Origin of the sequence: Borrelia sp. MN22-0132 (assembly GCF_049201035.1) — a bacterium.
Taxonomy (GTDB): Bacteria; Spirochaetota; Spirochaetia; order Borreliales; family Borreliaceae; genus Borrelia; species Borrelia puertoricensis.
This window is the reverse complement of the sequence record NZ_CP138334.1, coordinates 1-57,671: the sequence shown is the minus strand read 5'-3', so window position 1 is coordinate 57,671 and position 57,671 is coordinate 1. Positions and strand designations below refer to the sequence as shown.

Sequence of the window (57,671 nt, the reverse complement as noted above, 5' to 3'; positions counted from 1 at the left end):
TTCAATAGTATCTTTTTTGATTTTAGTCTTATAAATTTTCTCAGGTCTAAAGTCTGCAACAGCAGCAGCGCCAATTATAACGTCGAATTCTTGGTATATGTTTATTGCTTCTTTGTACATTTCTGATGCTGTTTTTATTTTAATAACGTTTATTCCATAAGGTGTTTTTTCATTGCTGGGACCTGTAATTATTGTTACTTGGGCTCCAAGATTTCGTGCTTCAATGCCTAAACTGAAGCCCATTTGTCCTGTTGATTTATTTGAGAAGTAACGAATTGGATCTAATTTTTCTTCAGTTCTGGATGCGGTTATTAATATTTTTTTGTTTTTTAATGGTAATTTTGGCTCTAATGCGTTTAATATTATTTTTAAAATATCATTTTCATTTTTAAGTCGTCCAATAGCATTTAAGGAACATGCCAAGGATCCTTCATCAGGTTCAATAAATTTATAATTATATTTTTTTAGTTTTTTAATGTTTTCTTCTAGAATGGGGTTTTGATACATGATGTTGTTCATTGCTATTGCAAAATAAGTTGGAACAGTACTTGCAGATATAACTGTAGTTAAAATATCATCAGCAATTCCTGCTGCAATTTTAGAAATGATGTTGTATGTTGCTGGCATAATTAATATTAAATTTGCCCATCTTGCCAAATTTATGTGTTCTACTTCTTCATGGCTTGTATTCCACAAGCTTTGAACCACTCTGTTTTTAGAGACTGTCTCTAGTGTTAAGGGAGTAATAAATTTAGTCGCGTTTTTTGTCATTATAACTTTGACATTGTATCCCATCTTTACTAGACTTGAGATAATATAGGTTGATTTATAGGCTGCTATTCCCCCACATACCCCGATTAATATATTTTTATGTTTCTTCATGTTTATTTTATACATTATAATATAATTATGTTTAATATTTTCAAGGGGATTTTTAATTGATAAATAAAGTGTTTTTTGCAAGTATTATATATTTATTTCTATTTATTTGGTGGCTTTTATCAGCTTATTTATCTTACTTTCCTATTGATATATTTAATATTCCTCTTTGGTTTTTTTTATCATGTATCTTGTTTCCTATTTTCAGTTTGTTATTAGTGTGTTTTTTTATGATTATTTTTAAGAATGACTAAAGCATTTTTTTTATTTCTTATCTTTTTGATTTCATATTGTGCTTTTGGCATCTTTTCAGGAAAAAAAAGGGGAGGAGTGTCATTTTTACATAATTATTTTCTTGCAAATAAGGGTCTGAATTTTTTTGTAATGTCATTAGTTGTTGCTTCTACTTATGTTAGTGCTAGTAGTTTTATTTCAGGGCCTTCGGCTGTTTATAGATATGGATTGTCTTTTATATTTTTAGCAGTTATTCAAATTCCTACAAGTTTAATTTCATTTGTCATGATTGGTGAGAAATTGAATTTGGAAGCTAAAAAAGTTAATGCAATAAATATTGTTGATTATATTGGATATAGATATCTTAGTCGATCTTTAGTTTTTATTAGTGGTTTGATAATAATTTTTTTCTCTTTGTTTTTAATCTCAGCTCAGCTTATGGGAGGTGCTAAACTTTTAGAGGTTTTTTTTCAAATTAATTATACTGATGCTCTTATTTTTTTCTCTCTATTTGTTTTTTTATATGTTTGCTTGGGAGGGTTTAAGATGATAGCATATATGGATTTAATACAAGGTATTTTGATGATCATAGCGTCTGTACTATTATTTTTAAGGTTGGTTGATTTGGGAGGTGGAATTAGTAATCTTTTTAAGATGGCTCGGTTGAATCTTAACGATGATCTATTTTTACCGTCAAATTTGGATTTGAAAATTGAATATATAATTTCTTTTTGGATACTAATAGGAATTGGGGTATTTGGGCTACCACAATTTGTTAATAATTTTATAGCATTTAAAGATGTGAAAGCTATTAGATTTTCTCTTCCTATTGTTACTTTTGTAATAGGATTTTTAGTTGTTATTATGCATGTAATAGGTTTTTTTTCTCTTATTATTTTTCCTGAATTAGAACCAAATGATAAAGTTGTCTTAAATGTAGCATTAAAGGTTTTAAATCCTAAAATATTTATATTATTTTTTGTAGGACTCTTATCAGCGATAATGTCTACGATAGATTCAGGTTTTCTTTTGCTGTCTTCTATTTTTGTAAAGACAATATTGTTATTAAGTAAAAATATTAGTGATAAGATTGGAATTAATAAAATTATTATTATTTCTAATGTTTGTTTTATGTTAATAATAGTTTTTTTATCTTTAAAACCACCTGACTTTTTGCTTTTTTTAAATATTTTCGCAATTGGAGCTTTGGAAGTTTCATTTTTTTCCATTATTGTTTTTGGACTTTATTTTAATTTTGTAAGTAAAATATCGGCTTTTATTTCTCAGTTTTTGGGACTTTTAAGTTATTTGATCATAGTTTTTTATGGTAAAGTAGGTAGTTATTATTTTCATCCTATTGTTCCTTCGCTCTTTATCTCTGTATGTTCATTTTTGATAACTAATTTTGTTTGTCAAAAATGTAGTAAAATTTAGTTGTATGTTATCTTTAAATGCTAGGGATGTTGGTAAATATAGTGTTATTAATGTTCTAAATAATGACGATGGTAAGAGACTTGATGCAGTGTTGATAAAATTTTTAAAATTTCCTAAATCTAAAATAATCAGGCATATTAGAAATGGAGATATTCTTTTAAATAATTTAAAGGTTTCTTTTTCGCATAGAATTTTTAAGGATGATAAAATTTATTTGTATAAACCTTTACTTCAGGGTTTGAGTTTAAACAGGGTAATAGTCAAAGATGAGGCTGCTATATTAAGAGATATAAAGAAAAGAATAGTATATGAGGACACAGATTTGCTTGTAATTAATAAGAGAAAGGGAATTTTGGTTCATGGGGATAAATATTCACTTGATACTTTGATTGCTGCTTATCTTTTAGATGAAAGTCTTGGCTCTCTTAGTTTTAAACCCTCAGCTGTGCATAGATTAGATAGAAATACCTCAGGACTTATTATTTTTGCAAAAAATATAAATTCTGCAAGAATTTTAAGTCAGGCATTTAGTAGTGGTATTGTTATTAAAAAGTATCTTGCTTTACTTGATGGTGTGATTACAAAACCTTTGACTTATAAAAATTTCTTATACCGAGATAAGATTGCAAGAAAAACTTTTGTTATCAATGATATAGATAAATGTAATGCTATAACTGATATTAAACCAATTTTAGTGTCTAAGTCCTCAACACTTGCAGAGGTGTCAATTAAGACGGGATTTACACATCAAATAAGAGCACAATGTGCATTTAATAGACATGCCTTGATTAATGATAAAAAATATGATTCTCAATTTGTAAAAACCAATTACTTTTTACATTCTTTTTTGATAAAATTTAACCAGTCATTATTTTTAAGAAATGAATTTTTTGTTGAACCTAGTTCAGATTTTTTAAAACAGATAAGTAATATTTTTGGTGTATATGATTTTAAGGGATTTATTTGATAAGTGCACATTTAAAAATATTTTAGGTACAGTTAAGAACATTTCAATTGCTATTAAACATAAGTTTGTAAAAATTAAGGTTTATTCTTTAGTGGGTGTTGCTGGTACTGGAAAAAGTTTTAGATCCCATTTGATAGCAGATAAATATTCTATTCCTTTGATAATTGATGATGGTGTTTTAATAAAAAATATGAAAATTATTGCTGGGAGTTCTGCTAAGTTTGAGAATAATATGTTTGATGCAATAAGACGTTCTATTTTTGAAGATGATGTTCATAGAAACGAAATTGTTGAAGCACTTCGCAGAGAAAATTTCAATAAAATATTAATATTGGGAACAAGTATTCGAATGATAGATAAAATAACCTCTAGACTTTTCTTACCTAGTTCTTCTAAAATTATTTATATAACAGATATTTCTACTAAAAGAGAAATAGAAAAGGCAAGAATTTCAAGACAAATGGGCGAACATGTTGTTCCAGCAGCTGCCTTTGAGATAACGTCTATTAAGCCTAATTTATTATTAGATTCAATACGAGTTTTTTTTAAAAGAAAAGGATTTTTATCAAAAAAAAGAAACTATATTCGTTCTATTGTAAAGCCTCATTTTCATGAAGAGGGTGGCATTTTATCTGTTTCTAAAAATGCTGTAAGACAAATTATTGAACATTGTGTTTCTGAATATAATGAAAATTATATTGTCTATAATTTGAAGATTAAAAAAAATCAGGGCAGTTATTCTTTTAAGCTTTTTTTAGATATTCCACTTGAAAATAATTTACTTAATGATGCGGAGATGCTTAGAAATTATATTATTGAAAACGTACTAAAATATACGGTAATTAATATATCTGGTATTGATGTTATTATACATAAATTTTATGATCAAGAAGGTGATTTGGAAAAGCATGATGAATGTTGACTTGGATAATTTGAGTAATATTTTTTTTGTAGGCATTAAGGGCTCTGGACTTTGTTCACTTGCTTGTTTTTTTAATGCTAAGGGGTATTTTATAGAAGGTGTCGATGTTCCTTTAAAATTTCATACAGAAGATATATTAATTAGCAATAATATATCTTATTATGAAAATATTTATGAGTTTTCACTCAAGGTTCATAATAAATCATATGATATTTTAATATATTCACCGGCTTATGATAAGGATAATTTATCTGTTTTGTTAGAAGCGCGTGAACTTGGTATTCCTATTCTATCTTATCCTGAGGTTATTGGAAAGATTTCTAAAAAGTATTATAGTATTGGAGTTGCAGGTTCTCATGGCAAAACTACTACAGCAGCATTCTTGGGTCTATTGTTTAATGGTCTGGGATTACAGCCTAATGTAATATTAGGTGCTAGTGTTAAAGATTTTGGAGATAAATCTAGTCTTGTTGGTCAAAGCAATATATTTATTGCAGAAACTTGTGAGTATAGGAATCATTTTTTACACTTTTCACCGGATGTGATTGTTTTAACTAATATCGATTATGAGCATGTTGATTTTTTTGAAAATTATGAAGCAGTTGAGAATGTTTTCTTGCAGTATATTAATAATTTAAAGAAAAATGGAATATTAATAATAAATGCTGATGAAGTTAATTTTCTTAAAATTAAAAATAGAATTTTAAGAAAAGATATTAAAGTGTTTAGTGTTGGATTTAATTCTTTAGCTGATTTTAAGATTGAACATTTTGAAGTGATAGACGAGTTTTTGAAGTTTGATTTCTTGGGAGGTATTGATATTAGACTAAGGTCTCCTTTGATGCATAATGTTTTAAATTTTGCATTATCACTTTTGGCGTTAAAGTTATTTTTCGAGGAACGTAAAAAATTGGTTTGGAGTTTTGATGATCGGATAAAGATGATAGCTAAAGAGTACATGGGCATAAAAAGAAGGATGGAATTTATCATGGAAAAAGATGGAGTTATATATCTTGATGATTATGCTCATCATCCAAAAGAAATTGAAAGTACTCTTTTGGGATTGAAGACTTTTTATAAGGGTAGGCGTATTATTTTAGATTTTATGCCACATACATTTACAAGGACAAAAGTTCTTTTTGGTGAGTTCGTTAAAGTTTTAAGTAAAGTTGATGTTTTGATTTTGCATAATATATATCTTTCAGTTAGAGAAGATTTTGATCCTAATAAACTTTCTAAAGAACTGTTTCTTGCTCTTAAAGATTTAAATCAAAATGTTTATTTTTTTAAGGAAGTAGTCGATTCTGTTGATTTTATAAAGGGTTTGTTAAAGAGAAATGATTTATTTGTTACAATGGGAGCTGGTAATAATTTTATTTTGCATGATTTTTTGTAAAGGTATTATGAATGAAAAGTATGACTGGATTTTTTCACTTAGAAAGAGTTGTTTCAAATTATATGTTTAGTGTTAACTTAAAATCTTATAATGGTAGGTTTTTAGAATTTAAATTTAAATTACCTGAAGTTTTATATGCTTATGAGCTTGAGATAAGGAATTTAATTTCAAATTATGTTAAAAGGGGCAATGTTTTCTTAAATGTAGGGTATAAAGAAATGATTCCCAATGTTAATTTTAGTTTAAATCCTCATTATATTGAAGCTATTTCTCACCTTAGAGATAGCTTATTGCATAGTAATTTAAACATTAAGGATGAATTGAGTCTTAGTGATTTTTTATCTCTAAGAGGGGCTTTAATTGTTGATGGGGGTGATGTTAATCAAGAAATGGTTTATCATGCTTTTAAGGAAGTTTTGGAAGAGACTTTATTAAATTATGATAAAAGTAGAACTTTTGAGGGTGAGAATACTAAACAAGATATAATTTCAATTCTTATGTTAATACGGAATGATTTAGAATTGTTAAAGGGAGCTCAGAGTAGTATAAATAATAAACTTTTCTTAAGTCTTAAGGAAAATTTATTAAAATTAATGGATGATTTTAGTGATATTAATATTGCAGAAGAGGCTGCTAAAATGTCAATTCGATTAGATATTAATGAGGAAATAGTAAGATTATATTCACATATAGATAATTTTTATCAAAATCTTGAAAATGAAGTATGTGGCAAGATTTTAGAGTTTATTGTTCAGGAAATGCATAGAGAGGTTACAACAATGAGCAACAAAGCCATTGATCTTGATATTAGAAATTTAGTTTTAAATATGAAATTAAATTTAGAAAAAATAAAAGAACATCTAAGGAATATTGAATGAGAATAGCTGTTTCTAGCAAGAGTGGTTGTGGTAATACAACTATTAGTGGAATGCTTGCAAAGCATTATGGTCTAAAGCTTATTAATTATACTTTTCATGATATTGCTAGAGAGAAGAATATGTCCTTCGATACGTTTTATGAGAAAGAAATCATTGGTAGAAATGATCATTATTGGGATGAATATCTTGATAATAAATTATTGGAGCTTTCAAAAGAGGATAATACAGTTCTTGCATCTCGTCTTGCAATTTGGCTTGCAAAAAATGCCGATTTAAAGATATATCTTTATGCTAAGATAGAAATTCGGACAGAGAGAATAATAAACAGAGAAGGCGGTATGTATTCTGATATTTTGAGGAGCACTTTCAATAGAGATTCTAATGATTCAAAGAGATATTTATCTGTATATAATATAGATATTGATAATTATTTAGATATAGCTGATTTTATAGTTGATACAACTGATAAATCTGCAAATAAAGTTTTTGAATTGATAAAGGATGAGATAGAGAATAGAGGTCTTATATATTAAGTAAATAAATTAAGGAGATTTTAGAGAAATGAAAATACCTTTAAAAGAGATACAAGATTTTGATGGCAATTATTATGAACTTGTTATGGCAGTGATAGTTCGTACAGATCAGATTATTGATCAAATTTCTTTAGCAGAACATGCTATTTCTGATGAGAGAGTAGTGAGTCAGGCTTTTAATGATATTGTAACAGGTCGATTTACGTATTCAATTGAAGAAAAATAAAATAGTTTTTATTTTTGGTCCTACGGCTGTAGGTAAAAGTGATATTTTATTCAATTTCCCAAAAGGTATAGCTGAAGTAATTAATGTCGATTCTATTCAAGTTTATAAAGAGTTTGATATTGCGTCTTGTAAGCCTAGTGTTGAATTGAGGTCTCATATAAAACATCATTTAGTGGATTTTTTGGAACCGATTAAAGAATATAATCTTGGAATTTTTTATAAAGAATCAATTAAGATAATAAAGAATTTAAGAGATCAAAATAAGCTTCCTGTATTTGTAGGTGGGTCGGCTTTTTATTTTAAGCATTTGCAATATGGATTGCCCAGTACACCGCCTGTTTCTTCTGAAATAAGATTTTATGTAAATAGTCTTTTTATTACAAGGGGGAAGGATTATCTCTTAGAGGAACTTAAGAGAGTAGACTTTGAAAGATATGAATCAATCAGTGAAAATGATATTTATAGAATTAAAAGATCGCTTGAAGTTTATTATCAAACAGGTATTCCAATTAGTCAATTTTTAAAAAAAGGTCAGATGATTGAGGATATTTTAGCTATTGGCCTGAAAAGGCCTATGGACGAGATGAAGTCTAGAATAATATCTAGGGTAGGGGATATGATTGATTATGGATTACTTGAAGAGATTAAGAGTTTATTAGGGAAAGGATACGATGAGACAACACCGGCTTTTAAAGGAATAGGGTATCGTGAATTTTTGTTGTGGAAGAGTAGACCTTATTTTATGTTAAATGATATAATAGATTTAATAGTTAAAAATTCATTTTTATATGTAAAAAGGCAGATGACTTTTTTTGATAAAATTCCTAATGTTTTGTGGTTTCATCCAGATGATGATTTAAGAGACATTTTGGATTTAATTTTTGTTTAATAAGGAGATATGAAGAGTGCCTTGCGGAAGAAAAAGAAAATTACAAAGAATATCTACTCATAAGCGAAAAAAAAAGAGAAGAAAGAATAGACATAAAAAGAAGAACAAGTAATAAAAATGTTAGTTGGTTTTTTACTAGCTAACATTTTTATATTATTAGTTTACTTAATTTAGTTTATTCAATAATAATATTATCTATTATATTTATGTCTTTACTAAAGATGTATCCTTTTTTTCCTTTGTAGGTTGCTAGTATCCATTTGCCTTTAATTCCGTATTTTTCTGTATTTTGCATTATTTTTTCAATTTTTACTATTTCGTCTTTTCTAATTATTGTTAGATAATTATAGTTAGTATTGTCCGTTTTAGTTACATTGTTTAAGATAGCATAATTTTTTGTTATGATTCCTACTTTTCTTGAAAATCCTAAAATACTGCTTTTGGGTAAGTTAAATTTTTTTATTAAAGAAATTTCTGATTTTTTGCTGCATGTTAAAAATATTATAGAGATTAAAGATAGTAATTTCATTTTCATAATTTTATTATATATGTTACTTGATATACATTTATATATAATAATATAATGTTTCTTTAGAAAGAGTAAGGATTATCAATGAAAAAATATATTTTTTTATTATTTTTATTTTTTCCTTCAAGTTCTTTAATATTCGCATATCCATTATCTTTTGGAGGGGGATTTGCTTATCAATTTACTAATTATACTAGCAAAAGTGATATAAGTAAATCTATAAAAAATTATAGTAGAGTGGATAATGGAATAAATCTAAGTTTATTCTTTGATGCTAATTATGTTATTTTGGATATCTCTTATAAAGATGCTTTTTTATCTAGTCATCATAGTAGATATTTTGCTTTTGGGCTTTATGGAATTTATCCTATTGTTTTTAAGGAATATGTTAGAACATTATTCCCCATTCTTGGGATTAAATATACACTTGATTTAAGTACTAAGAGACAAAATTTGGTGTTTTTGTCTTTAGGATTTGCTACGGATTTTTTCGTTCCTGAAGTTAAAGGACTCTATATTAGACCTTTATTTATGCTTTCAATTTCACCTACTTCTCTTTCTGTAAAGAATTTTTCTTCTCTCACAACTGAAGTTACTCTTGGAATTAATATTGGTTGGAAATTGCTCAGTTAGGCAGTTTTATTCCTAAGTGAAAAGGGACTATTCTCTCTTGTCCAAAAAGGTTAGATGTAGCATTAAGTTTATAAGCAGAGTTGTTGGATTTTGTTACAAGTGTGCTTGAACCACCTCCATCTAGATTAATAGAGTTGTTAATACCATAACTTAATGATAGATCTATTGCTTCATTTAACGAGATTCCTTTGCTATTATTAGCGCCTCTTCCTTCTACCGTTATTAGATATAGGTGTTTGTTTCCTTTATCACTACCTATTATTGTTCTTGGATGTTTATTTTCTTTAAAAATTTTTTTGTATTTTCCATTTTTGATTAAAGGAAAGAAGCCGCTAAAACCATAGTCAGAATTTTTGATTTCATCTTGCTTGGGATTTAATATTATTTGATTGTTTTTGATTATAATTATTCCTTGATCTTTTTTTGCATTGAAGATTATTTTTTTATCATATATGTATAAACCGTTAGGGTAAAATATATTGTCTTTAATCTCATATGGGCTAGTGTTAATAGCAATATCTACCTTGTTAGAAAGTAAAAATTGACTTGTTGTTTGTCCATTAAAGTAGTAATTATTATTTTTTGTATCATAAATAGGTTTTGATATTATGAACTTTAAATTTTTGTTTTTAATCTTGATAATGATGTAATTACTTTCTTTAAAAGAACCTTTAATGATTTCATATCTCATTTCCACATCTTCTGGATTGAATGATTTTTGTGCTGATAAGACGCTTACTGCCAAAATTAATATTATTACGCTTAAAAATTTTTTATTCATTTCTCTTTATTTTATAAGAATAAATGCTTTTAGGATAGTTGTTTAAAATTATGTTTTTTATCTTTAAAGAAGTTTTGTTATTTTTTATTCTTGCAATGTTATATAATTGATAAATTATTTTTATGTCTAACTCTTTATGTTTATGTAAGATGTCATTGATTTCGTCTTCGCTTATTTTTTCTTCATTGATTCTAAGTTTTAGTAACAAAATTTCGTTTTTTATGTTTTTATCTTTAGGCTCTTGTATTTTTTTTAAAAAATTATTAGCTTCTTCATATTTCTTTATTTTAAGTAAATATTTGGCCATGAGTAGATAATGGTACTCTGAATTTAGATTTTTGATTGCATTTATTGTTTCGAGTTCTTTTGGTAAATTGTTATTTAAGTCATATAGCATGTATAATTTATTTAATTTTTCCAAATTTTCTTTATCTGTACCATACGTTAGAACAAAAGGAATTATTAATAACAGGATCAGCAGTATTTTAGATTGTATTAGGTTCATGTAATTTTATTTAAGGTATTATACACTTTTTTAGTGAAAATAAGAAGAAAAATTTTATTTATTTCTTCTTATTCTTTGTGATTTAAGTTTTAGATTTTATATAATTTGAAATTTGTTCGGATTTTGCGCCGAATATTACTTGCACTTGATTTCCTAATGTAATGATTGTTCCAGTAGCTCCAAGCTGGTTCATTAAATCTTTATTTACTAATAAGTGAGACTTAACGTCTACTCTTAATCGTGTAAAACATGAATCAATATCTGTTATATTTTCGATTCCCCCAAGAGCTTGAATAATTTTCTCAAAATTTTCGTTTTGAGATAGCTTAGAATCATTATTAGAAATTGTTTGCTGTTTAGTATTGTCTTCACGACCAGGTGTTTTGATTTTAAATGTTTTGATTAGTGTTATGAAGATAGTGAAGTATACAGTTCCAATTACAAGTCCTATTGGTAGTATTAGTAAAGCATTTGTTGATTTTGGAAACATTAAGAAGTAATCTATTATTCCTGCTGAGAGTGAAAATGCTATGCGTATTTCAAGTATATTAGTAATTACTAATGATATTCCAGTTAAGATCGCATGTATTAGATAAAGTAAAGGTGCTATTAACATGAATGTGTATTCTATTGGTTCTGTAATTCCTGTTAAAAATGAGGTGAGTGATGCAGAGAGTAAAATACCGCCTACTTCTTTTCTTCTTTCTTTTTTTGATGTTAGATACATTGCAAGAGCTGCACCTGGTAGTCCAAACAGCATCACTGGATACATCCCTGATGTAAATGCGCCAGCGTTTGGATCCCCATTTAAATATCTTGTGATTTCTCCTTGGATTATGTTGCCGTCATTTGTGGTATATTCTCCGAATACAAAATATACTAAAGTGTTTAAAAGCTGATGTAGGCCTGTTATTATGAGAAGTCTATTTAAGAAGCCGAATACAAATATTCCTAAATTACCAGCTTCTATCATCCAGTTCCCAATTTGATTAATAGTTATTTGTAGAGGTGCCCATATGAAAGCAAATATTATAGCAAGTATTGCAGACAATATTCCATTAGCTATTGGCACTAGTCTTTGCCCTGAAAAAAAACCTAAAAATTGTGGTATTTTATAGTTTATTATTCTATCGCTAAGAATGGCTGAACTTGTGCCTGTAATAATACCTCCCAAAACGGACATGTTAACAGGTTCTGATTTTCCGTTAATCATTATTGTAAATGTAGATAATCCTGCATTTAGAATTAGGTATCCTACGGCCCCTCCAAGTGCTGCGGCTGCTTTATTATTTTTAGATAGTCCCATTCCAGTTCCGATTGCAAATAGTATGGGTAAATTCCCAAAAATGGCACTGCCTGATTGTTCCATTAATTTGCCAATTTGTCTAAGCATGTTAGAAGGTTCTGTAGTTTCTATTATGAGGTATCCAAAGCCAAGTAAAAGACCAGCAATTGGTAAAACGGCTGCAGGAGTTTGTACGGCTTTTCCTAGATTTTGTATATTTTTAATTAAATTATTCATATTTACCCTCCATTAATTTATATATTTTTTATTAGTTACAGTGTATATTAACTTTAAATATGATTCTAGCTTAAATAAATTTAATTTATTTTTTTATTTGTTAATGTTTATTTTTACAATCTTAAATGTGATTTATGAATTTTTAAAAAAAGAAGTTTAGTTTTTTATAAATTTTATTTACTGTTTTTTTAATAGGATCAAGTTTCTTAATATTGTCTTGGTTGTCGATCAGGTTTTTTATGCTATCCATTGATTCCTCGATTGCTACGATAAAGCTTTTTTGGGGTTTGAGCCAAAAATTGTCCGAGTAGTCACTTCTAAGTGATAAGAAGAGAACCGATTTTTTATTGGGATGTTTAATGAAATGCATAGTGCATTCTAAAATATTTTGCATCTTATCAATTTCATTAATGTTGATATTTGCGCTTTCATATGTTTTAATGAGCGACCAGTCTAATTCCATACCATTTACTATACGCATTATTTCTATTAATTGCTTATTTTTGAATATTATTAAATTTTCATGTGTTAATTTTGCAAGGACATTTCTTATTGCTTTCTCTTCTGAGTTTTTTAATCTTTTTGAGATTAATTCTTGAACTTCCTTTAAGCTAATTGTTAATTGATTTTTATTTTCATTGTGAGTATTAAATTTCTTTCCCCCAATAATTATTTCATTTTCTAATAAATGTTTTTTACCTTTTTTTGCTATGTTTTTGTGGGTGTGATTTATTTTTTTATTTTCTTGTTGAGTATTTGTTTGTTCATTTTCTTCAAATTGAATATCATTGATCCATTCTTTTTTAAGTACCCCAATTGATCTGGCATATCTTTTACTTGTCTCTATTATTTCTCCTGCTACGAAATATTTTACAGAATCTGTGTTAATAAGTGAGCCTGGATGGGTTACTATATTTTGGGCTTTTATTGTTTTATATTTATTTTTTGAAGTTTTAAAGCAAATATAATCTTTCATGCCTCTCATGATGGATTTTAAGTATCCTTCGTGATCAATTTCATGTTTGTGTGCTATTGGTATGTTGAAGCTACTTACAATATTTTCAAGTTGTCTTTGTACGTTAGTAATTTCTTCAAGACCTTGTAAGTCTAAATAGTTTTCTTTAGCAAAGGTTTCTTTATTAATGGCTTTTTTATAATCTTCAAATATGTTAATAAATCCTATTAAGTCACCTAGTGGATTTTTGTATTTTAGATGGGCTTGTCTGGCTTCTATTTCTTCGTTTTGAGGTAGTAAGAAAATTCCACTTGTGGATAAAAATGATAGTCCAATTGTGGTTGGGTATATTGCTTGTTGATAGTTTAGCATTGCTTCAACTAAAGCTCTTGAATGTATTGGTATTAGAGGAAATATGATCATATATTTCCCAATTTCCGTAAGTTCATTTTTTTCATTTATTGCATCTAAGGATTTTAATATGTCACTTGCTGTTTGAATGGATTTAATTGATGGTTTTGAAATGAAGTCAAATTTTGTAAAATTTCTAATTCCAATATCCGCCATTCTTAAGATTACTTCAGAGAGATCTGTTCTGTATATTTCTTCCTTTTGATATTCATCTCTTAATTGATATTCATCTCTTTTATATAATCTGTAACATGTTCCCTTTGCAAGTCTTCCTGCTCTTCCTGCTCTTTGTGTTGCAGATGATTTTGAAATTGGTACTTCTTGCAGTGAGTAAGTGTGTGTTTTCATCTGAAATTTATTTGTTTTGACTTTTCCGCTATCAATTACTATCTTAATATTTTCAATTGTAATTGAAGTTTCTGCAATGTTTGTTGATACTATAATTTTTCTTTTATTCTTTGGTGTAGGCATAAATATTTGTTCTTGTGCTTCTTTTGCCATCCGACCATATAAAGGTAATATTATTAAGTCTTGTTTGGAATTCAGTTCATAAATTTCTTTTATCGTTTCTTTTATTTCTTTCTCTCCAGATAGGAATATAAGGATATCACCTTCTTTTTTTTCTTTGATTATACCACTAATTATTTCTTTTATTTTTAATATCATTGATTTTGATGTATTGAGTGGTGGTGGATTATAGATTATTTGTACAGGATAAGTAATTGTTTCTATGCTAAGTATTGGAGCGTTGTTAAAGTATTTTGAAAATACTTGTGTATTTATTGTGGCAGATGAGATTATGACTTTAAAATCATCTCTTTTGTTTAATATATCTTTAATAAGTCCTAGTATGAAGTCTATGTTTAAACTTCTCTCATGAGCCTCATCTATTATTATTACGTCATATTCATAAAGTAGGGTGTCTTTTTTGAGTTCTTGTAATAAAACCCCATCTGTCATTAATTTTATCTTTGTTTTAGAGCTTGTGACTTCTTGAAATCTTATTTTATATCCCACCTCTTCTCCAAGTTTAACTCCAATGTGTTTTGCAATATATTCTGCTATTGATATTGTGGCTATTCTTCTTGGTTGTGTTACACCAATTTTACCAAGTTTAATTAGTCCTGATTCATATATTATCCTTGGTATTTGTGTTGTTTTTCCACTTCCTGTTGGACTCTCTATTATTAAAACGTTGTTTGTTTTTAGATTTTTAATTAATTTATCTTTATACTTGTAAATTGGAAGTTCAAAGTCATTCATATCCTACATTAGTCCAAAAATATAAGTTGCATCTATTTGATTAAGGTCAATATCAGTAGGCAAATCGACCTTTTTCCTCTTAATTTTAGCATAAAATCTATCATTTTGTTTGTAAACATAAATTTTATTTCCAACTTTATTTTTTGCTAGTGGTATTATTTTTACAATAATTCCGTTTTTTTCTAGTTTTGCATCTAGCAGTTTAATTGATTCTTCTAGTGTTATTTCGTATGCTTTTGTGTCTTTTTTTAATGGGCATATTATGCTGTTGTTTTCAGTTTTAATATAATCTCCAAAAACCCCTTTTGTAGCAATTATTTTTTCATGAGTTTTTGGATATTCGCCAATTATTTTTGGAAGTGAGAGTAATTTGAGAGCAAGTTCTAGGGTTATATTTTCATGTTCTATGTTTTTTGTTGACACTTTTTTAGCTTTTATTATTTTAGGTTTTTTGGGTTTACCTGTTTTTGTGAATTCTTGTGGAGCATAAATATCCTCTCCAAGTTGGACAATTCCTCCATATTTTGAGTTTTTATATATTACATTAAGTCCTGTTTCAGGATCAATTCCTAATATATTAGGTTGTATTTCTTTTTCTGATATTATTTTTTTTATTTCATCTTCTTTGTATAAGTTTTCCAATGGTGTTGTTACATTGATCGCATAATTATTTCCATTAAAAATTAAATAAGGACCAAACTTGCCAAGATTGACTTTATAACTAAATTTTTTGTTATTAGTGTATTCATAGACTATTCTAAATTCTTCAGGGCTAATAATAGGTTCTATTTTATTTATTGTATTCTTAAGACCTTCTTCTCCATTATAAAATTTATTTAGGTATTTTATTTTGTCTAGTGTGCCTATTGCGATTTTATCTAGGTTTTCTTCCATGTGGGATGTAAATTTTAGTTCAATTAGTACTGGGAAATATTTTTTTAAGAGATTGATGACAGCAGCTCCTTTTATTGTTGGAATTAGTGTGTTATTCTGTTTAAATATATATTCTCTTTCAAAGAGTGTTGAGATAATAGTAGAATAAGTTGAAGGACGTCCTATACCTTCCTTTTCAAGTTTTTGCACAAGTGATGCTTCTGTATATCTAAGTGGAGGTTTTGTTTCATGCTCTTCTGATTTTACGTCTAAGATGACAAATTTATCACCTTCTTTTATAAGAGAAAAATCTATGATACTGTTTTCATAAGGCTCTTTACTGTTTTTTAGAAATCCATCAAAGATGATTGTTGTGAAACTTGTTTTAAAGGTTAAATTTTCATACTTCAATGTTATTTTAATAATTTTTTTTCTTGCATCTTTCATTACGGATTCAATAGTTCTATCCCATATTATTTTATATATTTCTCTAGCAGTTTCGCTTTCTATTTGTATTTTTTCAGGAGAAGTAAAGAGTTCAGAAGGTCTTATAGCTTCATGTGCATCTTGAGCCATTTTAGCTTTGGCATATAATCTATCATTTGTTTCTATATATTCTTCACCATATTTTTGTTTTATAATAGTTTTTATTTTTTCTCTTGCGGTCTTGGCAATGTTATAAGAATCTGTTCTTATGTAAGTTATATAGCCGTTCTCATACAGTTTTTGTGCGTAATTCATAATTTGTTTGGTTCCTATTTTTAATCGTCTGTTTACTTCTTGTTGAAGAGAAGATGTAATGAATGGTTTAGGAGGAGTTTGTTTTATTTCTTTTGTTTCAATTGAAATCACCTCGATCTCTTTTATGTTATTTAACTCCTTTGTGAGCATATTCATTAATGTTTTATCTATTACAATTGTTTTGTCAGGATCGTGTAAAGCCCCTGTGTCGTTTACAAAGTCTTTGCTCTCAGCTACATTTTTGTTCTTAATCTTTTCAAGTATTGTTTTAATCTGTATATCATTTTTGTTGTGTTTGCATTCAAGTGTAACAGAATAATAATTGGCTTTTTTAAAATTTATTCTTGTCATTTCTTTTTCTATGATTAATTGAAGGCCAACGGATTGTACTCTTCCGGCTGAGAGTCCGTAAGCAATTTTTTTCCAAAGTAGAGGAGAGATAGTATATCCATAAAGTCTATCTAGTATTCTTCTTGTCTCTCCGGCATTAACGAGATTCATGTTAATTTCTCTTGTGTTATTTAGTGAATCGATTATTGCACTTTTTGTAATTTCATGAAATACCATTCTTTTATAATTTTTAATTTGTAATACTTCTTTTAAATGGAATGCTATTGTTTCACCTTCTCTATCTTGGTCAGTGGCAAGATAGATTTCATCTTTCTCTTTTATGAGGTTTTTGAGTTTTTCAATTACTGTTTTTTTGTTGTTTGGGATAATGTAGATCGGTTTAAAGTCATTTTGATGATCTATAGAGAGAGTTGCCCATTCAAATTTTTTGTACTCTTCAGGTATTTCTTTAGCACTGTTTGGCAAATCTCTTATATGTCCTATGCAGGCTTCTACTAAGAATGAGTTGTCAAGATATTTCTTGATTGTTATTGCTTTTGTTGGTGATTCTACTATTATTAATTTTCTTTGTTGCATAAAACCCTTATATATATATAATATAACATAATGTATAAATTGTTGTAATTTTTCAGTAAAAATAATGCGGTATTTATGAGTACTTATAGAGTTTTACATACGTCTGATTGGCATATTGGTAAAAAAATTGGATATTTTTCTAGGATTGGTGAGCAACAGAAGTTTTTAAGTTTTTTATTAGGATTTATTAAAAATGAAAAAATTGATCTTTTACTTATTGCTGGTGATGTTTATGATTCAAAGAGGCCTGGACTTGAAGAACAAAAATTAATAAATGATTTTTTTTACGAATTATCTTTTACTTCTTGTAAATGGTGTGTAGTTATTACTGGAAATCATGATAAAAGAGATTATTTTAATATTAATAAAAAGATACTCTCAAGATTTAATTTTTTTTTAGTTACTGGAAATGAACTTTCTAGTCAAGTGGTCTTCTTAGAAGACCGTGGTGATATTAAGTTTATTATTGTTTGCATTCCTTATATCAATGAAAGACTTATTGTGGATCAAGATTGTAAAAATATAGAACTACATAACGATATCTTTCTTAAAAACCTTGAAAAGGCTTATAAAGAGCAAATATCAAATGTTATTGGGTCCCTTAATGGGCAGTATCTTCATATTCCTAGAATATTGATTGCACATTCTTTTTTTTCTAATAGTAGTGTAGTTGGTAGTATTGGAAATAATCCTATTTTACCTGTGAGTGTTTTTGGCAATAATTTTTCTTATGTTGCTCTTGGACATATTCATAATTTTAAAAAGTTAAAAGATAATGTAGTTTATTCAGGTTCACCAATTCAGTATTCATTTGATGAGGATATTAAAAAATATGTGAATGTCTTGTTTTTTAGTGAAAGTAAATTAGTTGAGCAAAGTAAGGTTTTACTTCCTGTATTTGGTAAATTGTATCTTTTACAAGGTTCTTTTGATAAGGTTATGAAGGATTTGCATAAGATTAAGAATGAAATTTCTTGTTTGTGTTACTTAAAAATCGAGCTTCATGAGAAAGTGAATGCGGAATTTGAAGAGCAGATTTATGATTTTGCAAAGACAAGTTTAATCAATATATTTGATATTTATTATCATTGTGTAGATTCAGAAGAAGAGTCCTTAAAAGAAAGACGAATGTTGCTTAGTAGAGATGAAGTACTAAGTAGGGATGAGAAGTATTTTTTCCAGGAAAAATTAAAAAAAGATATTAAGAATGGTTTTAGGAGAGGAAATAAATTTAGGGAAGAAGAACTTATTGCTCTTTTTGAAGAAGTATTACTTAAGGGAAGAGCAGGCAAATATGAGGATAAATAAGTTAGTATTTAAAAATATTGCTTCTTATAAAGGTGAATATGAGATCAATTTCGATGTTTCTGTTTTAAAAAAGTCGGGAATTTTTTTAATTTCTGGAAATACTGGAGCTGGAAAGAGTACAATTTTGGATTGTATTACCCTTGCTCTTTATGCACGAGTTTATAGACTTGATAAAAATATTTCAGATTCAATTTCGAAAGGTTTTGATAGTGCTTATGTTAAACTTACTTTCACTGTTTCTGGAAAAATTTATGAGTCATTTATTGAACTTAATACAAGACAAAAGGAAACACCAAAAAATATGGTACTTACTTGTTTTAGTGATGGGAATTTGATTGATAATAAAGATGATGTTTTATCTTATATAAAGAGTCTTTGTAGGTTAGATTTTGAACAGTTTTGTCAAACTGTTATTTTGCCTCAAGGTAATTTTCAGGAGTTTTTAACTTCAAAGCCAAAAAATAAAATAGCAATAATTGACAATATTTTTAATTTAAAAAAGTATGATGATATAGAAATTTTTTTAAAGAAAGAATTAGAACTTACAAAATTCAATAAAGAAAGATTAGTATTTTTAGATACGGAAGAAAGAAATAGACTGAGCATTAATAAAAAAAAAATAAATGAATTGACTGAATCTTTGAATTTAATTGATGTAGGAGTTGTAAGAGAAAATCTTGACAATGTTTATAAGTTGATAGTTATTTGTGAAAAAATAATAAAGTTCAATCAAAATTATTTAGATATTCAACATAGGATAGATAATTTGGGATTGGAATTATCTTCTAAAGTTGTGTTCAGAAAGAAGTTAAATCATGAGTATTTTTTGCAGAAAAAGATTAAATTAGAATTAGATGAAAAGCTTAAGTTTTATAATTCTAATGATTTTTTGGATTTAAAAATTTTTGTTCAAAGGCAAAGCGAACTATTAAATGATAAAAATCGGTTCTCGTTAGAGCTTTTAAGTATTCAAAGGAACTTAGAGGAATTTAAATATTTGAATTTAGACAATTTTAATTTTGATTATGTAAAGGAATTATATTATGAGAATGTTATTTTATGTGAGATGAATTTTGATGAAGAGGCTTATGATAGATTGCTTGTAAAAGAGAGGCAATTGGAAGCTCAAAGAAAAAAATTATCAGTAGAACAGAAGAGAAAAAACGTCGAAATTAAAAGTATTAATTCAGAAAAAATATCATTTGATTTTGATAAGTATGTTTATTATGAGGCATTAAAGTTATTGAAGGGGTTTTATGAAGAATTAATATTGAGATATAAAAATGGATTAGACTTATTGTTACAGTCAAATGATAGTGGTTTATTACAACCTATTGAGATAAATATTAAAATTGATTTATATAGAAATTTTTTAGAACATCTTAATAGCAATAGACAGTCTGTTGAGAAAGATATAGATGAGCTTAAACATCATGAAGATGCATATAAAGTATATCAAGGAAAAGAAAAATTAAAAATCAGTAGTTTAAATGAGCTCTTAAAATTGAATTCAAAGCTTCAAATTTTGCAATCTGAGTTAGATATTCTTAAAATTGCTATCTTGCATAATAGAGAAAATAAAATTAAATGGGAGGGTTGTGTCTTAAATTTTAAGAAAAATAATGCAGAAATTTTAAAAAGAATTGGTCAAAATTTATTTCGAAAGTATATAGATTATTCTAATAAGGATAAGATTTTGATTTTTGAAAGTAAACTTAAGGAAGTTACAGCTTTAAAATTAATGTTCAATGATTTAAATTCTAAAATTTCTTTAAAGGAAGTAGAAATTAAAGAAAATTTAGGTAAGATAAAAGATTTATTATCTAGTGTTAATTTAAAGATAAGTCTAATTGAGCCTGCTTTAATTGAGAGAGAGTTTGAAAAAGTTTTAAGGTTTAAAAGAGACATAGAAAATGATCATGTTAAATTGAGTTTGTGTCTTGATAATATAAGTAATGAAAAACTTAAACTTGAGAGTCAAATTGAGATTATGAAACAAACCATATTAGGTTTTAAAATGGAGCTTAAAGATGAACTTGCTGAGTTTACTTCTAGTTTTGTTGATTTTAAAAGATCAATTGAAGGTGTTTTTTGTACTAAGGATCCTATTTTTTCACTTGATTCTTTAAACCCTAGTAAGAATAGTTTAGAGCATTTTATGAGGTTGAAATCCAATTTTATATCTCAGATCGAGGTTCTCTCTAAGGATGTTAGTAAGTATGAGGCAAATTTTTCAAGCTTGCAGGTTCTTAAAGCAGAACTTAATGCACATGAGATTAATTTAGAGAATATTAAGAGTGAATTAAGTAGTGTAAATGAGCGTAATGATAAATTGGAAATTTTAAAAAAAGTTGTTACTATTTCTCCTAGTTTAAAGTATTATGTTCAGAGTTTTTTGATTGATGAGATTTTAAGTATATCAAATAAAAAGTATTTAAATATTATTCTGCCTGATTTTGAGCTTGAAATTAATACAAATAGTAAAGATTTTAATTTCCTAGTTAAAAGCAAAAAAGATGGAAATATGACTCGTAGTGTTAAAACACTATCTGGTGGTGAGAAATTTCTTGTATCTTTATCACTTTCTCTAGCTCTCTCAGACATGATAAGAGATAGTGATCTTAAAATAGAAGCATTTTTTCTTGATGAGGGATTTGGGAGTCTTGATGAGGATACTTTAAAAATGGTTATTCCAAAGATTTCTGATTTGCAGCGTGTTGATGGGCGTCAAATTGGTATAATATCTCATGTTTCTTATTTGAAGGAAGAGATTAAGACCCAGATAGTTATAAGTAAAATTTCAACAGGTTCTAAGATTACTATAGAGAGTTTATAATTTTTTATTGTATAATTACTTGAGTATTTTGAAATATGGAGATTTGTATGGAATGTTATGTTTCAATTGATGTTGGAGGTACTAATACTAAATATTCTCTTGTAGATAGTGGTGGTAATTTTCTTGATAAACATGAAGTTAAATCAGGTACTACTCCTGATGAGCAAGTTGGTATTTTAGTCGATGTAATTAATTCTTATAAAAAAGAAGAAAATATTAAAGGTGTTGCAATTTGTATGCCTGGGTTTGTTGATCCTAAGGGCATTGTAATTAGAGTGAATGCTATTAAAGGATTTACTAATTATCCTTTAAAAGAAAGTCTTGAAGCCTTAACAGGGGTAAATGTTGAGATTGAAAATGATGCTAATTGTGTGGCTTTAGCAGAAAAATTTAAAGGTAATGCTATGCATTCTGATGATTTTGTTGCGTTGACTCTTGGAACAGGCATTGGTGCTGGAATATTTATGAATGGAAAACTTTTGAGGGGATATTCTTTTATGTCTGGTGAGATTGGATTTATGATAACCAGAGGGCTTGTAAATAATATTCCTTTTAATTGTAGATGGGAATCTATAGCTTCTGTTGCGGCCTTAAGGAAGAGGGTTGCTGAGCGCTTGGAAATGAAATTTGAAAAAGTTTCTGGAGAATTTGTTTTTGAGCTTGCCGATAGTGGAAATATACATGCTAGGAATGAAATCGAGCATTTTTTTGAAACTTTATCATTTGGAATTTTTAATTTAACTTTTATTTTAAATCCTGAAAAAATCTTAGTTGGAGGCGGAATAAGTTCACGATCGGATTTAATAAGTAGAATATATGATAAATTAGAAAATTTATGGTCTTTAGAATTGGCTCATATTTATAATAATGATATTAAGAAACTTGTTAGAGTTGAAACAACAAAATTTAATAATGATTCTGGTAAAATTGGAGCATTATATCATTATTTTGTTGAAAATAAATTGTTACGTAATTTAAGTGTTTAGATGATAAGAGAAGCATGTGTTTTTAATATATTAGAGGCTTTAAATGCTGTTAAGCTTGGTGCTGATAGGATTGAGCTTTGTGAAAATACGACTTGTAGAGGAACTACGCCTTCTTATGGCACCATAAAAGTTTTAAAGGAAAGGTTAGACATTCCTATTGTTGTAATGATTAGACCAAGATGTGGGAGCTTTGTGTATTCTAATTTAGAATTTCAAGCTATGAAGGAAGATATTGAGCTTTGCAAGAGTCTTGGAGTGGAAGGTGTAGCTTTTGGAATTTTAAAGGATAATCATGAAATTGACATAGCTAGAACTAAAGATTTGCTAAGTTTATCTTACCCTTTAAAAGTTACTTTTCATAAAGCAGTTGATGAGACTTGTGATATTAGATCTTCTGTGGCTAATCTTTTAGATATTGGTGTTCATAGAATATTGACTTCAGGAGGGGGATTTAAAGCGGAAGATTCACTTATGATACTTCAGGATTTAATATTGATGACTGGAGAAAAATTAGAGATTGTTGTTGCGGGTAAGGTTAGTAAGGATAATGTTGATGCTATTGATACTATTCTAGGTGCGAAAGCTTATCATGGGAGATTGATTGTTGGTAATTTAAATTCATCTTAAGCTTATCGTTTTGTATTGGTTTAAGGTCAAATTAAGTGAATATTTTAAATTTTGCCTATAAGTATGAGATTATATGTAATTGATAGACAGTAGCTTTTGTAGGTTATGTGAATTGAGTTTATATAAAAGATGGTCTTATAAATTTATTTTATTAATAGTATGGTCTATTTGATTTAGATACTTGGGATTCTTTTTCTTTATTTAGTATTAAACTTGTTATAAATTCTTTGATGCTTATCTTGTTAACATTAAATTTAAGTTCTACGGTATTTTGATCTTTTATTCTAGTTTTTATAGGACTTGAGATTATTATTTTTGTCGTGCTTGCTAATAGGATTGGTATTAGTTTCTTTGATAAAATAGATAGTATTGCTGGATTATCAGTATGTAAGTAAGCTTGTAAATTATAATCCTGTTCATTTTTACTGTTTGCAATGAATATTCCCTTATGGAAGGGAATACAATTTATTTTCTTTATGTTATTTGGCATTAGTTTGGCTATATCTTTTATCCAAAAGAATATTTCATTTTGATCAAGTATGTCAATATATTTTGTTGTTAGTATGTTTTCACTTTTATGAGTTATTTCTTTTTGATTTATTAGAATTCCTTTTTTATTTTTGGTAGGAGTGATGTATATATTTGAATTTTTTATCTTCCATTTTGGTTTTATAAATATGTTTCCATAGGATTCAAAATTTGAGTTATTTTGTATTCCCCAAAAGATATTTTTGGGGAAATTTCCTGTTATTAGTGCTGAGAAAGTTCTTGGATCTTTTGTATAACTTAAGTATAAGTTACCAACAGTGTTAAGTCCAATTTTATATTTGAATTTGAGTTCGTTGTAGATGAATCTGTTTTTAGATAGATTTATGTAAGCGTATATGTCTGATGATGGGTCTAACAACATAATTGAAGATATGTTGTTCTTAGGTGGACAGTAATTTAAAGTTTCACATCCTATAAAAAGAATAGCCATGAAAATTTTGATAATTAGTTTGACCATATTTTGATACCTATCTTTATGAATATTTCATCGTCAAGTTCTACTTTTGTTAATGCCTTTTCTTTATTAATTTCTATTTTGAGTGTTAAGGTTTCCGTTTTAATATAGCTTTCAAATTGATTTGTTATTTTCTTCAATATATCACTGTTATCTATGTATAGTATTATTCTGTCACTAACATTGAAATTATTTTCTTTTCTTAAATTTTGTACTTTTCTTACAAGTTCTCTTGAGAGTCCTTCTAAATATAATTCTTCTGTTATTAGTGCATCTAATCCAATTGTGACAGAATTTTCATTTATTATTTTTAAATTTTCTCTTTCATGTCTTTCTAAGATTATATCTTTTATCGTAATATCATATGTATTTTCGTTGATTTTCATTATATGTTTGTTACCATTTATTATTTTTAATATATCTTCGTTTGTTAGTTTCATTATTTTTAATGATCCTGCTTTCATATTTACGCCAAGTTTACTTCCAAGTTCTCTAAAGTTTGCTTTTGCTTTGTAAGTTACAAGTTCTTCTTCATTGGATTTGATTTGTATTTCTTTTGCGTTAATTTCTTCAAGTATTATTTCTTTCATTTCATTTAGTATTTGTTGTTCTTTTTGATCCTTGGTCACAACATAGATTGTGCTTATAGGTTTTCGTATTTTGATGTTATGTGATGCTCTTAGTGCTCTTGCGATTGAAACAACTTTTCTTATAAAGTTCATTTTTTCTTCAAGATTTATGTTAATAAGTTTTTCAATTGCTTGTGGGTATTTGTTTAGATGGATTGATTCTTTTTCATCTTTGGTCTTTAGATTTTGATAAATTTCTTCTGTTAGGAACGGGATAAATGGTGCAAGCATTAACATTAAGTTTTTTATTACATAATAAAGCGTTTCATAGGCATCGATTTTATCATTATCATTCTCGGATTTCCAGAACCTTCTTCTTGATCTTCTGATATACCAATTATTTAATTTGTCGATAAATGCGAGAAGTTCTTCTATTGATTTTGTTAAATTATATTTATCTATTTCTTCATTTAATATTTTTTTTAGACTTTCGATTTCGCTAATTATCCATTTATCAAGGATATTAGTTTTGTGTAGATTTATGTTATTATTAGGTTCAAATTTGTCAATTATTGCATAAGTTATGAAAAATGAGTAAGCATTCCAGATAGGTATTATGATATTTTTTAAAACATCCTTAACTCCGTCATCGCTGTACTTTAAATCATCAGCTCTTATCACGGGACTCATTACTAGGTAAAGTCTTAAAGCATCAGCTCCAAATGTGTTTATTACTTCCATTGGATCTGTGTAATTTCTAAGTGATTTTGACATTTTTTTTCCATCACTAGATAATACTAGTCCATTAACTATTACATTTTTAAACGCTGTGTTTTCAAAGAGTGCAGTTCCTAAGATTGTTAATGTATAAAACCATCCTCTTGTTTGGTCTAGACCTTCTGCAATGAAATCAGCAGGGAAAATATTATGGAAGGTATCTTTATCTTTAAATGGATAATGTTTACTTGCGTAGGGCATAGAACCAGATTCAAACCAGCAGTCTAAAACTTCACTTGTTCGAACATATACACCACCATATTCACTGGGCCAAGTAATTTTATCAACTTTATCTTTATGTAAGTCATTTACTTTTTGTCCTGAAAGTCTTTCAAGTTCTTCTTTGGATCCTATACATATTTTATTTCCTGTCTTGGAACATATCCAAACTGGTATTGGGTTTCCCCAAAATCTGTTTCTGCTTATTGCCCAATCTCGTGCATTTTCTAGCCATTTGCCAAATCGTCCTTTTTTTAAGTGTGAAGGCATCCAGTTTATTTGCTCATTTGATTTTATTAGTTTTTCTTTTATTGCTTCAATATTTACAAACCATGAGTTTATGGGTCTGTAAATTAAAGGTGAATTTGTTCTGTAGCAAAATGGATATCTGTGTAAAAAGTTTTCTCGTTTGAATAAAAGGTTCATTGATTTTAATTTTTCTATTATTTTATTATCTGCATTTTTAACAAATAGTCCTTCAAAATCTTTTATTTCGTTTGTAAATTTGCATTCGGCATCTATAGGTGTTATCATGTCGGTTTTTGTATTATTTTTAAGTATGTTATAATCTTCTTCTCCAAAGGGTGCGATATGTACTATGCCTGTGCCATCATCAGTTGTGACATATTCTGCTGTATGAATCTTGAAAGCCCCTTTATCCCGTTGGTTTAGGAAATAATTAAATATGGGTTCATATTCTATTCCTTTAATATACTCACCTTTAAATTGTTCTATTACTGTATATGCTTTTTCATCTTTATAATAGTGATTTAACCTTTTTGTGCCGATTATGAATGTTTCATTTTTTTCCTTATCAAATATTTTAGAGTAATCTATATCTTTGCCGACAGCAATTCCAAGATTTGTAGGTAGTGTCCAAGGAGTTGTTGTCCATGCGAGTAAGTATTCATTTTTATCTTTGATTTTAAATTTTATAGTTAGTGATGGGTCATGAATTTCTTTATATTCACCTAGATTAACCTCAAAATTTGAGAGAGGAGTTGCAAGTTTTGGAGAATATGGTAGTACATAGTAGCTTTCATAAATTAAACCTTTATTATAGAGTGTTTGGAATACCCACCATACAGATTCCATGAATGTTGTATCCATTGTTTTGTAATTGTTTTCAAAATCGATCCATCTGCCTAATCTTGAAATTGTTTTTTGCCATTCTTTTGTGTATCTAAGAACTATCTTCCTACATTCTTCGTTAAATTTATCAATTCCATATTTTTCTATTTCGTATCTTCCAGAGATTTTTAAGGATTTTTCTACTTCATATTCTACGGGTAAACCATGAGTATCCCATCCAAAATATCTCTTAACCAGTTTGCCTTTCATTGTTTTATATCTTGGAATGATATCTTTAATTGTATTTGGAACGAAGTGTCCAAAATGTGGAAGTCCTGTTGCAAATGGCGGTCCATCATAAAATGTAAATTCTTCACAACCTTCTCTTTGTTGTATTGATTTTTCGAAAATTTTATTATCATTCCAAAATTTTAATATTTTCTCTTCTATCTTAGGGAAATTTACTTTGCTTTCTACTTGCTTGAACATAAGATTTCCTTTTGTTTAATTTTTATATTATTTTGGTCTAAATATATTTTTATTAGATTAGTATTGGGATTTTTGAATATTTGATTGATAATTTTTTCTTCTATATGTTCTTTTATTGCATTTAAAATGCTTCTTGCTCCAGAATTTTTATCGTAATATTTGTTGATTATATGATTTTTAAGATTGTCATCAATCTCTATTTGAATATTTTTTAGTCTAAATTTTTTAGTGAGTTCTTTGCAATAATTGTTATAAATTAGGCTGAGGTCTTCTTCTTTTAAAATATTAAGAATTATTTTTTTTTGTATTTTGTCTAGTAGTGATGATTTGAATCTTGTTTTAAGCTCATTGTTGATTTCGTTTTTGATATTTATATTATTGTCTGTTTTATTAAATCCAATACGTCCCTTTCCAAGTAGTGTTTTGGTGCCAATAGATGTACTTAAAACAATAATGGCATTTTTAAAGGATATTTTGTCTTCTTTACTACTAATTAGCTCTCCGTGCTCAAGTATTTGTTCTATGAGAGTAAGCACAGAATTATGGGCATGTTCGATATTTTCAAGTATAATGAAGGCTCTAGGATTATGTTTTAATCTGTTTGTTAAAATGCCACCGTCAACATAGCCTGTATATCCTGGATTCGTTCCTATTAATTTTGATATGGAGGTTTCTTCTCTATAGTCTGACATGTCTAGCTTTAGTGTTGAGTTTTGATCTTCAATAATGATGCTTGATATTGTTTTTGCTATCATTGTTTTTCCGCTTCCGCTTGAACCTATGAGCAATATTGATGTTAAAGGTTGTGTATTATTATTGATTTCTAGTTTTGTTTTGACCATTTCTATAATTATTTCATTTATGGCACATTCTTGTCCAATTATTTTTTCTTTTATGTGTATTGCTTTTGTTTTAAGCGTATCGATTTCTTCTTTGATGTTAGATTTTATCTTAATATTTAATAGTTCATCTGTTGCGCTTTTAATATCTTCTACATTGATTATTTTTTTATTTGTTTTTTTTTGCTTTTTTTGAGCCCCGGCAATATCAATTAGATCAATTGCTTTATCGGGAAATCTTTTGTTAATTAGATATTGTGATGATATTTTGATAACATTTTCTATGGCTTCTTTTTCATAAGTGACACCGTGATAATCTTCAAAGTTTTTTATTATGTTATTGATTATATTGAGAGTTTCTTTTTCATCAGGTTCTTTGATAGATATTGTTTGAAATCTTCTAGTAAATGCTTTATCTTTAGAAATATGTTTTCTGTATTCGTCATAAGTTGTTGCACCTATGATTTGTATTGCAGAGCGAGATAAAACGGGTTTTAAGATATTTGCTGCGTCAATAGAGCCTTCAGAGTTTCCAGCTCCTATTAGAGTGTGTATTTCATCAATAAATATTATTATGTCTTTATTGTTTTTAATGGATTTAATTATGTTATTTAATCTTTCTTCGAATTCGCCTCTATATTTTGTTCCTGAAACTAAGTCGGAAGTGTCAATTTGTAGTATTACTTTGTTTTGTAGTTGATTTTTTATTTCTTTATTTGCAATTTTGATGGCAAGGCCTTCAACAATTGCTGTTTTGCCAACACCAGGTTCTCCTATTAAAATTGTGCTATTTTTATTTCGTCTCTCAAGTATGTTTATTAGTGATTGAATTTCTTTTTCACGACCGATTAAAGGATTGAGTTTTTTTTCTTTTGCAAGTTTTGTCAAGTTTTTAACGTATTTAGCAATTTCAAAATAGTCATTTGTAAGTCTTATTTCATCTTCGAATTCTTTATATGTTTCAATTAACCTTATTTTGTCTATACTTGCTATCATATTTTCTTCATTAAAGTTGAAGCTTAATTTATTAAGTTTGTATTTCTTGAGAAGTTTTTTCGTTTTTAAGATTTGATAAAAAATCTCTTTTATGCCTATTGAAGTTTTAGACTTAAATTCTTTTTTTGTTTGTTCAATGAGAATGAAAATTTCTCTGTTTATCTTTGGAATTATAATTTCATTAGTACCAATTAAAACTTTTTCTAACTTTTCTATTTCACATAATGTATCTTGTTTGATATTTTTTAAAGTTTTGGTATCTATTTTTTTTATCTCAGATTTTTTTGGATAAACTAATATAGACATTAGTAAATGCCAAATTGAAACTTCTCTATTTTTATTTTTTCTAGCAACTTCTCTAGCGGCTACTTCGACTAGGTTGATTAGGTTCTCTGCTATATTAATACTTTTCTATCTCCATTTTTATACTGTTTATTATATCAAAAATATTGTTTTTTTGTTCGTATCTTGAATATATGGATACATAAAATTTAATTTTTGGCTCTGTTCCAGATGGTCTGATGGTTATTTCTATTTCGTTTTCTAATAAAAATTTTATTGCATTTGTAGTATACTTGTATTTTGTTATTTTATATACATTGCCATTCATATCGGTTTCTGTTAATTTTTTATAGTCTAATTTTTTGATTATGTTAATTCCTGCAAAGTTTTTTTTAATTTTGTTCCTAAATTTTGACATTAATTCTTCTCTTAAAAAGTCCCCATTACTTCCTTGGAAACTTTTATTAATTATAAAGTCTTCATAATATCCAAGCTCTTTGTACATTTCTTGAAGATATTTTCCTATTGTTGTTTGATTCTTTTTTAATGTTAACATTAAGTCACAAAATCCTTTTATGGCTGAAAATGCGTCTTTATCTCTAGTTCCGCTGCCAATTAAGTATCCATAACTTTCTTCACATCCAAAAATAAATTTTTTGTTTGGTTCTTTTGTTTTTATCTCATCTATTAAGTGCCCTATCCATTTAAATCCTGTATATGTTCTATATAATGTTGAGTTATATTTTTTTGCTATCTTATTTAGCATTGGTGTTGTAGTGAAAGAAGCTATCACAAATACATTTTTAGGATTCTTTTCTCTAGATAATAAGTAATTCATTAAAATGCATGCAATTTGATTGCCGTTTAGAGTTTTCCATTTTTTATCCTCATTAAAAGCTATACCCATCCTATCAGCATCTGGGTCGGTTGCAAATGCAATATCACAGTTTTCTCTTTTTGCAAGTTCTATTACTTTAGACATGGTAGTATGTTCTTCAGGATTAGGATAATTGACTGTCGGAAATTCTGGGTCAGGGATTATTTGACTTGGTTCAATTAAAAGTTCTACTTTACTGCCTTTAAATAATTCTTTTATTATTGTTCCTCCTGTTCCGTGCAAAGGAGTATATGCTATTTTTAAATTTGTGTTTTTGCTTTTTTTATTGAAATCAGGAAATTCTTCATTTATTTTTTCTATGTATGTTATATCAATCTCATCATTAAGTTCAATTATTGCTTGCTTATTTATACCTTCTTCTTTTGTGAGTGTATTTTTAACATTAGATACTTTTTTGATTTCTGATGTTATTAGTGTGTCATGAGGAGGTATTATTTGAGCACCCTCTTTCCAATATACTTTATATCCATTGTATTCTTTTGTATTATGACTTGCTGTTATCATTATTCCAAGATCACAATCTAATTTTCTAACTGTATATGATAACTGGGGTGTTGATCTTAAATTTTTGTATATATAAACTTTAAGGCCATTTGATGCAAAGATCTTGGCAGCGTCATATGCAAAAATTTTTGAGAAGTATCTTGAATCATAACTTATTACAACTTTAGGACTTAGTGTGATTTCAAGGATATAATTGGCAATTCCTTGACTTGCTTTTGTAATATTGTAGGTGTTGATATAGTGTGTTCCAGCTCCAATGATGCCTCTCATTCCAGCGGTGCCAAATTCTAGCTCTTTATAAAATCTATTGTACAGTTCCCCCTCATTATTTTCATTAAGTAATCTTATTGCTTCATTTTTAAAGTATTTGTTTTTTTCAAGTTGAATGTATTTTTCTACTTTTTTTTTAAGTTTATTATTTTTCATACTGTTTTCCTTTATTTTATTATTTGAGAATCTATGATTAAATTATAGAATAATAAAGTATTAAGTGTAGAATTAGTTATTATATTTTGAGTTACAATTTTTTTTCTTTGAGGTCTTTATGCAATTTTGTTTAAGGTCTGATTATTTTCCTGCTGGTGATCAATCAAAAGCAATTAGAGAAATTGAGGAATCTATTTTACTTGATAATAAATATCAGACTTTAAAGGGTGTTACAGGTAGCGGTAAAACTTTTACAATTGCTAATATTATTAGGAATTTAGAGAGACCTGCTTTGATAATTAGTCATAATAAAACTTTAGCTGCACAGCTTTATAGGGAATTTAAGGACTTTTTTCCAGATAATGCAGTTGAGTATTTTGTTTCTTATTATGATTATTATCAGCCTGAATCTTATGTTCCATCCAAAGATTTATATATAGAAAAGGAAGCGACTATTAATGAAGATATTGAAATAAAGAGGATAAGGACAGTAACATCTCTTTCTAGAAGGCGAGATGTTATTGTTGTTGCTACAGTTTCTTCGATTTATGCATTAGGTTCTCCAGAATTTTTTAAGAATGCTGCCCATGCTTTTTTTGTAGGGCAAAAGATTTCTATTAAAGAGATAGCAGATATTTTTGTTAAACTTCAGTATGAAAGAACGCTTATGAATCTTGAACATGATAAATTTTCTATTAAAGGTGATGTCATTGAAGTATGGCCTAGTAATGAGCATGGTGATTTTGCATATAAAATTTATTTAGATTTTGATGAGATTGTTAGGATAAACAGGATTAGTCCACTTACAAAAAAGATTTTGGGATCTACTGATGAATTTACTCTTTTTGCTAAGTCTTATTTTGTTATTCCTTATGAAAACATATTGGATGCTCTTCCTAAAATACAAGTTGATTTAGAAATACAATATCATTCTTTGAAAGAAAATGGTAAGTTTGTTGAGGCTGAAAGACTTAAGCAGAGAGTAGAATATGATATTGAAATGTTAAGAGAGACTGGGTCTTGTCAGGGCATAGAAAATTATTCTAAATATTTTAGTGATAGCGAGATGGATAGACCCTATTGTCTTTTTGATTTTTTTCCCAAAGATTATTTGTTATTTATTGATGAATCTCATGTTACTTTACCTCAGTTTAGAGGAATGTATAATGGAGATTATTCAAGAAAATTAAATCTTGTAAATTTTGGATTTAGACTTCCATCAGCACTTGCAAATAGACCTCTTAAATATCATGAATTTGAATCTTTGATTAATCAGGTTGTTTTTATTTCAGCAACCCCTGGCCTTGAAGAGTGTGAAAAGAGTAGTGTTATTGCTGAACAAATAATCCGTCCAACGGGTCTGATTGATCCAGAGATTATTCTTAGAGTTTCAGATGGACAGATGGAAGATCTTTATAATGAAATTCAAAAAAGAGTGGCTTTAAATGAAAAGGTTTTAATTACAACTTTAACAAAAAAAATGGCTGAGGATTTAACAGATTATTTATTGAGTCTTGATATAAAGGCTAGATATTTGCATGCAGAGTTTAATGCTATTGAGAGAGTAGATATTATTACATCTCTTAGAAAATCAGAAATTGATGTTATTGTGGGCATTAATTTATTAAGGGAAGGTTTAGATATTCCCGAAGTTTCTCTTGTTATCATACTGGATGCTGATAAAGTAGGATTTTTAAGATCTACTACTTCTCTGATCCAAATGATTGGTAGAGCTGCTAGAAACTCAAATGGTTGTGTTATAATGTACTACGATCACGTAAGTAGTGCAATGAGAGAGGCTATTGACGAAACTAATAGAAGACGAAATATTCAAATTGAATACAATAAAAAAAATAATATTATTCCAAGAACTATTATTAAAAAAGTACAAAATATTTTAGAAAAAGAATTAAAAAATGAAACCGTTGATTATGACATTGAAAAAATTATTTCTGATGACAAATTATCTAAAAAGGATCTTATCATTAAGCTTAAGTTTAAACTTGAAGAGGCAGTTTGTGATGAAAGATTTGAGGATGCTATCTTTTTGCGAGATAAAATAAGGGATCTTGTTAAGTAAGAGGTGAAAATTTTGAAATCGAGGAGTTTATATCTTGAGAGAAAAAATTACTGTCAGAGGTGCAAGAGAGCATAATTTAAAAAATGTTAATGTTGATATTCCAAGGAATAGTTTGGTAGTTATATCTGGGAAGAGTGGTTCTGGTAAGTCCTCTTTGGCTTTTGATACAATTTTTGCAGAAGGTCAGAGAAGATATATGGAGTCTGTGTCATCTTATGCAAGGCAGTTTTTGGGAGTAATGAAAAAACCCAATGTTGAATATATAGGTGGACTCTCTCCTGCTATTTCAATTGAGCAGAGGACAATAAGCAGTAATCCAAGATCAACTGTTGGTACAATTACTGAAATTTATGATTATTATAGATTGCTATTTGCTAAAATTGGTAAGCCATATTGTCCAAATGATGGAAGTTTAATAGAGGAACAATCTTTAGATAATATGATTAATACTATTTTAAGTTATGCTGAAGGGTCTAAGGTTATATTATTTGCGCCTGTTGTTATGGGTGCAAAGGGTGCTCATAAAAAAGAGCTTGAAAAGATATTAAATCAAGGGTTTAGTAGGGTAAGAGTAGATTTTCAAGATTATTTGATAGAAGATGCTGTTAATTTGAGCTTAGATAAAAATAAGAAACATAATGTTGAAATTATAGTAGACAGAATAAAATTGAGTAGTAATATAAGAATTAGACTTTCAGAATCTATTGAGACTGCTTTATCGGTTTCTAATGGGTATTTACGTGTTGAGATTGAAAATGATTTAGAAAAAATAGATAAAATCTTTACAGAACATAATAGTTGTCCTCTGTGTGGTTTTTCTCTTCCTGTCATAGAACCAAGGCTTTTTTCGTTTAATAGTCCATTTGGAGCTTGTAGTGAATGTTCGGGTCTTGGCATTACACTTGATTTTGATTTTGAGAAGATTTGTCCTAATGTGAAGCTTTCTTTTAATGATGATGCATTTATTACCTTTAAACCCAGTTCGTCTTGGGCTTTATCAATTTTTAAGGGACTTGCTAAACATTATGGTTTTAGTTTAGATACTCCTATAAAAGATATTTCTGAAGATATTCTTAAAAAGATTTTGTATGGTGCCAATGAAAAGATAGATTTTATCTATAAATCTAAAGAAATGGAGAGTAAAGAAATAAAGGGTGGTTTTTATTATTCTAAGGAATTTGAGGGCCTTATTCCTCTTTTAAAGAGGCGTTATCTTGCAACTGAGTCTGAGAGTGCTAGATCATTTTATGAGGGTTTAATGTCTCGCAAAACTTGCAATTCTTGCAAAGGTAAGCGATTAAGTCTTGGGGCTTTGTCTGTTAAGTTGTGCGGCAAAGATATTCAAGAACTTAGTAATCTTTCTGTTATAGATTCTTATTCTTTTTTTGATAAGATTGAGCTCGATGAGCTTAATCTTAAAATTTCTAGGGAGATTTTAAAAGAAATTAAAAGCAGGCTTAAATTTTTGATTGATGTTGGACTTTCTTATTTATATTTAGATAGGATGTCTGGGACTCTTTCAGGGGGTGAGGCTCAACGAATTAGACTTGCTACTCAAATAGGATCGGCTCTTGCTGGAGTTCTTTATGTACTTGATGAGCCTAGTATTGGATTACATCAAAGGGATAATGAAAAATTAATAAGTACTCTTGTTAATTTGAAAGAACTTGGTAATACGGTAATTGTTGTAGAGCATGATGAGCAGACTTTGCGTACCGCTGATTATATTATTGATGTTGGACCTGGAGCTGGGATTTATGGTGGGGAAATAGTTGCTAAGGGAACTTTATCTGATATTTTAAATAATGACCATAGTATGACTGGCAAGTATTTAAGCGGTCAACTTAAAATAGAAGTTCCAAAAATAAGACGTAAAGTAGGAAAAGCTGAGATTGTACTCTTGAATGCTAGTAAAAATAATTTAAAAAATATTAATGTGCATATTCCTTTGGGAGTTTTTACTGTAATAACGGGGGTTTCTGGTAGTGGAAAGAGTACCCTTCTTAATGAGATATTATATCCTGCTCTTGATAGTAGGTTAAAATCAAATACAAGTTATTTTGATGGTTTTGAAGATGTCATTGGGTATGAGCAAATTGATAAAGTTATTCAAGTAAATCAAAAACCAATAGGTAAAACACCAAGATCAAATCCTGCAACTTATGTTGGGTTTTTTACAGAGATTAGGGAACTTTTTGCAAAGCTTCCAGAGTCTAGAGCAAGAGGATTTAAGGCAGGTAGATTTTCTTTTAATGTTAAGGGTGGGCGTTGTGAAAAATGTCAAGGTGATGGATATTTAAATATTCAGATGCATTTTTTGCCTGATGTTTTTGTTCCCTGTGATTTGTGCAAGGGAAAAAAATTTAATGAGGAAACTTTGGAAATTAGGTATAAGGGAAAAAATATTTATGATGTTTTAGAAATGAGTGTTCTTGAGGCTAAAATTTTTTTTGAAAATATTCCAAAGGTTAATCATTATTTAGAGATTTTAAAAGAAGTGGGGCTTGAATATATTAAATTAGGTCAAGCATCAACAACACTTTCAGGAGGAGAAGCTCAGCGGATCAAATTGGCTTTTGAGCTTGGCAAAAAGAGTACAGGAAAGACTTTTTATATTATTGATGAACCAACAACAGGTTTGCATTTTGATGATATAAGGAAATTGTTAGAGGTATTGCAATTGCTTGTTCAAAATGGAAACACTGTAGTCCTTATAGAACATAATTTAGATGTGATTAAACAGGCAGATTATATAATAGACTTAGGTCCTGAGGGTGGAGTATCTGGAGGAAATATTGTTGTATCTGGAACTCCTGAAGAGGTTTCAAAATGCAAGAGTTCCTATACGGGAATGTTTTTAAAAGATCTTTTGTAATATTATTTTTGGTAAGTATTTTTAATTGTTTTATCTTGTTTGCTCAAGATGTTAATGATAAGAAAAGTTTAAAAGATAAGAAAAATCTAACTTTAATGCAAAAAGCTAATTTGAAAGAACTTGAACTTTCTAGTGATGAAGATTTGAAAAAATGGGCATTAAGAGAAGGTATTGAGGAGAAAGATGTTTCTAAGATAAAGTCATTACTTTTGGAAAAATTTGGTATATCTCCTGAACTTTTTTCAAAAGATAGTAAAGATGTAGGCAGATATAAAATAATCATTGAAAGTACAGATAATCTTGAAAATTTTACTTATGAGATTACTGGGGATGAAACTATCGTATTTAAAGGAAAAGTAAATCTTATTATTGAAGACATTAAAGATAATAAAAAGCATAACATTAAGGGTGATAAAATTATTTTTAATAAAAATTCCAAGAAGCTTTTTTCTAGTGGAAATGTTGAATATAAATTTGATTTAAGTACTGATGAGAAGTTGTATTTTTATGGTGGTGAATTATTTATTGATTTTGATTCTCAGAATTTTCTTCTCAAAAATGGAATTGTTCAAAAGAAAATGAATAAAAATTTAATTGATCATATTGTTTCATTTGGGGGCAAAGTTTTAAGGAAATTGGATAATGATTCAAACATATTAGAAGAGGCTTTTATTACAACTAGTAAGGTTCCAGAACCTTATTATTCTATTAGGGCCTCTAAGATATGGATTTTGCCATCTGGGGATCTTGGTGTTTTAAATGCTGTGTTTTATATAGGAAGAGTACCTATATTCTATATTCCATTTTTTTTTAAACCAGGTGATAGTTTGTTTTTTAATCCGTCTTTAGGATATTCTTCAAGAAAAGGTCTTACTCTTTTTAATACTGTATATTTACTGGGGAAAAAATCTGCTAATATTGATGAAGTTTCTTTTTTAGATTTTGATTTTCATTCAGTATACAATTCAGATAAAAAATCTTATATTAGAAATGGTTATTTAACTTATTTCTTTGCAGAAGATATTGTCTCTAAAGTTAATCAAGACCATGTTAAATTGATTTTTGATATTTATTCTAATTTGGGGTTTTATTCAGGTATTGATTTTAATTTAGGTGATACTTTAGATCTTTTTAAAACTTTTGAAGGTAGTTTTGGTATAGGCTTGACAAGAACTCTATATGATCATAATTTCTCAGGTGACTATCGTCCTTTTTCGGGTAATAGTATCAATTACTCCCTTTTTAGTTTTGATAATATAAATAAGGGTGACATATTTGGATTTGAGGTTCCCTTTAGGTATTTGCTTAAATCTAAGTCTGAATTTTTAGTCAGTGATGCGCTTTTTTCATTGATTTTTGAGCATTATTCAGATCCTTATGTGATGATTGACTTTAAAGATAGATTAGAGAGCGCAACATTTTTTTCCATTTTAAGTCCTCTAAAAGATTCATCAGAGACAGAAAAGATGATAAGTGGATTCGATTGGAATTTATCTTCTTTTTATAATCGAACTTTTTATGATAATACCCTTATTGATTATAGATTAAATAATCTTGGATTTACTTTTAAATTGGCAAGTTATGAGAATATTTTTGGTAAAAATCCTAAAAGTTTTAACGATCCAACTAGGAAATGGTTTTATTTAGAGAGAGTTTATCTGCCTTATATCGATTTAAATTTTCAGAAAGAGCTTTATAATAACGGTTGGACTTCTCTTTCTAATTCTAAGGGTAAAGAAATAATTATGGTACCCAAGGTCAAAAATGTTGGAGATGATGTTGAGGATGACAAAGATAAAAGTAATGCAAAGAAACTTGTGGAAAAAAAAGATTTAACCAAAGATGTTTATTTATCCCCCAAACCAATTGTTTCTGATAATCTGAGTAAGCAAGATTCTTTTTATATAAGATTGGGAATGAATCCTTATTTTAAAAATAATATATTTTTTGATGATTCTAAATTTAAATCTCCCCAGGAGTTTAAATATGATGTGAAGACCTATTTGTTTGAGATTAAAAATAAAATAGATTTGAAATTTCATGCTGATTTTTATAATCGGCTTGTTACTTTTGAAGATGTTTTGTATCTTAGTACTACTGAGTATAATCCTTTAGACAAAGATTATAATTTAGTCGATAAAGATAAGAAGGGCGAACATTCACTTATTAATAAAGTTAATTTAAATTTATTGCCTTTTATGCTGTATCCTGCTTTTTCTCGTAGTAGTATTAAGTTTGAGAACAAAATTACTCTTTATTCATTTGATAAAAAATATGATAAAGATTCTAAGATGTTGGATGGCAAGAACAATACCATTTTTTTAAAAAGTCCTGAGACTTTGCATCAAGAATTGAATTTCGGCTTGATTTATGACTATAGATTTTTTACTACTAGTCTTTCAGGTGTGCTGAAAAATACTTTTGAAAGTATATATGCTTCTTCTGAGCTCAAGTTTGCTATGGAATTTCCTTATTTGTTACAAGAAGTAGGTATTGGAATTAAATATGATAAAAAATTTAAGAAAGACGAGAAAAAGTCTGTTTTTAAAAATACTTCTGTTAATTTAAAACCTTTAAAACCCATTTCTCCTTATAAAAATTTAGAAATGCATCCTGCTTTATATTATAAGATAGAGCCAAGATATTTAGATTATTTAAAGCTTATCTTTCTTGTTGCTTATGATCCTTTGATTAATGGGTTATCTGAACTTTCGTTTAAGTTTAATGTTTATGATTTTCGATTTGAATTTGCTATGAAAAATGATTTTGAGTATAAGTATGATAAATTGATTGGCGATTTTGCAAAGGTAGGGTCTACAACTAATCTTATTCCCTATTCTTTAAGTTTTCAGTATAAAAAAGATTTATATGATTTTAAGTTTTTTGATGAAAAACTTAAAATTGGACTGGGAACAGATATTGGATGGAAAATGAATTTGCAAAAATTTGTTGATAATGAATTTTGGTTTGAGTTTACTTTTAAGTTTAGGTATACCAAGTTTTTTGAGTTGAATCTTTCAACTCGTTCTATTAATACTAAAACTTTTAGATATTTTGGAGGATATATGGAACAGGCTGAGTTTGAAACGGTTAATTTGTTTGCGGATCTGTTTCAGTCATTTAATTTCTTTAATATTCAGGATAGAAAGAAATCATTATTTAAAATCAAGAAAATTAGTACGAGCTTTAAATTTAATTTTTATGATTGGCAATTTGTCGGAGAGTATAGTTTAAGTCCAGATATTTTAAAGGATAATAGCGATAGGTATTCTTCTATTTGGAGAAATAATTTTTCAATTTATATTTCTTGGAATTTCTTTGAACCTGTTAAATCATCGTTGGAAAGTAATGCAAATACTAAGTATGAACTTTTAATTAACCGTAAATCTAAGAAATAAATAGTATTAGCTGATTATCTATTTAAAATAATGATTTTTATAGGTTTGAACTTTTTTACATTTTTGGGATTTTTGATATTACAATATCAATGATTTGGTTTGGATTAATGTTAGTTTTTGTTATACTCAATTTTAAAGTAGCTGGATATTTGATTTTGTTAAATATATGCTTTTGTATTTTTGAGTTATTGATTGAGATCTTAGTGTTTTGCTCAGGTTTCCCTAATAAATAAATTTTAAATGATTGAGAAGTTCTTAGTCCAATTAATAGTTCTTTATATTTATTTTTATAAATTTTGAGGTTATTTATTAGTTTAGTATCATTTTTCGTTGTAACAATGTTTTTGGAGTTTAAATTTGTATGTTGCCAGTTTATTTTTACGATTTCGTCACTTGTATTTGTACACTCAATATAGATGTATTCGTCTGTTGCCTCAATAGTGTCTACACTGATATATTGGGCATTGGATTTTATTATCTTAAAACTTGTTTTATATTCTTGTTTCAACCTTATTGTGCTACAGGAGATTATGATCGGTATGATTATGCATATTTTAAAAATATTTTGTGTTTGCATGTGTTTTGCTTTGTATAAATATTATTTCACCTTTTATGGAAGCCAAGATCCGCAATATTATTGTTTCCTGATATCAATAGTATTGTTCCTCCTTTTTCTTCAAAAATATGTCTTAATTTGGTCACATTTTGAATTAATTTGATGGTATTTTTGTTTAAGTTTTTATTGTAAAATCCTTTAGACCAATAATCAATTACTAGTTTGCTATCTCCAAATATGTTCTTTGTGTCTTCTTGTAATGCTATTTTGAGTGCAATATACAGTCCTAAAAGTTCGCCATAATTGTTGCTAATTCCATCAAAATCTTTAACGTAGTAATTATTATAATCATTAATTAGACTTTGATCTATTACTTTGTTTAGTATGGATACTCTTTTTTCATTAACAACTCTAATTTCTACTCCTTTGCCTCTTCCAGTTCCAGAGTCAAAGTATATTCCTGCTGGGTAGATATCGCTCTTTCCATCTCTTGAGAGCCAATTTTTTGCTTCTTCTTTTGTTTTGAAGCTCTTTATTTTATTTTTTTGTCCTACAATTTTGTTTTTGCATTCTTCCCAAGATGTAAAGATTATTTTTTCATTTTTGTCGTTTAATATGCATGCGTAGTATTTTTTCATGTTGAATTAACTCCCTAAGCACCAAGAATTAATTATATTGCAAGATCTGCCAAACCTTTTTTCTTTTGAACTTTTTATTTCTATTAAATCTTTTATTTCTCTATTATACCCAATAAATTTTTCTCTAAGAGTTGGTTTGATAACTCTTTTTGGTAACATACTAGGAAATATTCCTGATATTGTGTATGACATATAAAAATCGTAAGCAGCTGCGTTTATCTCTCCAGGAGTTACTATACCAGATACTTCATAATTTCTTGAGACATCAAGACCAGCTATTCTGTATGTTCTGTCAACTACTAATGAGCAATAAGTTTTATGGTGGAGCTCTTCAAGATTAATTGAGTCAGTCCACATATTAGAAGATAACAGGGGCACCATATATCCAAAATTATTGTCAACATATCTGTTTTTAGCAAAATTTATTGCTTTTTGGATAGTTCTTTTATCTGTTATGGGTGAGAATATTTTTAGTATCCTTGATTGTATATAAGTTGTGAGTTTTTCATAGCCTGAACCTTGAACAGATGCTGTGTCAAATTTGATTTGATTGCTTGTGATTACTGATTTTATATCGAAGCTGTCTTCTCCTTTAAATACAATTTTTTTTGTATTGTCATACTTATCAGCGTCAAATATTCCTGTGTGTTGCCAAAAGTAGAAAAAGTCAGTCCAATCTATTTTTGGTTTTATTAGCAGTATGTCTCCATTTGATAAAATGGATCTTAGTTTTTGCGGTGTTATTTCTATTCCTGTTTCTGGATCTATAATATTAGGGATTAAGTTGTAATTATTTGTTGGGTTTAATTTTTGTTGTGATTTTGTTGAATAGTATGAATTATTGTATTCATCAGCCATTATTTGTTTTTGCAGTATTTCTGTTATTTTGTTATTTTCAATTTGTAAATGAAGCATGAATCTCTTGAAGTATTGTTTGTCATTAATTTTTAATAGTTGATTTGCTATTATGTGAGGAGATATGTATTCTATTCCATTTATTATATCTTTATTGACAGCATAATTGGTTATGCTGTCTTGAGGGAAAAAAGAGTTAGTGTTTTCAATGGGTATATATCCCATATTTTTTTCGTGAAATATTTGTTCTAATGATGCTAAAATTTCCTTGTCTAAATACATTTGTGCTTCTGTTAGCTCTGTAAACTTTTTATTAAGTGAATTTAGTTTAATTTCGTCAGATTTTTCTCTAAAACTTGTATCAACTTTAATGATTAAATATCCATTTATATTGCTTTGTTCAATAAATTTTTTCCATTCTTGTGAATTATTTAGGTGTCTTTGATAGGCCAGTAGATAGTTTTGTATTTCTTCTATTTTTTGGGGACTTATTTTTAAATCTATTGCTAATGTTTTTAATAAATTGGGAGATCTTGTATGCTCTAATAATGTGTTTATTAGATGTGATGGTATGTGATATGTAGTATATGTCATATTAGTTACGAGGGCATGATTAGGTGGGTAGTTATGGGTTAACAGGATAGTATTTGAACCGTAATTTTTTTGATCACTTTTGCTAAACAAAGAACACGAACATATTAGGTAGAGATTTATTAAAGTGAATATATATGTAATATATGTAAGATTTTGCATATCAATATTTTATCATATTTAGTTAAGTATTAAGCTTGTTTGTTTTTTATAGGTTTTAATTATGTTGATTTTTTATCGTTTAAGTTTTAATATATTAACTAAGTATAATAAATTAAAAATTTTTAAACTTTTTTATAAAAATAGAGGTTTTTGTTATGCAGTATTTAAAACCAATAAATGTATTCTCAGAAATAGGTCGTTTAAAGAGAGTGTTGCTACATAGACCAGGAGAAGAATTGGAAAATCTGACTCCTTCAATAATGCAGAGGTTATTGTTTGATGATATTCCTTATCTTGAAGTGGCAAGGCAAGAGCACGATGCCTTTGCGGATATTTTAAGAAATAATGGAGTTGAAGTTGTCTATATTGAGGATTTAATTAGTGAAACTATTTCTCAGTGTGATAGTGTCAAAGAGCAATTTATATCACAATTTATTCTTGAAGCAGGGATCAGAACTGAGAATAAGACGCAAGCTTTGAAGGATTATTTTTATAATATGTCTGTTAATGACATGATTTTAAAAATGATAGCTGGGGTTACAAGGGATGATCTTAAAAATTATAAATCTGATTCTCTAAACTCTTTAGTAAACAGTGAATATCCTTTAATTATTGATCCTATGCCCAATATACTCTTTACGAGAGATCCTTTTGCGAGTATTGGTCATGGTGTAACAATAAATAGGATGCAAACTAGGGCTAGACGTAGGGAAACAATATTTGCAGAGTATATTTTTAAATATCATCCTATTTATAGAGACAATGTTCCTATATGGTATACTAGAGATGAAGATACTACGTTAGAAGGTGGAGATGAGTTAGTTCTAAGTCGTGATGTTTTGGCTATTGGTGTTTCTGAGAGAACCGAATCTGAATCTGTTGAAAAAGTAGCCCGCAAACTTTTTCAACAAAAAACATCTTTTAGTACTATTTTAGCTTTTCAAATCCCGCAAAGTAGGGCTTATATGCATCTAGATACGGTTTTTACTCAAATAGATCATACTACTTTTACAAGTTTTACTAGTGAGGATATGAAATTTACCATTTATGCTTTGACTTATGATTTGGGTTCTGGCAGTATTAAGGTTAAGAGTGAAAAGGCGAGATTGGAGGATATTTTAGGCTTCTATCTTGGAAGTAAAGTTAATATGATAAAGTGTGCTGGAGGGGATTTAATTCATGGAGCAAGGGAACAGTGGAATGATGGTGCTAACACTTTAGCAATAGCACCTGGAGAAGTAATAGTTTATTCTAGGAATCATGTAACTAATAAATTGCTTGAGGAATTTGGGATTAAAGTTTATAAAATGCCTTCTAGTGAGCTTTCACGAGGAAGAGGAGGCCCTAGGTGTATGTCTATGCCTTTAATAAGGGAAGATATTTAGTTTAAAGGAGGAGATATTTATGTATGATTTACGAGACGATTTACGAAGGAGAAGTTTTTTAAGACTTTTAGATTTTACTCAAAAAGATGTGAGATATTTACTTGATTTGTCTCATAGTTTGAAGAAATCTAAGTATGCAAGATTTGAAGAACAAAAACTTAAAGGAAGAAATATAGCTATAATTTTTGAGAAGGACTCAACAAGAACAAGATGTGCATTTGAGGTTGCTGCTTATGATCAAGGAGCCCATGTTACTTATTTGGGGCCGACCGGTAGTCAGATAGGTAAAAAGGAGTCAATAGCTGATACCGCAAGGGTATTAGGAAGAATGTATGATGCTATTGAATTTAGAGGGTTTTCTCAAAAAGCAGTTGAGGATTTAGCTAAGTATGCTAATGTTCCGGTTTATAATGGGTTAACAGATGTTGCCCATCCAACACAAGTACTTGCTGATTTTATGACTATTGAAGAACATAAGGGATGTTTGAAAAATTTGAAGATGGTCTTTTGTGGCGATGGTAGAAATAATGTTGCTAATTCTTTAATGGAAGGGTGTGCTATTATGGGAATGGATTTTAGAATATTTGCGCCAAGAGAACTTTTTCCAGATCCAGAATTGGTAAGCAAGACAAGATTGATAGCTGCTGAGAGTGGCGGTAATATTGCTATTTCTAGTTCTCTTGAGGAAGCAGTGAAGGATGCTGATATTGTTTATACTGATGTTTGGGTGTCTATGGGAGAGACTAATTGGAATGAAAGAATTAAGCTGTTAAGACCATATCAAGTTAATAGTAAGCTTATGAAATTGGCAAAGGAAGATGCGATATTTATGCATTGTTTACCAGCTTTTCATGATTTGAATACGGTGCTTGGTAATGAAATATTTGATAAATATGGGCTTGAAGGTATTGAGGTTACACATGATGTCTTTGAAAGTGGTCAGTCTGTTGTATTTGATGAGGCTGAGAATAGGTTACATACTATTAAGGCTGTAATGGTTGGGACTTTGGGATAATTAGTTATAAATTTAGATTAGGGAAATGTAAATTTATTAGGAGAGATAAGATGGTTAAGAAGAATAAAATGCCAAGTAGTTTTACAATAGTATTTTCTTTAATAGTGTTTATGACTGTATTAACTTATATAGTTCCTGCCGGTGAATTTTTTAAGGAAACAAGAGAAGTTAATGGAAAGTTACAAGAAGTTGTTATGGCGGGGACTTATCATACAGTAGAAAGGGCTTCTCGGGGATTTTTAGATGGTATTTTTACTATTTTAACAGCAATGGCTAAAGGAATGGAGCATGCTGTTGAAGTTATTGTATTTGTTTTGATTGTTGGTGGAGCTTATGGAGTGATTTTAGAAACCGGTGCGGTTGATGCAGGGATAGCTGCATCAATTAAAAAAATGGGAAATAAGGATAAACTTTTGATACCATTTATGATGTTTATTTTTTCCATAGGAGGGACTACAACAGGTATGTATGAAGAGACACTTCCATTTTATCTTATTATGATTCCATTAGTAATAGCTTTGGGCTATGATAATATTGTAGCTGTTGCAATTATTGGATTGGGAGCTGGTGTTGGAACCATGGCATCTACTATTAATCCATTTGCTACAGGTATAGCATCAGCGATAGCTGGTATTGAAATAAAGGATGGTTTTTATTTTCGTATTATTTTGTATATAGTTTCTGTGTCTGTAGCTATAGTGTATGTGTTGATATATGCGATTAGGATAAAGAATGATCCTAAGAGGTCTATTGTGTATGAACAAAGGGAAGGGCATTATAATCTATTTGTTAAAAGTAAGATGGGTGATAAGGAAAATGTCATGCCTGAATTTACAAATAGACGAAAGATGGTATTGGTATTATATGGGGTTATGATTATATTTTTAATATATAGTATTTTGGAGCTTGGTTGGTGGATGCAAGAGATGACGATGTTATATCTTGGTACAGCAATTTTATCAGCGTTTATATGTAAAATGAGCGAATTAAAGATGTGGGAAACGTTTGTAGAGGGAGCTAAAGATATGATGACAGCAGCTCTTATTATAGGCATGGCTCGGGGAGTGATGATAGTAGCTGATGAGGGAATGATTACGGGAACTATATTAAATGCAGCATCAGAATTTTTATATGGGGTACCTAAAGGTCTATTTGTAGTGTTAAACGAACTTGTACAGATGTGTATAGGGTTTATTGTGCCTTCATCATCGGGACATGCAAGTTTAACGATGTCAATGATGGCGCCATTGGCTGATTTTTTAGACATGCCAAGGTCATCAGTTGTGTTGGGTATGCAAACAGCATCAGGTCTAGTTAATTTATTAACCCCAACAAGTGGAGTTATAATGGCTGTATTGGGTATAGCAAGGATTAGTTATGGTAGTTGGTTTAAATTTGTAATGCCAATATTTGTGATTGAATTTGTAATATGTATTTTAGTGATAATGGCAAATGTATATTTGTAAAAAATTAGGGAGTATGTATGAGTAAAAGAATTGTAATAAGTCTTGGGGGGAATGCGTTAGAGGGTGGAGAAGGAACATTTTGTGATCAATTAGCAAGAATAGAGAGCAGTGTATGTGAGATAGTAGATTTAATAGAGTATGGTTATGAGGTAATTATCAGTCATGGTAATGGCCCGCAAGTAGGAAGGATTTTACTAGAGAATGAGATGTGTAAAGAGACACCATTGGCACCGCTTGATGTGTGTGTTGGTATGAGTCAAGGGATGATAGGGTATTATATTGAGCAGGCACTGCGGAATGAGATGTGTAAGCGAGGAATTAGACGGGGAGTAGTAGTAGTGCTTACGCAAGTCTTGGTGGATAAAGAAGATGAGTGTTTTAAGAGGCCTAGCAAGCCTATTGGACCATTTTATGATAAGATAAGAGCGGAAGAGCTTGCAAGTAGGGGATATATTTTGAGAGAAGATAGTGGAAGAGGTTATAGGCGAGTGGTAGCATCGCCTAAGCCGATTGAGATTATAGAAATTGAAGAGATAAGTGAATTAATGAATAAAGGATTTATAGTGATTGCGTGTGGAGGAGGTGGTATTCCTGTTATAAGAGATGACATAGGAATTATTAAAGGAGTAAGTGGAGTAATTGATAAGGACTTTGCGTCATCTAGGTTAGGACAAGATATTGGAGCAGATAAATTATTGATAGTTACTGCTGTTGATCAGGTAGCATTAAATTTTGGCAAAAAGGATGAAATTTTACTTGACAAGGTAAATATTGTTGATTTAGAGAGATATATAGGAGAAGGACATTTTGCATCAGGGTCTATGTTGCCTAAAGTAGAGGCAAGTATTGGATTTGTAAAGTCTAAAGGAAATAGGGAGGCAATTATTACATCACTGAATAAAGTTATTGAAGGAATAAATGGTGTGGGAGGCACGATGATAACTAGTTAGGGAATGTAATAGATACTATTATATGGTTGGGTAAGATGTCTACTGATAGTAGATGTAAGAACATATTTATATTATTTCTTTATGATTATGATTTTACTATGTTTGTTGATAATTCTTATCGTATTTTGCAAGTAAGCAGTGCTTAGGTTTAAATGAAAATAGTCTGTATACACGTTTTACTTGAGATAAGGACTGATCGAGCGATAATATTAGTGTATTAGTTGAGGTAATGAGAAACCCTATTCCTTACCTTAAAATTTTAGACCAAAGAGACTCTAACTATTTTTGTTGGCATGTTAAGTCTACAGTAGAGAATGCAGGCGCTTGCTGTAGGTAGAGTATCTGAGAAACTGAATTTGGTATTCTAGCTATAGATTCTAAGACTCTAATAGGTAGATTTGAGTAATCCAAAACCTTAGATCAAAGATTTTAAATAGTTAATGTGAAACTTGAAAATGAAGAATGGGTAGCCTACTTAGCAAATAAAAGGGATTGGGAATTATGCGGATCTATTAGCTTTTTTGAGTTTGTTGCAGAAAAATTTTTCATATTTTAGCTCGTATAAATATTTTAATGGGGGTATATAATAATCTTATTGTTTAATCTGATCTTGAACAATAGTCAATTAAGAGATAAGATATTTTAAGAAAAGCCTAAAGAAATAATGATAGAGAAACTTGTCTACTGTTCTTAATTGTAGATTATGTAAGAAATTATCTACTTAGAAATGATAAATGGACTGGTTGGCAACCCAATGCTACAGAAAAATTTGTTTTTTTATTAGCTTGGGAGGTATCGTATCTTATTATCTCAACTTATACACAATAAATTGGCAATATATTTGCTATGTTTTATTTAGTAGTTTTTTGTGATTGATACCAATAGATGTAATGATGATCATTCCTTTGAGTAAATTTACAGAATAAGAATTAATGACATTTTTATAGACATAATAAACTAAAATGCTGATTAAACTTATATCTAATACTTTAGATGTAATATCTTTTATTTGATTTATACTACTTATATCTATCATAATCATTTTTATTCAATATATACTTATATATGGTATTATCTTACCATATATAAGTATATATTATAATACGAGTTAATGTTAATTTAAATTTATTTTTTGTTTATGGGTAGAAAAGAAAAGATTATAGCTTTGATATTTGATTTTGATGACACTTTAATTTATGGTAATATGCAACAGGTACTTTTTGATGAGTATAATGTTGATGCTAGTTTATTTTGGAATGAAGTTGAAAATTTATCTATTACTTATAATAAAAATCATTGTAATATTATTGCTAATGAAATGATATATTTGTCACATTTTTTAACATATGTCAGGGAAGGTATTTTTAAAGGCTTAAATAATAAAATATTATTTGAATTGGGCTCAAAATTGAGATTTTTTGAAGGAGTTCTTTCTTTGTTTAAAGAAATCGATGAAATAAATCGAAGTTTAAAGAAATCAGCTACTGTGATAAATATTTATGTTGTTTCAAGTGGTTTTAGGCAGATGATTTTGGGCAGTAGTATTGCTCCTTATGTTACTAAGGTTTGGGCTTGTGAATTTATAGACACATACCTTATGCCTTTTTATCAGAATTTAGATAATAAATTTTCAGAAAATGTTGTTTTAAGTAGCGTATGTTATTTCGTAGATCATACAATAAAAACCCGGGTAATTTTCGAGCTAAATAAGGGATCTTATGATAAAATTAATAAGAGGATTCCTAAAGGTAGAAGAGAGATTCCTTTTGAAAATATGTTTTATATTGCAGATGGTTTTAATGATATTCCAGCCTTTGAAATTTTGAATAACAGCTTAAATCATTATAAAAATACGTTGACGGTTTATCATGGCAATGCTGAGAATGCTAAGAGGCTAGTTAAAGAGAAAAGAGTAGGGGATTTAGCCGAAGCTAATTATAGTAAGGGAACTAAGTTATATAATTGGATAATGGAAAAGATTCATTTAAATATATAAATTGATTTTAAATTTTGGCAAATATTCGTGAGTGAATATTGATTTTGTTTTTAAATATTTTTCATAATAATTAAGATATATTGAAGGAGCAATGAGATGTCTTTAGAGCTAAAATCAACTGATAGATTAAAGTTTGTTAAATTACAGTCTGTGTTTTATGTTGTAGCTTTGATTGTAATGTTAATTGCTATTTTAAAAATAGCACAAACAATATTTAAACCTTTAGCTATTGCGGTGGTTCTTGGGTTTTTGGTATATCCCATTTATACTTTTCTTAAAAAACTAAAGATCCCAAGAGTTTTAATAGTTTTTGTAATTTTTTTTGTTCTTTTTTCATTTTCTTATTTGGTTTTTAGTTTTGTTTATTATAGTGTTACTGTATTAATTGATCAATTACCTTATTATCAGAAGCAGTTAATTTTTATTATGGTAGATATTCTTGAAAAATATAAGTTAGATAGTGATATTATTAGCAATATAGATTTTTCTAAATATATTTATCCTTTTTTAACTCGGATATCTAATGAGATTATTGGATTTGCAAGTAGTTTGGTTGTATTATTTTTATTGTTATATTTTTTACTATCAGAAATACACATTTTTGATATCAAGGTTAAAAATGCTTTTAAACAATCTGTTTCGAGTATATTTATTGAGGCTTTAAGTACAATAAATAATCAGATTAGTAAGTATCTGGGAATAAAGCTCTTTGTTAGTTGTCTTACAGGGTTTTTAGTGTTTATAGGTTTAAAGTTGTTTGGACAAGATTTTCCTCGTGTATGGGCCGTTCTTACATTTGTTTTTAATTTTATTCCAAGTATAGGTTCAATTTTAGCAGTTTTTTTTATTGTGATAGCTGCTTTAGTACAGTTTTATCCTAATTTAAATTTGGTTTTTTATATATTTATATATAATACATTTGTTCAAATGTTGATTGGGAATATTCTTGAGCCTAAGATGCAAGGACATAGGCTTGATCTTTCTCCTTTTTTGTTGCTTTGTTTTCTTTTCTTTTGGGGATGGCTTTGGGGTATTGTGGGACTTTTAATAGCCTATCCTTTTACAGTGATTATAAAAGTAATAGTAGATAATATAGTGTGTTTAAAACCTTTTTCTGTGTTTTTAAGTGGTTCAAAGATCTTAAGTGTTGATAATAATAAGGAGAGTTAGGTTTGCAGAGAAAAGTTATGCTTACAGGGGATAGACCTACAGGCTCTCTTCATTTAGGGCATTATGTTGGGTCTATTGTTAATAGATTAAAGTATCAGGAGGAATATGAGACTTATATTATTATAGCGGATTTGCATACTCTTACTACAAAACCAGATTTAAAAAGCATTAATGAAATATCTGTTAATGTTAGAGAAATGGTTTTGGATTATTTGGCGTGTGGGATTAATCCTGAAAAAGTTAATATCTATTTGCAATCAGCTATACCTGAGCTTTTAGAGTTAAATTTAGTGCTGTCAATGATTGTAATGGTTAATCGTTTGCAAAGGATTCCTAGTATCAAGGACATGAGTATTGCTGCTGGACTATCTGAGATTCCTTATGGACTTTTGGGTTATCCTGTTCTTATGAGTGCGGATATTTTGATGACAAAGGCTAATTTAGTTCCAGTTGGACGTGATAATGAGGCTCATATTGAACTTACAAGAGAACTTGCTAGGAAATTTAATTATCTTTATGGAGATTTTTTTCCAATCCCTGAAGCTGTCTTTACAGATTCTCAGGCTCTTGTGGGAATTTATGGCAAGGTTAAGATGAGTAAAAGTTTTGGTAATGCGATATTTTTAAGTGATGATGAGGAATTATTGCGTAAGAAAGTTATGTCTATGTTTACAGATCCAAAAAGAGTGAGAGCAGATATACCAGGAGAAGTTGATGGTAATCCTGTTTTTATTTATCATGATCTTTTTAATAGTAATATTGATGAGCTTTATGAGTTTAAAACTAGGTATAGGAAGGGTACAATTGGAGATGTTGAAGTTAAAGAGAGGCTTTTTGAGGTTTTAAATCAATTTTTAATACCAATTAGAGAGAGAAGAAAATTTTTTAAAGCTAAAAAGGGTTATATTGATGAAATAATATTTGAAGGGACAAGTAAAACTAGAAAAGTTGCAGTAGAAGTTATAAAAAATGCTAAAAATTTAATGGGTATATCAAAGACGTGGAATGGGGTTAGAAGAAATGTAGAGAAAATTTTAAAAAATAATCCAAGTATGTAAGTTGTACCGCGTAATTAACCATAAGAAATCAATTTGTTTGAATTTTGTGTCATAATTTCTGTATGTTAATTAGGTTAAAGAGTTAGCCGAGTGTATTAAATCTGTATGAAAATCTAAGAGAGGATATAGTAAATCATTATGTTCAGATATGACCTCACTTAATACTCTAAATATTGGTTCCGTTTTTGAGCCACGGAACCATAAACTAGCAATTATTTCATGTTTATTATTTTTAAATAAAACTTTAAGCCCTCCTGATGAGTCACCTGTTCTAGATAGAGTTTGTTTGATACCCTCATAATTTATAATTTCATAATTATGTATTGGTAGTTTTTGTAATACGGTATTATTGTTGAATTCTTTTTCTAATAATTTTTCGTAGTTGGTTTTTAGTATTTCTTGATTTTTTGCTTTTATTTTAAGCATGGCTTTTTCTGATGATACTTCTACATTGCTATAAAAATTGATTGTCTTTAATATGTCCTCAAGAGTATAGTGTTCATTATATGAATTATTAGATATTGAACACCATATTTTGTAAAGATTTTTGATTTTAAGCAATTTTATGATGCTAAAGAGAGTTGTTAGTGGGTCTCTTACTTTTGAAGGGTATGTAATATTTCCCCCATTTGATCCTTCTCCCAAAATTTTTACTATTAATCCTTTATTTCGTAAAAGGTCAGCCATTTCTGTTAAGTTAGCTTCACCAACTTCCACTCTATAAACTTTTGTGTTAAATAACGAGGCTATTTTTTCAATGTTTAGTGAGGTTGCATCATTAACTACGACAGCTAAATTGTCTTTAATTCCCGTATGGTAAAGATAGCTAAGCTCTGAGAGTACTGAGAGTGCAAATATTTTTTGTGGTGTAATGATACTCGCTTGTTCTTTTTTTAAAATTGCGACCAAATTGCCTCTGTCTCCATCACAATCAGGGACATATCCTAATTTGAAAGAATTGTCATTCTTAAATTTTTGTTCTAATATTTGTTTGCACATGTTTAAAGATGTCCCTTCAGGAGTCATTCCATGTTTAAAGATACCAATTTCTGTGTTATGAAATTCCAATTTTATTCCCAAAGATTCAATCATTTCCCTATCAATTGAGTTAATGCGAGAACTACCATTCATCTCTCCTATGATTCCTATAGGTTCTTTTTTTATAGTTTTTTTTAGTATGTCAATGTTTTTTTGATTATGTGTATCTGAATATATTATTTGTTGCATTAATGACTTATATGAGTTATAAGATTGTGTTTTATGTCTAGCCTGTGAAGTGATAATTGCTTCATATGTTTTTAATTGCATAGCATTGGTATTAAACTTTTGTAAGCCTGTTATTAGATTGTTTATTAAAGTTTCATTTTCAATGTTGAATCTGATCTGACGTATTATTTTATTTGTTTCATTTGAATTTAGCACGCCTCCATCATTTAATCCAATTTTAATGCCATTATATCCTGTAGGATTATGACTGGCAGAAATGTATATAAATCCTTTTGAATTTTGATTTTCTTTTGTATAGGCTAAGATTTCTGGTATTGGGAGTATTCCAAAAAAATTTACACTGTTATTATTTAAAATTAAGGTTTTAATTATTATCTCTGAGATTATATTTCCTGTTGCTCTTGAATCTAATCCAACATTGATGTATTTTCTTGGTTTATCTTTAAAATAATTTGATATTGTAAAGGTTATAAGAGCAACCAATATTTTGTCGTCATCATTTATTTCATATTCTATTGAATTTTCATTTTTTGATTTTGCAAATATCTTTCTAAATCCTGAATGAGAAAGTATCATTTCATTAATAGCATCTCTTAGATTTGTCATATTTAATGTATACCCTTTTAGCATATTTTTCTGTTCATTAGTATATTTTATTTAATATTTGTCTTTATTTGTAGTACTATGATTATAGTAACATATTCTATTACAATAGACATTATTTATTGCTTTTCTTATATTTACTAAGGAAGCGTGTGGTTGAAGGTGTGTCTAGGGCTTCAGTGTTTGCGTTCTTAGAGAGAGTAGCAATTATTTGTATTAATCTTGCTTCATAGTTTTATATGTATAGTCTAAGCTCAAATGTTTATTCTTGGCAAATTCTATACGATCATTATTATTCTTTATCTTAATATCAATACTAGATATTTCACCTTCAATTATTCTCTCTTTACTAGAGAGTAGCTTACGAAGCCCTTCTTCCTTTTCTCCTTGACTTTTTTTAATACTTGCAACAGTATACCTAAGTATACCTAATAGTATCTTCAAACATCAAGCTAAAAAAACTCTCAAAACTCATCCATGAACTTACAGATTGTGTTACAAGTCCTATAATTATTACATGAGAGAAATTGAGAATGCAACCAAAGAGAATAAGATTTTGTTTAATCAAAGGGATGAGCATTTACAATCTTTAAGGGATTTGCGTTTTAAACTTGGTAATTTGATTGAAACAACAGCTATAAATAATAATCGCATTAAAGCGGCTAATGTTTTGAATGGGACATCTGTTGTTATTGCTCGTGATGATTATCTTAATATAATTTTTGTTTATTCATTACTATTATTGTCTGTGTGTCTAGATATATTTTTAGCAATGGTATTTTGTATAATACAGAATGCTTATCATAAGTTTTATGAACAAAAGTTATTACACTCTGTTCCATTACCTACAAGAGGTAAGGTTAAAAAGATACAAGGTAGTCGCATTCCTAGTGTAGTAGAGAATAAAAAACCGTCTAAAAGTGTTGATGAATCACTTGAATTTATTGCATCTAATTTGGAATATGATAATCGTACCATAAAGTCTTTGAGGGATATTAAGAGGGATACGAATTTATCGTATTATAGAATAAGGAATTATCTATCAGATTTAATGAATAGAGGTTTGGTTATAAGAGAGAAACAAAGATTGGTTCTTAATGTTGATGATATGCTGAATAATAATAGTTAAAATTTTTAAATTTAATAGTTAGAACTTTTATAAATTATAAAAAAAAAAGGAGAATTTTAATGGTAAGAGTAAGTATGATGTTTTTTAGTTGTGTTTGTGATAAGTTGTGGTCACAATGCAAAAATAAGAGAAGAAGGAAGTTTAGCTCAAAAATTGTTTGAAGCTAGATCGAATAGAATGGTAATTGAGAGTAAAAACCCAATCCCGTTTTCTTTTGTTACCCCTCCTTCCCCTGATGTTCCCCTTCCTCCTCCCGATGTTCCCCCTGCTCCTGTTCCTCCTCCTTCAGGTGAACAAAAAGACATAATTGATCCAATAGATTTAAATATGTGTTTAATTGAACTAGATGAAATAGCAGTAACAAAAGAACAAGCTTTAAAACAATTTTATGAAGTAAAAGAAGTGCTTTATGAATTTAAACATCATATTAAGGGTAATGAACCTGTTAATAGTAGTGAAGGAGAAGGTTTTCCGTTTTTGGTCTTTAATGAGATCTTTGACATAAGAGAATGGGACTATAGTTTTAATTCAGAAATTATTTATGGAGCTATGAGGTATAATTCTGATCTTATTTATGCTTTAGCATTTGCAATATATACAATGTATCCCCCTCGTAGTGTTTTCAAGTCCGATTATCATAGTATGTATGCATCAGATAGGATGAGGCTATATAGTCGATATCAACCTGCTATTAAAAATTTATTGAATATGTTTTAGGCAGAATGTCATTTGCTACTTTCAATTCCTTATTGAGAAGTTTTGGGAACCTGAAAAATCGCCATATTTTTGATAAGTATTCTACTATGGAAGAACTTATAAATCTTAGTCAGAAAATAAATGAATATACTTACATGTTAAGTTGTGCATCGCACAATATTCTTGTTCTGAGAAGTTCTCACTTGCCGAAAGAAAATATGACAGCGGAAAAATTTTATAATATATTTAATGCACTGACCAATAGTAAAAATAGTAATGCTGCAGTTATAGAGGTTGAAAAAAGAGGAATAGAGATTAGTAATTTGTTGCAAAAGATACTAGATAGAGGAAAAGAACTAGAAAAAAAACTAAAAGAGGAAGAATAAAGAGAAAGAATGGGAAAGTAGGAGTATGCATACCAATATTTTTTAGGTATGCATTTTTGTTTAATATTATCAAAATCAATTCTTAAGTTACTTGTATATGAGTTTGTTATCGAAAATTATCAAGTATTTAAAAACTATCTTAAATATAGAAAAAGAAGAGAATTAAGTATTGATGAAATTGAACACTTTGACAAACTTATTAAAGTAATTCGGTATACAATTGATATTCAAAAACAGATTGATTTAATAATTTGTAATCTACAAAAATTTGATAATAGTACTCTTTTTAGAGGTTATAATCGAAAATTAACTTTGAATGTTTAGCAAGTTCATTGTGTTTTGGAAGAAATGTTCTGTGTTAATAATATCATTACTGTGGAAATAAAATTCAATGTATAATTGACTCTTTATATATTGTAGTGCTTGTTCTTTTTTTTGACTTAAAGTGTTGAATACTCTAAAATTTGATGATGAAAAAAAGCTTATAAGTGTGCCGTCATTAATAGCTTTTAGCATAAGATGTAATTGTTGAAGGAATTTTTTCGTTTTTTCATTTCCAAGTTGAGCAAATAATTTTTCTATTTTATTATCACCATAGTCACAGTTAAGTCCTTGATTAAGCTTATTTTGTATATTAAGAGCTTTATTGGTTGTCTTTAAATCTTTTAAATAATTTTTACTTGCTTGCTCTAAATCTTTTAAATATTGTTTGTTTTTAAGTGAGTTCTTGAAAAATATGAAAGCTTGTTTTTGATTATTGTTAAGATTACTAATAATATTGTCCTTATTGAATAAATTGCAGTTGATAAGGTTTAATAATAGAATAAAAGGTAGATATTTTTTAATATAGCGCAATTTTATTTCCTTTTGAATATAAAGTTTCTTTTTCTTCATAAATATCTAATAAATTATTTATACAATTCATAATCTTAAAATATAATGCATATTTAGAGAAATATATAAAAAAGTAAAAATTTTTTATTTAATTTAGAAAAAACTTGTTGTTAAGTAACCTAAATATAAGGCATTAAGTTTTAATTAGGATAAAATATTATGATATCTGTCAAAATAGTAAAAAAAGTTATTTAAGATCTAATCACAAACCAAGAAGGTTTAGATTATTAAAGAATTCGAACCAGCAATTATTCAAATTTAATGATATTTTGCTTTATATCAATTATTGATTTTATAAAAAGATTTGTTCTATTTTAAGTAACTACTCTTAATATTCTTTTTTGAATAACGTTCATGTTTTTCTAAACTTCTATTAATAGGAAGAAACCCAAAGTACCTTTGGTTTATCGTAAGAGAATTATTGATTTTTTGTATGTTATAATAATGTTGAGCATTTTTTTTTGGGAAGGTAAGGTGGTGTTTTATGAAACAAGTATTAATTTTAATGTTACTTTTTGTTTGTATTGTTGTTAGTTTTGCCCAAAGTTATGATGAAATGGCTTCTGCTACTGTAGCTACTGAAGGTAATAAGGATAACAAGTTGTTACTTTATGAAATTCATAAACAAAGTACTTTGGTGCCTTTTTTATTGAATTTTTTTGTGGGTTTTGGTACAGGTTCATTCATGCAAGGAAATCTTACTGGTGGATTACTGATTTTAGGATTTGATATGTTGGGTTTTGGTTTGATTGGTGGTGGTATATATTCTCTTTCTCAATATAAAGGTATGAATACACCAACGTTTGCATTATCCTTGGTGTCTTTGGGTGGAATTACTTTATTTATAACACGAATTGTTGAGATAATAAGTCCATTTACATATGCGTCTAGTTATAATAGGAAACTTCGAGAAAAATTGGGTATATCCTTGGGAGGATTTAAGCCTCAATTTGAAGTAAATTTTAACGAAAATGCTGGTTTGTCGTTTGAACTTGCTTTTACTAAGAAGTATTGATTATAAAGTGTAAAATAAAATTAAGTATAGTTTTTAATATGTTTACTTACTGTTACCTTATTACAAGGTAACAATATCTTTAATATGTAATTTTTAAATTTTTGTTGAAATTATGTCTTTTGTGGTTATAGTTGTTTGAACGACAGAAAGTTGAGGAAGACTGTAAATTAGAAGAGGAAGAAAAAGGATTAAAAGTCT

General features: G+C 28.5%; 46 protein-coding genes and 1 pseudogene (1 of these 47 running past the window's edge). 29 read left to right on the top strand and 18 right to left on the bottom strand.

Annotated features, from left to right (window positions below; translation table 11 throughout):
• On the bottom strand, window positions 1-882 hold the 5' portion of the coding sequence (gene coaBC / locus R5397_RS00235) for a bifunctional phosphopantothenoylcysteine decarboxylase/phosphopantothenate--cysteine ligase CoaBC (RefSeq protein ID WP_421622486.1). The gene continues 294 nt to the left of window position 1, outside the view; 882 of the gene's 1,176 nt are visible here — the first part of the coding sequence; the start codon lies at window positions 880-882; its stop codon lies beyond the left edge, outside the window.
• Between the two features lie 68 nt (window positions 883-950).
• Between coaBC and R5397_RS00230 the strand changes: the two genes are divergently transcribed.
• The 9 genes from R5397_RS00230 to miaA are packed head-to-tail and all read left to right on the top strand — an operon-like array spanning window position 951 to window position 8,358.
• Window positions 951-1,133 carry a DUF997 family protein gene (locus R5397_RS00230; RefSeq protein WP_247066345.1) on the top strand — a complete coding sequence of 61 codons (183 nt, stop codon included), beginning with the start codon at window positions 951-953 and terminating at the stop codon, window positions 1,131-1,133.
• Window positions 1,126-2,547, top strand: a complete 1,422-nt coding sequence (gene panF / locus R5397_RS00225) for a sodium/pantothenate symporter (RefSeq protein WP_421622485.1) — start codon at window positions 1,126-1,128, stop codon at window positions 2,545-2,547. The genes R5397_RS00230 and panF overlap by 8 nt, the downstream gene beginning before the upstream one ends.
• A gap of 4 nt (window positions 2,548-2,551) precedes the next feature.
• Window positions 2,552-3,514, top strand: coding sequence for an RluA family pseudouridine synthase (locus R5397_RS00220; RefSeq protein WP_421622484.1), 963 nt, complete (start codon window positions 2,552-2,554; stop codon window positions 3,512-3,514).
• On the top strand, window positions 3,492-4,436 hold the full coding sequence (locus R5397_RS00215; protein WP_421622483.1) for a hypothetical protein: 945 nt from the start codon (window positions 3,492-3,494) through the stop codon (window positions 4,434-4,436). Before R5397_RS00220 ends, R5397_RS00215 begins: the two co-directional genes overlap by 23 nt.
• The gene (gene murC / locus R5397_RS00210; RefSeq protein WP_421623036.1) at window positions 4,426-5,832 is read left to right on the top strand and encodes a UDP-N-acetylmuramate--L-alanine ligase; all 1,407 of its coding nucleotides are present in this window, start codon (window positions 4,426-4,428) and stop codon (window positions 5,830-5,832) included. Before R5397_RS00215 ends, murC begins: the two co-directional genes overlap by 11 nt.
• 11 nt (window positions 5,833-5,843) lie before the next feature.
• Window positions 5,844-6,710, top strand: coding sequence for a YicC/YloC family endoribonuclease (locus tag R5397_RS00205; RefSeq protein ID WP_421622482.1), 867 nt, complete (start codon window positions 5,844-5,846; stop codon window positions 6,708-6,710).
• Window positions 6,707-7,243, top strand: coding sequence for a (d)CMP kinase (gene cmk, locus R5397_RS00200; protein WP_247066116.1), 537 nt, complete (start codon window positions 6,707-6,709; stop codon window positions 7,241-7,243). The genes R5397_RS00205 and cmk overlap by 4 nt, the downstream gene beginning before the upstream one ends.
• A 28-nt stretch (window positions 7,244-7,271) precedes the next feature.
• Window positions 7,272-7,469, top strand: coding sequence for a DNA-directed RNA polymerase subunit omega (locus R5397_RS00195; protein ID WP_247066118.1), 198 nt, complete (start codon window positions 7,272-7,274; stop codon window positions 7,467-7,469).
• Window positions 7,456-8,358 carry a tRNA (adenosine(37)-N6)-dimethylallyltransferase MiaA gene (miaA, locus tag R5397_RS00190; protein WP_421622481.1) on the top strand — a complete coding sequence of 301 codons (903 nt, stop codon included), beginning with the start codon at window positions 7,456-7,458 and terminating at the stop codon, window positions 8,356-8,358. The genes R5397_RS00195 and miaA overlap by 14 nt, the downstream gene beginning before the upstream one ends.
• A gap of 175 nt (window positions 8,359-8,533) precedes the next feature.
• Here miaA and R5397_RS00185 read toward each other — a convergent pair whose 3' ends face one another.
• On the bottom strand, window positions 8,534-8,893 hold the full coding sequence (locus R5397_RS00185; RefSeq protein WP_247066121.1) for a hypothetical protein: 360 nt from the start codon (window positions 8,891-8,893) through the stop codon (window positions 8,534-8,536).
• Between the two features lie 78 nt (window positions 8,894-8,971).
• Between R5397_RS00185 and R5397_RS00180 the strand changes: the two genes are divergently transcribed.
• Window positions 8,972-9,520, top strand: a complete 549-nt coding sequence (locus R5397_RS00180) for a TDE1717 family outer membrane beta-barrel protein (RefSeq protein WP_421622480.1) — start codon at window positions 8,972-8,974, stop codon at window positions 9,518-9,520.
• Here R5397_RS00180 and R5397_RS00175 read toward each other — a convergent pair.
• The 5 genes from R5397_RS00175 to topA form a co-directional block, all read right to left on the bottom strand.
• Complete coding sequence (locus R5397_RS00175) at window positions 9,513-10,160, bottom strand: phosphodiester glycosidase family protein (RefSeq protein ID WP_421623035.1); 648 nt, start codon at window positions 10,158-10,160, stop codon at window positions 9,513-9,515. The two genes, R5397_RS00180 and R5397_RS00175, sit on opposite strands and share 8 nt — an antisense overlap.
• Window positions 10,161-10,293: 133 nt before the next feature.
• The gene (locus tag R5397_RS00170) at window positions 10,294-10,806 is read right to left on the bottom strand and encodes a hypothetical protein (protein ID WP_421622479.1); all 513 of its coding nucleotides are present in this window, start codon (window positions 10,804-10,806) and stop codon (window positions 10,294-10,296) included.
• 82 nt (window positions 10,807-10,888) lie between these two features.
• Window positions 10,889-12,328, bottom strand: a complete 1,440-nt coding sequence (locus tag R5397_RS00165) for a PTS transporter subunit EIIC (RefSeq protein WP_421622478.1) — start codon at window positions 12,326-12,328, stop codon at window positions 10,889-10,891.
• 142 nt (window positions 12,329-12,470) lie between these two features.
• Window positions 12,471-14,957, bottom strand: coding sequence for a helicase-related protein (locus R5397_RS00160; protein WP_421622477.1), 2,487 nt, complete (start codon window positions 14,955-14,957; stop codon window positions 12,471-12,473).
• 3 nt (window positions 14,958-14,960) lie between these two features.
• Complete coding sequence (gene topA, locus R5397_RS00155) at window positions 14,961-17,498, bottom strand: type I DNA topoisomerase (RefSeq protein ID WP_421622476.1); 2,538 nt, start codon at window positions 17,496-17,498, stop codon at window positions 14,961-14,963.
• 75 nt (window positions 17,499-17,573) lie between these two features.
• On the opposite strand from topA, the gene sbcD reads away from it, so the two are divergent.
• From sbcD to R5397_RS00135, 4 genes are read left to right on the top strand one after another with little or no spacing between them, the layout of a single operon-like run.
• Entirely contained in the window at window positions 17,574-18,806 is a 1,233-nt protein-coding gene (gene sbcD, locus R5397_RS00150; RefSeq protein ID WP_421622475.1) for an exonuclease subunit SbcD, read from the top strand.
• A complete protein-coding gene (locus tag R5397_RS00145) occupies window positions 18,793-21,642 on the top strand; it encodes an AAA family ATPase (RefSeq protein ID WP_421623034.1) in 2,850 nt (949 codons plus the stop codon). The genes sbcD and R5397_RS00145 overlap by 14 nt, the downstream gene beginning before the upstream one ends.
• A 47-nt stretch (window positions 21,643-21,689) precedes the next feature.
• Entirely contained in the window at window positions 21,690-22,628 is a 939-nt protein-coding gene (locus tag R5397_RS00140) for an ROK family protein (RefSeq protein ID WP_247066138.1), read from the top strand.
• Window positions 22,629-23,255, top strand: a complete 627-nt coding sequence (locus R5397_RS00135; RefSeq protein WP_421622474.1) for a copper homeostasis protein CutC — start codon at window positions 22,629-22,631, stop codon at window positions 23,253-23,255.
• 151 nt (window positions 23,256-23,406) lie between these two features.
• Here R5397_RS00135 and R5397_RS00130 read toward each other — a convergent pair whose 3' ends face one another.
• The 4 genes from R5397_RS00130 to R5397_RS00115 all read right to left on the bottom strand — a co-directional run bounded on the left by R5397_RS00130 (window position 23,407) and on the right by R5397_RS00115 (window position 31,328).
• Window positions 23,407-24,261, bottom strand: a complete 855-nt coding sequence (locus R5397_RS00130; RefSeq protein WP_421622473.1) for a lipoprotein — start codon at window positions 24,259-24,261, stop codon at window positions 23,407-23,409.
• Window positions 24,249-27,383, bottom strand: a complete 3,135-nt coding sequence (ileS, locus tag R5397_RS00125) for an isoleucine--tRNA ligase (protein WP_421622472.1) — start codon at window positions 27,381-27,383, stop codon at window positions 24,249-24,251. The genes R5397_RS00130 and ileS overlap by 13 nt, the downstream gene beginning before the upstream one ends.
• On the bottom strand, window positions 27,368-29,524 hold the full coding sequence (locus tag R5397_RS00120) for an AAA family ATPase (RefSeq protein ID WP_421622471.1): 2,157 nt from the start codon (window positions 29,522-29,524) through the stop codon (window positions 27,368-27,370). The genes ileS and R5397_RS00120 overlap by 16 nt, the downstream gene beginning before the upstream one ends.
• Window positions 29,525-29,618: 94 nt before the next feature.
• Window positions 29,619-31,328 (bottom strand): phospho-sugar mutase, encoded by a 1,710-nt coding sequence (locus R5397_RS00115; RefSeq protein WP_421622470.1) that lies wholly within the window; start codon window positions 31,326-31,328, stop codon window positions 29,619-29,621.
• Between the two features lie 118 nt (window positions 31,329-31,446).
• Here R5397_RS00115 and uvrB point away from each other — a divergent pair, with 118 nt between their 5' ends.
• The 3 genes from uvrB to R5397_RS00100 are packed head-to-tail and all read left to right on the top strand — an operon-like array spanning window position 31,447 to window position 39,681.
• On the top strand, window positions 31,447-33,408 hold the full coding sequence (gene uvrB, locus R5397_RS00110) for an excinuclease ABC subunit UvrB (RefSeq protein WP_247066150.1): 1,962 nt from the start codon (window positions 31,447-31,449) through the stop codon (window positions 33,406-33,408).
• Window positions 33,409-33,442: 34 nt separating this feature from the next.
• Window positions 33,443-36,283: an excinuclease ABC subunit UvrA gene (gene uvrA / locus R5397_RS00105; protein ID WP_421622469.1), complete on the top strand. Its 2,841-nt coding sequence runs from the start codon at window positions 33,443-33,445 to the stop codon at window positions 36,281-36,283.
• Entirely contained in the window at window positions 36,238-39,681 is a 3,444-nt protein-coding gene (locus tag R5397_RS00100; protein ID WP_421622468.1) for an LPS-assembly protein LptD, read from the top strand. The genes uvrA and R5397_RS00100 overlap by 46 nt, the downstream gene beginning before the upstream one ends.
• A 55-nt stretch (window positions 39,682-39,736) precedes the next feature.
• Here the strand turns inward: R5397_RS00100 and R5397_RS00095 are convergent, their stop codons facing one another.
• From R5397_RS00095 to R5397_RS00085, 3 genes are all read right to left on the bottom strand, one after another.
• Window positions 39,737-40,189: a hypothetical protein gene (locus R5397_RS00095; RefSeq protein ID WP_421622467.1), complete on the bottom strand. Its 453-nt coding sequence runs from the start codon at window positions 40,187-40,189 to the stop codon at window positions 39,737-39,739.
• A gap of 95 nt (window positions 40,190-40,284) precedes the next feature.
• Window positions 40,285-40,875 (bottom strand): viroplasmin family protein, encoded by a 591-nt coding sequence (locus tag R5397_RS00090; protein WP_421622466.1) that lies wholly within the window; start codon window positions 40,873-40,875, stop codon window positions 40,285-40,287.
• Window positions 40,876-40,881: 6 nt separating this feature from the next.
• Complete coding sequence (locus R5397_RS00085) at window positions 40,882-42,483, bottom strand: hypothetical protein (protein WP_421622465.1); 1,602 nt, start codon at window positions 42,481-42,483, stop codon at window positions 40,882-40,884.
• Window positions 42,484-42,638: 155 nt separating this feature from the next.
• Between R5397_RS00085 and arcA the strand changes: the two genes are divergently transcribed.
• The 4 genes from arcA to arcC are packed head-to-tail and all read left to right on the top strand — an operon-like array spanning window position 42,639 to window position 47,299.
• Window positions 42,639-43,868: an arginine deiminase gene (gene arcA, locus R5397_RS00080; RefSeq protein WP_421622464.1), complete on the top strand. Its 1,230-nt coding sequence runs from the start codon at window positions 42,639-42,641 to the stop codon at window positions 43,866-43,868.
• Between the two features lie 19 nt (window positions 43,869-43,887).
• Window positions 43,888-44,883: an ornithine carbamoyltransferase gene (gene argF / locus R5397_RS00075; protein ID WP_421622463.1), complete on the top strand. Its 996-nt coding sequence runs from the start codon at window positions 43,888-43,890 to the stop codon at window positions 44,881-44,883.
• Window positions 44,884-44,933: 50 nt separating this feature from the next.
• The gene (locus R5397_RS00070; RefSeq protein ID WP_421622462.1) at window positions 44,934-46,349 is read left to right on the top strand and encodes a YfcC family protein; all 1,416 of its coding nucleotides are present in this window, start codon (window positions 44,934-44,936) and stop codon (window positions 46,347-46,349) included.
• A 17-nt stretch (window positions 46,350-46,366) separates the two neighbouring features.
• Entirely contained in the window at window positions 46,367-47,299 is a 933-nt protein-coding gene (gene arcC / locus R5397_RS00065) for a carbamate kinase (protein ID WP_421622461.1), read from the top strand.
• 874 nt (window positions 47,300-48,173) lie between these two features.
• Here arcC and R5397_RS00060 read toward each other — a convergent pair.
• Window positions 48,174-48,335 (bottom strand): annotated as a pseudogene (locus tag R5397_RS00060) (TIGR00159 family protein); the annotation flags it as partial.
• A gap of 102 nt (window positions 48,336-48,437) precedes the next feature.
• Between R5397_RS00060 and R5397_RS00055 the strand changes: the two are divergent.
• The 3 genes from R5397_RS00055 (at window position 48,438) to trpS (ending at window position 51,523) form a co-directional block, all read left to right on the top strand.
• Window positions 48,438-49,295: a hypothetical protein gene (locus R5397_RS00055; RefSeq protein WP_421622460.1), complete on the top strand. Its 858-nt coding sequence runs from the start codon at window positions 48,438-48,440 to the stop codon at window positions 49,293-49,295.
• Window positions 49,296-49,391: 96 nt separating this feature from the next.
• Window positions 49,392-50,465, top strand: coding sequence for an AI-2E family transporter (locus R5397_RS00050; RefSeq protein ID WP_421622459.1), 1,074 nt, complete (start codon window positions 49,392-49,394; stop codon window positions 50,463-50,465).
• Window positions 50,466-50,467: 2 nt separating this feature from the next.
• Window positions 50,468-51,523 (top strand): tryptophan--tRNA ligase, encoded by a 1,056-nt coding sequence (gene trpS, locus R5397_RS00045; RefSeq protein ID WP_421622458.1) that lies wholly within the window; start codon window positions 50,468-50,470, stop codon window positions 51,521-51,523.
• A 69-nt stretch (window positions 51,524-51,592) separates the two neighbouring features.
• Here the strand turns inward: trpS and R5397_RS00040 are convergent, their stop codons facing one another.
• Both R5397_RS00040 and R5397_RS00035 read right to left on the bottom strand, forming a co-directional pair.
• On the bottom strand, window positions 51,593-53,380 hold the full coding sequence (locus R5397_RS00040; RefSeq protein ID WP_421622457.1) for a phosphoglucomutase: 1,788 nt from the start codon (window positions 53,378-53,380) through the stop codon (window positions 51,593-51,595).
• Window positions 53,381-53,569: 189 nt separating this feature from the next.
• Window positions 53,570-53,797, bottom strand: a complete 228-nt coding sequence (locus tag R5397_RS00035; protein ID WP_421622456.1) for a hypothetical protein — start codon at window positions 53,795-53,797, stop codon at window positions 53,570-53,572.
• 73 nt (window positions 53,798-53,870) lie between these two features.
• Between R5397_RS00035 and R5397_RS00030 the strand changes: the two genes are divergently transcribed.
• The 4 genes from R5397_RS00030 (at window position 53,871) to R5397_RS00015 (ending at window position 55,888) form a co-directional block, all read left to right on the top strand.
• A complete protein-coding gene (locus R5397_RS00030) occupies window positions 53,871-54,482 on the top strand; it encodes a hypothetical protein (RefSeq protein WP_421622455.1) in 612 nt (203 codons plus the stop codon).
• A gap of 90 nt (window positions 54,483-54,572) precedes the next feature.
• Window positions 54,573-55,199 (top strand): hypothetical protein, encoded by a 627-nt coding sequence (locus R5397_RS00025; protein ID WP_421622454.1) that lies wholly within the window; start codon window positions 54,573-54,575, stop codon window positions 55,197-55,199.
• A gap of 5 nt (window positions 55,200-55,204) precedes the next feature.
• Complete coding sequence (locus R5397_RS00020; RefSeq protein WP_421622453.1) at window positions 55,205-55,564, top strand: hypothetical protein; 360 nt, start codon at window positions 55,205-55,207, stop codon at window positions 55,562-55,564.
• A gap of 48 nt (window positions 55,565-55,612) precedes the next feature.
• Window positions 55,613-55,888: a hypothetical protein gene (locus R5397_RS00015; RefSeq protein WP_421622452.1), complete on the top strand. Its 276-nt coding sequence runs from the start codon at window positions 55,613-55,615 to the stop codon at window positions 55,886-55,888.
• On the opposite strand, the gene R5397_RS00010 is transcribed toward R5397_RS00015, so the two are convergent.
• Window positions 55,871-56,458 carry a hypothetical protein gene (locus R5397_RS00010; protein WP_421622451.1) on the bottom strand — a complete coding sequence of 196 codons (588 nt, stop codon included), beginning with the start codon at window positions 56,456-56,458 and terminating at the stop codon, window positions 55,871-55,873. The two genes, R5397_RS00015 and R5397_RS00010, sit on opposite strands and share 18 nt — an antisense overlap.
• A 484-nt stretch (window positions 56,459-56,942) precedes the next feature.
• Between R5397_RS00010 and R5397_RS00005 the strand changes: the two genes are divergently transcribed.
• Complete coding sequence (locus tag R5397_RS00005; RefSeq protein ID WP_421622450.1) at window positions 56,943-57,473, top strand: P13 family porin; 531 nt, start codon at window positions 56,943-56,945, stop codon at window positions 57,471-57,473.
• Window positions 57,474-57,671: the final 198 nt, after the last annotated feature.

Coding starts and splice junctions, on each gene's coding strand:
- R5397_RS00205 (WP_421622482.1), top strand. CDS start 5,844: ATGAAAAGTATGACTGGATTTTTTCACTTAGAAAGAGTTGTTTCAAAT.
- R5397_RS00145 (WP_421623034.1), top strand. CDS start 18,793: ATGAGGATAAATAAGTTAGTATTTAAAAATATTGCTTCTTATAAAGGT.
- R5397_RS00195 (WP_247066118.1), top strand. CDS start 7,272: ATGAAAATACCTTTAAAAGAGATACAAGATTTTGATGGCAATTATTAT.
- murC (WP_421623036.1), top strand. CDS start 4,426: ATGAATGTTGACTTGGATAATTTGAGTAATATTTTTTTTGTAGGCATT.
- R5397_RS00090 (WP_421622466.1), bottom strand. CDS start 40,875: ATGAAAAAATACTACGCATGCATATTAAACGACAAAAATGAAAAAATA.
- R5397_RS00115 (WP_421622470.1), bottom strand. CDS start 31,328: ATGAAAAATAATAAACTTAAAAAAAAAGTAGAAAAATACATTCAACTT.
- uvrB (WP_247066150.1), top strand. CDS start 31,447: ATGCAATTTTGTTTAAGGTCTGATTATTTTCCTGCTGGTGATCAATCA.
- R5397_RS00085 (WP_421622465.1), bottom strand. CDS start 42,483: ATGCAAAATCTTACATATATTACATATATATTCACTTTAATAAATCTC.
- R5397_RS00100 (WP_421622468.1), top strand. CDS start 36,238: ATGCAAGAGTTCCTATACGGGAATGTTTTTAAAAGATCTTTTGTAATA.
- sbcD (WP_421622475.1), top strand. CDS start 17,574: ATGAGTACTTATAGAGTTTTACATACGTCTGATTGGCATATTGGTAAA.
- R5397_RS00005 (WP_421622450.1), top strand. CDS start 56,943: ATGAAACAAGTATTAATTTTAATGTTACTTTTTGTTTGTATTGTTGTT.
- R5397_RS00050 (WP_421622459.1), top strand. CDS start 49,392: ATGTCTTTAGAGCTAAAATCAACTGATAGATTAAAGTTTGTTAAATTA.
- R5397_RS00055 (WP_421622460.1), top strand. CDS start 48,438: ATGGGTAGAAAAGAAAAGATTATAGCTTTGATATTTGATTTTGATGAC.
- arcC (WP_421622461.1), top strand. CDS start 46,367: ATGAGTAAAAGAATTGTAATAAGTCTTGGGGGGAATGCGTTAGAGGGT.
- R5397_RS00185 (WP_247066121.1), bottom strand. CDS start 8,893: ATGAAAATGAAATTACTATCTTTAATCTCTATAATATTTTTAACATGC.
- R5397_RS00220 (WP_421622484.1), top strand. CDS start 2,552: ATGTTATCTTTAAATGCTAGGGATGTTGGTAAATATAGTGTTATTAAT.
- R5397_RS00030 (WP_421622455.1), top strand. CDS start 53,871: ATGAGAGAAATTGAGAATGCAACCAAAGAGAATAAGATTTTGTTTAAT.
- R5397_RS00130 (WP_421622473.1), bottom strand. CDS start 24,261: ATGGTCAAACTAATTATCAAAATTTTCATGGCTATTCTTTTTATAGGA.
- topA (WP_421622476.1), bottom strand. CDS start 17,498: ATGCAACAAAGAAAATTAATAATAGTAGAATCACCAACAAAAGCAATA.
- R5397_RS00015 (WP_421622452.1), top strand. CDS start 55,613: ATGCATTTTTGTTTAATATTATCAAAATCAATTCTTAAGTTACTTGTA.
- panF (WP_421622485.1), top strand. CDS start 1,126: ATGACTAAAGCATTTTTTTTATTTCTTATCTTTTTGATTTCATATTGT.
- R5397_RS00135 (WP_421622474.1), top strand. CDS start 22,629: ATGATAAGAGAAGCATGTGTTTTTAATATATTAGAGGCTTTAAATGCT.
- ileS (WP_421622472.1), bottom strand. CDS start 27,383: ATGTTCAAGCAAGTAGAAAGCAAAGTAAATTTCCCTAAGATAGAAGAG.
- R5397_RS00140 (WP_247066138.1), top strand. CDS start 21,690: ATGGAATGTTATGTTTCAATTGATGTTGGAGGTACTAATACTAAATAT.
- R5397_RS00170 (WP_421622479.1), bottom strand. CDS start 10,806: ATGAACCTAATACAATCTAAAATACTGCTGATCCTGTTATTAATAATT.
- R5397_RS00040 (WP_421622457.1), bottom strand. CDS start 53,380: ATGCTAAAAGGGTATACATTAAATATGACAAATCTAAGAGATGCTATT.
- R5397_RS00165 (WP_421622478.1), bottom strand. CDS start 12,328: ATGAATAATTTAATTAAAAATATACAAAATCTAGGAAAAGCCGTACAA.
- R5397_RS00010 (WP_421622451.1), bottom strand. CDS start 56,458: ATGAAGAAAAAGAAACTTTATATTCAAAAGGAAATAAAATTGCGCTAT.
- R5397_RS00180 (WP_421622480.1), top strand. CDS start 8,972: ATGAAAAAATATATTTTTTTATTATTTTTATTTTTTCCTTCAAGTTCT.
- R5397_RS00020 (WP_421622453.1), top strand. CDS start 55,205: ATGTCATTTGCTACTTTCAATTCCTTATTGAGAAGTTTTGGGAACCTG.
- R5397_RS00120 (WP_421622471.1), bottom strand. CDS start 29,524: ATGTCTATATTAGTTTATCCAAAAAAATCTGAGATAAAAAAAATAGAT.
- R5397_RS00215 (WP_421622483.1), top strand. CDS start 3,492: ATGATTTTAAGGGATTTATTTGATAAGTGCACATTTAAAAATATTTTA.
- arcA (WP_421622464.1), top strand. CDS start 42,639: ATGCAGTATTTAAAACCAATAAATGTATTCTCAGAAATAGGTCGTTTA.
- cmk (WP_247066116.1), top strand. CDS start 6,707: ATGAGAATAGCTGTTTCTAGCAAGAGTGGTTGTGGTAATACAACTATT.
- argF (WP_421622463.1), top strand. CDS start 43,888: ATGTATGATTTACGAGACGATTTACGAAGGAGAAGTTTTTTAAGACTT.
- R5397_RS00070 (WP_421622462.1), top strand. CDS start 44,934: ATGGTTAAGAAGAATAAAATGCCAAGTAGTTTTACAATAGTATTTTCT.
- R5397_RS00160 (WP_421622477.1), bottom strand. CDS start 14,957: ATGAATGACTTTGAACTTCCAATTTACAAGTATAAAGATAAATTAATT.